The organism is Pontixanthobacter gangjinensis (assembly GCF_009827545.1).
GTDB lineage: Bacteria > Pseudomonadota > Alphaproteobacteria > Sphingomonadales > Sphingomonadaceae > Pontixanthobacter > Pontixanthobacter gangjinensis.
In genome coordinates this window covers 1,343,226-1,400,896 of sequence record NZ_WTYS01000001.1, presented here as the reverse complement: position 1 = coordinate 1,400,896, position 57,671 = coordinate 1,343,226, and the positions used below count along the sequence as shown (strand labels likewise).

At 55.1% G+C, this 57,671-nt stretch carries 42 protein-coding genes (2 of these 42 cut by a window edge); 24 read left to right on the top strand and 18 right to left on the bottom strand.

What is annotated here, in order from left to right:
- Window positions 1-355 carry the 5' portion of an acetolactate synthase large subunit gene (locus GRI36_RS06570; protein WP_160597734.1) on the bottom strand. The gene continues 1,313 nt to the left of window position 1, outside the view, so the window shows 355 of its 1,668 coding nt (coding positions 1-355); the start codon lies at window positions 353-355; its stop codon lies beyond the left edge, outside the window.
- Between the two features lie 353 nt (window positions 356-708).
- Between GRI36_RS06570 and GRI36_RS06565 the strand changes: the two genes are divergently transcribed.
- Both GRI36_RS06565 and GRI36_RS06560 read left to right on the top strand, forming a co-directional pair.
- Window positions 709-1,314, top strand: a complete 606-nt coding sequence (locus GRI36_RS06565) for a 2OG-Fe(II) oxygenase (protein ID WP_160597733.1) — start codon at window positions 709-711, stop codon at window positions 1,312-1,314.
- A gap of 116 nt (window positions 1,315-1,430) precedes the next feature.
- Window positions 1,431-2,036, top strand: coding sequence for a 2OG-Fe(II) oxygenase (locus GRI36_RS06560; protein WP_160597732.1), 606 nt, complete (start codon window positions 1,431-1,433; stop codon window positions 2,034-2,036).
- A 114-nt stretch (window positions 2,037-2,150) separates the two neighbouring features.
- Here the strand turns inward: GRI36_RS06560 and cysS are convergent, their stop codons facing one another.
- The 8 genes from cysS to GRI36_RS06520 form a co-directional block, all read right to left on the bottom strand.
- The gene (gene cysS / locus GRI36_RS06555) at window positions 2,151-3,596 is read right to left on the bottom strand and encodes a cysteine--tRNA ligase (protein ID WP_160597731.1); all 1,446 of its coding nucleotides are present in this window, start codon (window positions 3,594-3,596) and stop codon (window positions 2,151-2,153) included.
- A 48-nt stretch (window positions 3,597-3,644) separates the two neighbouring features.
- Window positions 3,645-14,186, bottom strand: a complete 10,542-nt coding sequence (locus GRI36_RS06550; protein WP_160597730.1) for a hypothetical protein — start codon at window positions 14,184-14,186, stop codon at window positions 3,645-3,647.
- Window positions 14,187-14,392: 206 nt separating this feature from the next.
- Window positions 14,393-16,228: a ShlB/FhaC/HecB family hemolysin secretion/activation protein gene (locus GRI36_RS06545; protein ID WP_160597729.1), complete on the bottom strand. Its 1,836-nt coding sequence runs from the start codon at window positions 16,226-16,228 to the stop codon at window positions 14,393-14,395.
- Window positions 16,225-19,374, bottom strand: a complete 3,150-nt coding sequence (locus tag GRI36_RS06540) for a CHAT domain-containing protein (RefSeq protein WP_160597728.1) — start codon at window positions 19,372-19,374, stop codon at window positions 16,225-16,227. Before GRI36_RS06540 ends, GRI36_RS06545 begins: the two co-directional genes overlap by 4 nt.
- A 197-nt stretch (window positions 19,375-19,571) precedes the next feature.
- The gene (locus GRI36_RS06535) at window positions 19,572-20,246 is read right to left on the bottom strand and encodes a nitroreductase (protein ID WP_160597727.1); all 675 of its coding nucleotides are present in this window, start codon (window positions 20,244-20,246) and stop codon (window positions 19,572-19,574) included.
- 51 nt (window positions 20,247-20,297) lie between these two features.
- Window positions 20,298-22,118, bottom strand: coding sequence for a cobaltochelatase subunit CobT (gene cobT, locus GRI36_RS06530; protein ID WP_160597726.1), 1,821 nt, complete (start codon window positions 22,116-22,118; stop codon window positions 20,298-20,300).
- Window positions 22,119-22,123: 5 nt separating this feature from the next.
- Complete coding sequence (fsa, locus tag GRI36_RS06525) at window positions 22,124-22,777, bottom strand: fructose-6-phosphate aldolase (RefSeq protein ID WP_160597725.1); 654 nt, start codon at window positions 22,775-22,777, stop codon at window positions 22,124-22,126.
- A 185-nt stretch (window positions 22,778-22,962) separates the two neighbouring features.
- Window positions 22,963-23,673 (bottom strand): DUF4197 domain-containing protein, encoded by a 711-nt coding sequence (locus GRI36_RS06520; protein WP_160597724.1) that lies wholly within the window; start codon window positions 23,671-23,673, stop codon window positions 22,963-22,965.
- Between the two features lie 81 nt (window positions 23,674-23,754).
- On the opposite strand from GRI36_RS06520, the gene GRI36_RS06515 reads away from it, so the two are divergent.
- From GRI36_RS06515 to GRI36_RS06500, 4 genes are all read left to right on the top strand, one after another.
- Window positions 23,755-25,920 carry a primosomal protein N' gene (locus GRI36_RS06515; RefSeq protein WP_160597723.1) on the top strand — a complete coding sequence of 722 codons (2,166 nt, stop codon included), beginning with the start codon at window positions 23,755-23,757 and terminating at the stop codon, window positions 25,918-25,920.
- 63 nt (window positions 25,921-25,983) lie between these two features.
- Complete coding sequence (locus GRI36_RS06510) at window positions 25,984-27,582, top strand: hypothetical protein (RefSeq protein WP_160597722.1); 1,599 nt, start codon at window positions 25,984-25,986, stop codon at window positions 27,580-27,582.
- A 45-nt stretch (window positions 27,583-27,627) separates the two neighbouring features.
- On the top strand, window positions 27,628-28,266 hold the full coding sequence (locus tag GRI36_RS06505) for a glutathione S-transferase family protein (protein ID WP_160597721.1): 639 nt from the start codon (window positions 27,628-27,630) through the stop codon (window positions 28,264-28,266).
- Window positions 28,267-28,525: 259 nt separating this feature from the next.
- Complete coding sequence (locus tag GRI36_RS06500; RefSeq protein ID WP_160597720.1) at window positions 28,526-30,091, top strand: cryptochrome/photolyase family protein; 1,566 nt, start codon at window positions 28,526-28,528, stop codon at window positions 30,089-30,091.
- Window positions 30,092-30,138: 47 nt separating this feature from the next.
- Here the strand turns inward: GRI36_RS06500 and GRI36_RS06495 are convergent, their stop codons facing one another.
- Both GRI36_RS06495 and ada read right to left on the bottom strand, forming a co-directional pair.
- Window positions 30,139-31,083, bottom strand: coding sequence for a CPBP family intramembrane glutamic endopeptidase (locus GRI36_RS06495; protein ID WP_160597719.1), 945 nt, complete (start codon window positions 31,081-31,083; stop codon window positions 30,139-30,141).
- A gap of 48 nt (window positions 31,084-31,131) precedes the next feature.
- Window positions 31,132-32,196, bottom strand: a complete 1,065-nt coding sequence (gene ada / locus GRI36_RS06490; protein WP_160597718.1) for a bifunctional DNA-binding transcriptional regulator/O6-methylguanine-DNA methyltransferase Ada — start codon at window positions 32,194-32,196, stop codon at window positions 31,132-31,134.
- A 109-nt stretch (window positions 32,197-32,305) separates the two neighbouring features.
- On the opposite strand from ada, the gene GRI36_RS06485 reads away from it, so the two are divergent.
- Window positions 32,306-33,865, top strand: a complete 1,560-nt coding sequence (locus tag GRI36_RS06485; protein WP_160597717.1) for a trypsin-like peptidase domain-containing protein — start codon at window positions 32,306-32,308, stop codon at window positions 33,863-33,865.
- A gap of 15 nt (window positions 33,866-33,880) precedes the next feature.
- Here the strand turns inward: GRI36_RS06485 and GRI36_RS06480 are convergent, their stop codons facing one another.
- Window positions 33,881-34,732 carry a TauD/TfdA dioxygenase family protein gene (locus GRI36_RS06480; RefSeq protein WP_235902182.1) on the bottom strand — a complete coding sequence of 284 codons (852 nt, stop codon included), beginning with the start codon at window positions 34,730-34,732 and terminating at the stop codon, window positions 33,881-33,883.
- Window positions 34,733-34,967: 235 nt separating this feature from the next.
- Here GRI36_RS06480 and GRI36_RS06475 point away from each other — a divergent pair, with 235 nt between their 5' ends.
- The 5 genes from GRI36_RS06475 to GRI36_RS06455 all read left to right on the top strand — a co-directional run bounded on the left by GRI36_RS06475 (window position 34,968) and on the right by GRI36_RS06455 (window position 39,841).
- Window positions 34,968-35,534, top strand: a complete 567-nt coding sequence (locus GRI36_RS06475; RefSeq protein ID WP_160597716.1) for a F0F1 ATP synthase subunit delta — start codon at window positions 34,968-34,970, stop codon at window positions 35,532-35,534.
- Window positions 35,535-35,568: 34 nt separating this feature from the next.
- Complete coding sequence (gene atpA, locus GRI36_RS06470; protein ID WP_160597715.1) at window positions 35,569-37,098, top strand: F0F1 ATP synthase subunit alpha; 1,530 nt, start codon at window positions 35,569-35,571, stop codon at window positions 37,096-37,098.
- 26 nt (window positions 37,099-37,124) lie between these two features.
- Window positions 37,125-37,994, top strand: coding sequence for a F0F1 ATP synthase subunit gamma (locus GRI36_RS06465; protein WP_160597714.1), 870 nt, complete (start codon window positions 37,125-37,127; stop codon window positions 37,992-37,994).
- Window positions 37,995-38,111: 117 nt separating this feature from the next.
- Complete coding sequence (gene atpD, locus GRI36_RS06460; protein WP_160597713.1) at window positions 38,112-39,569, top strand: F0F1 ATP synthase subunit beta; 1,458 nt, start codon at window positions 38,112-38,114, stop codon at window positions 39,567-39,569.
- A gap of 5 nt (window positions 39,570-39,574) precedes the next feature.
- Window positions 39,575-39,841 carry an ATP synthase F1 subunit epsilon gene (locus GRI36_RS06455; RefSeq protein ID WP_160597712.1) on the top strand — a complete coding sequence of 89 codons (267 nt, stop codon included), beginning with the start codon at window positions 39,575-39,577 and terminating at the stop codon, window positions 39,839-39,841.
- A gap of 143 nt (window positions 39,842-39,984) precedes the next feature.
- Here the strand turns inward: GRI36_RS06455 and GRI36_RS06450 are convergent, their stop codons facing one another.
- Window positions 39,985-40,293: a hypothetical protein gene (locus GRI36_RS06450; protein ID WP_160597711.1), complete on the bottom strand. Its 309-nt coding sequence runs from the start codon at window positions 40,291-40,293 to the stop codon at window positions 39,985-39,987.
- A gap of 560 nt (window positions 40,294-40,853) precedes the next feature.
- Here GRI36_RS06450 and GRI36_RS06445 point away from each other — a divergent pair.
- The 6 genes from GRI36_RS06445 to GRI36_RS06420 all read left to right on the top strand — a co-directional run bounded on the left by GRI36_RS06445 (window position 40,854) and on the right by GRI36_RS06420 (window position 47,939).
- Complete coding sequence (locus tag GRI36_RS06445) at window positions 40,854-43,007, top strand: prolyl oligopeptidase family serine peptidase (protein WP_160597710.1); 2,154 nt, start codon at window positions 40,854-40,856, stop codon at window positions 43,005-43,007.
- Between the two features lie 139 nt (window positions 43,008-43,146).
- Complete coding sequence (locus GRI36_RS06440; RefSeq protein ID WP_160597709.1) at window positions 43,147-43,668, top strand: GNAT family N-acetyltransferase; 522 nt, start codon at window positions 43,147-43,149, stop codon at window positions 43,666-43,668.
- A 45-nt stretch (window positions 43,669-43,713) separates the two neighbouring features.
- Complete coding sequence (locus GRI36_RS06435; RefSeq protein WP_160597708.1) at window positions 43,714-44,262, top strand: DUF1285 domain-containing protein; 549 nt, start codon at window positions 43,714-43,716, stop codon at window positions 44,260-44,262.
- 7 nt (window positions 44,263-44,269) lie between these two features.
- On the top strand, window positions 44,270-44,875 hold the full coding sequence (locus tag GRI36_RS06430; protein WP_160597707.1) for a CoA pyrophosphatase: 606 nt from the start codon (window positions 44,270-44,272) through the stop codon (window positions 44,873-44,875).
- Window positions 44,868-46,061, top strand: a complete 1,194-nt coding sequence (locus GRI36_RS06425; protein WP_160597706.1) for a CCA tRNA nucleotidyltransferase — start codon at window positions 44,868-44,870, stop codon at window positions 46,059-46,061. Before GRI36_RS06430 ends, GRI36_RS06425 begins: the two co-directional genes overlap by 8 nt.
- A gap of 246 nt (window positions 46,062-46,307) precedes the next feature.
- Window positions 46,308-47,939, top strand: a complete 1,632-nt coding sequence (locus GRI36_RS06420) for a DEAD/DEAH box helicase (RefSeq protein ID WP_160597705.1) — start codon at window positions 46,308-46,310, stop codon at window positions 47,937-47,939.
- 271 nt (window positions 47,940-48,210) lie between these two features.
- Here GRI36_RS06420 and parC read toward each other — a convergent pair whose 3' ends face one another.
- A complete protein-coding gene (gene parC, locus GRI36_RS06415) occupies window positions 48,211-50,520 on the bottom strand; it encodes a DNA topoisomerase IV subunit A (RefSeq protein WP_160597704.1) in 2,310 nt (769 codons plus the stop codon).
- 262 nt (window positions 50,521-50,782) lie between these two features.
- On the opposite strand from parC, the gene GRI36_RS06410 reads away from it, so the two are divergent.
- The 4 genes from GRI36_RS06410 (at window position 50,783) to GRI36_RS06395 (ending at window position 53,475) form a co-directional block, all read left to right on the top strand.
- Window positions 50,783-51,313, top strand: a complete 531-nt coding sequence (locus GRI36_RS06410; protein WP_160597703.1) for a type 1 glutamine amidotransferase domain-containing protein — start codon at window positions 50,783-50,785, stop codon at window positions 51,311-51,313.
- A gap of 137 nt (window positions 51,314-51,450) precedes the next feature.
- The gene (locus tag GRI36_RS06405) at window positions 51,451-52,374 is read left to right on the top strand and encodes a DUF4349 domain-containing protein (protein WP_160597702.1); all 924 of its coding nucleotides are present in this window, start codon (window positions 51,451-51,453) and stop codon (window positions 52,372-52,374) included.
- Between the two features lie 90 nt (window positions 52,375-52,464).
- Window positions 52,465-52,707: a hypothetical protein gene (locus tag GRI36_RS06400; protein ID WP_160597701.1), complete on the top strand. Its 243-nt coding sequence runs from the start codon at window positions 52,465-52,467 to the stop codon at window positions 52,705-52,707.
- 30 nt (window positions 52,708-52,737) lie between these two features.
- The gene (locus GRI36_RS06395; protein WP_328598409.1) at window positions 52,738-53,475 is read left to right on the top strand and encodes a DUF4349 domain-containing protein; all 738 of its coding nucleotides are present in this window, start codon (window positions 52,738-52,740) and stop codon (window positions 53,473-53,475) included.
- 1 nt (window position 53,476) lies between these two features.
- Here the strand turns inward: GRI36_RS06395 and GRI36_RS06390 are convergent, their stop codons facing one another.
- The 3 genes from GRI36_RS06390 to GRI36_RS06380 are packed head-to-tail and all read right to left on the bottom strand — an operon-like array spanning window position 53,477 to window position 55,931.
- Complete coding sequence (locus tag GRI36_RS06390) at window positions 53,477-53,809, bottom strand: 2Fe-2S iron-sulfur cluster-binding protein (protein WP_160597699.1); 333 nt, start codon at window positions 53,807-53,809, stop codon at window positions 53,477-53,479.
- Complete coding sequence (locus GRI36_RS06385) at window positions 53,809-54,885, bottom strand: cysteine desulfurase family protein (protein WP_160599099.1); 1,077 nt, start codon at window positions 54,883-54,885, stop codon at window positions 53,809-53,811. Before GRI36_RS06385 ends, GRI36_RS06390 begins: the two co-directional genes overlap by 1 nt.
- Window positions 54,882-55,931 (bottom strand): cysteine desulfurase family protein, encoded by a 1,050-nt coding sequence (locus GRI36_RS06380; protein WP_328598408.1) that lies wholly within the window; start codon window positions 55,929-55,931, stop codon window positions 54,882-54,884. The genes GRI36_RS06385 and GRI36_RS06380 overlap by 4 nt, the downstream gene beginning before the upstream one ends.
- Before the next feature lie 124 nt (window positions 55,932-56,055).
- On the opposite strand from GRI36_RS06380, the gene GRI36_RS06375 reads away from it, so the two are divergent.
- Together GRI36_RS06375 and GRI36_RS06370 are read left to right on the top strand one after the other, a co-directional pair.
- Entirely contained in the window at window positions 56,056-56,712 is a 657-nt protein-coding gene (locus GRI36_RS06375; protein WP_160599097.1) for an alpha/beta hydrolase, read from the top strand.
- 157 nt (window positions 56,713-56,869) lie between these two features.
- Window positions 56,870-57,565 carry a TonB family protein gene (locus GRI36_RS06370; RefSeq protein WP_160597698.1) on the top strand — a complete coding sequence of 232 codons (696 nt, stop codon included), beginning with the start codon at window positions 56,870-56,872 and terminating at the stop codon, window positions 57,563-57,565.
- Between the two features lie 12 nt (window positions 57,566-57,577).
- Here the strand turns inward: GRI36_RS06370 and GRI36_RS06365 are convergent, their stop codons facing one another.
- Window positions 57,578-57,671 carry the end of a hypothetical protein gene (locus GRI36_RS06365; RefSeq protein WP_202392131.1) on the bottom strand. 137 nt of this gene lie beyond the right edge of the window, so the window shows 94 of its 231 coding nt (coding positions 138-231); its start codon lies beyond the right edge, outside the window — the gene reads right to left on this strand; its stop codon occupies window positions 57,578-57,580.

Sequence of the window (57,671 nt, the reverse complement as noted above, 5' to 3'; positions counted from 1 at the left end):
GGAACCGTCCCTGCTTGGATTTCTTAATCGGTTTCTGGCCGGTAATCATTAAAATCGGCATTCCGCCCAATTGCGCATAGGCACCTGCAGTTACAAAATTCGTGGCGCCCGGGCCGAGCGTCGCAAGACAAACGCCTGTCTTGCCTGTGTGACGGCCATAAGTTGCCGCCATAAAGCCAGCGCCTTGCTCATGACGGGTCAGGATGAGTTGAATCGAATCCGATTTGGACAGGCTTTCAAGGAAATCGAGGTTTTCCTCACCGGGCACGCCGAAAATATATTCAACACCCTCTTCCTCAAGGCATTCAATAAATAGATCGGACGCTTTTTGCTTACCAGTGTTGTTGTCGGCCATCGATACCCCCCATCGGGCACCCCCCTCGGGTGCCTCCAGAATTACGTGCGCGACCCAAGGCGGGTTATGGCGTCACGCCAACCCCGCTCTACGTAATCGTCTAACAAAGACAGTTGCTGGTGTCACCGCTCGATTGCATCTGCGAAAAGTATTTGAAGCAGGTGCCAAACGGGGGAGCTTGAGCTCGCTAACCGCCGCAGTTGTATTTGGCGGTCAAAATGGCGAAGCTTGACCAATTCACTTCGGAATGCGCATTCCCTCACCCAAGCACAACAATTCGGCTAGTCCTGCATGACCGAGTTAATGCTGCCTTGCCAAGCTCCGATGACTCAATCACGAAAGTGACCAGATGAATGTTCACCAAATACGCCATCATTGACGGATTTTTGGGGCCTGAATTTTCGGCTAAATTGCTGGCATTTGCGGTCGAGAATGAACGGAATTTTTACGCCGCGGGCGTCACTTCTAGCAATGCTGCAGCATCGGTGGATTGCGACACACGCAATTCGGCCGAGTTCCAAGGCGACTGGGGCCAGCTGGGAGAGCGTTTGCGGCATGCTTTCCTAACTCGCGCAAGCGAATTGTTCGGTGCAGCTGGCTTAGCCCCTATCACCATGCCGATACTCGAAATCAGCATGGTCGCGCATCAAGATGGAGGCTTCTTTCGCAAGCATGTCGATAGCTTAAGCGATACTACGCGACGCTTCGCTGACGCAGACCGGATATTAAGCGCCGTATACTATTTTCATGGTGAGCCAGCTGCGTTTAGCGGCGGTGAGCTGGCCATTTTGCCGATCGCCGGTGATATTGAACCTGTCAAAATTGCACCCAACCATGATCGGCTGGTCATATTCCCTTCGTTCGCTCCACATGAGGTGTTGAGAATCTCAGTGCCTGATAATGCATTTTCAAACGCCCGTTTTTCGGTCAATTGCTGGTTCTGCCGGCCTCGAATTTAAGGGCGCAAGACATGGATGATGTCAGCGCCATTGAGAAGCTAGAGCACGCATCAGATGGCAATTGAGCACAACAGCTTACTAGTCCAGCTATCAAGAACGGGCGGATAAATCTGGCAATGTTTACCAAATTTGCAATCATTGACGATGCTTTTGGCACGGACCTACCAGACAGGCTGGCAGAGTTCGCGATTGCCAATCAGATTGGATTTGCAGCGACCAAGACATCCTATGCCGATGAAAGCGAGGCGGTTGATCCGGAGTTTCGCCTATCGAAAAGATTTGGCGGGAGGCTTGAGAGCATTGGGCGTGAATTCCGCTCCGGTTTAAGCAACTTGCTGCCCCGGCTTTATGAAGAGACCGGAATACCGCAAATCGAAAGGCCGTTGATGGAAAACGAGTTGATCGCAAATGGCGATGGCGGCAGTTTGGCTTGGCATATCGATACGATGACATTGGACAAGCGCGACGGTGTAGACACAGAGCGTGTGTTGAGCACAGTCTATTACTTTCATCGAACACCCTGTCAGTTTAGCGGCGGCGAGCTAGAAATTCATTCTCTAGACGGAGATGTAAAGCCAAAGCTTGTCGCACCGCGCCACGGCAGACTTGTTGCCTTCCCCTCCTTCGCGCCGCATTCGGTCCGCAGATTGAGAGTACCGAGCGGCCGGTTCGAGGATGGGCGATTTTCTCTCAATTGCTGGATCAGGTTTAAGACCGCTTAGCGATCTTGGGGCAAACTCAGCCATTCGGTGAAGCTGAAGGCGCGCGACGTCAGTTTACTTAACAGAGGGACATTGAGTTTATGGTATGTGACAGTTCAATTCACTTTCGAGGCATCAACCCAGCTTCCATTCCCAGCCGAGCGGATCGCCATCCATCAGTTCCACGCCCTTGGCGGCAAGCTCGTCACGGATCGCATCGCTGAGGGCGAAGTCTTTCTCGGCGCGTGCAGCCTTGCGGCGGGTGATGGCGTCTTCCACTTCGGCTTCATCTAGCGCAGCGTGTTTTGGACGGATCCTCAACGCGGTGCGCGATAGCCCGAACAGGTCAAGGCCAAGGACCTCGTCCATTTCCTCGATTACCGCAAGTTTGATTCCCGCATCAACTTTCTTAACCGCGATAGCCTCCTCCAAAGCCGTCAGCGCAACGGCAGTGTTCAGATCATCACCAATTGCAGCATCGAATTTATCCAGCATAGGCGCGAATTTCGGATGATCGGGCTTCCCGGGTTGGGCTTCAGCCAACCGTTCAGCCACCATCACCATCCGCTTCAGCCGCGTCAACGCTGCCTGCAGCCCTTCCCACGAAAATTCCAGCTCGCTGCGGTAATGTGCTTGCAGGCACATCAACCGGTAGGCGAGCGGGTGGTAACCTTTGTCGATCAACAATTGCAGCCGCAGGAACTCGCCCGAGCTTTTGGACATCTTGCCACTGCGCTCGACCAGGAAATTGTTGTGCATCCAGATCTTCGCGCCCGAATTGGTCGATTCACTTAAGCCGCCACAACCGCAAAACGCTTGGTTCTGCGCGATTTCATTAGGGTGGTGAATTTCACGGTGATCAATACCGCCGGTGTGGATGTCGAATGGAAAGCCGAGCAGCTTTTCCCCCATAACCGAGCATTCGAGATGCCAGCCGGGAGCGCCCCTACCCCACGGAGAATCCCATTCCATCTGACGTGTCTCTCCAGCAGGAGTTTTACGCCAAATCGCAAAGTCAGCCGCGTTACGCTTGCCCTCCACACTATCGATCCGACCTTCGCCGTCCTCGGTAACCGCGCGGGCAAGTTTGCCGTAATCTGTAACGCTCGATGTATCGAAATAGAGCCCGGATTCCAGCTCGTAACAATGTTTGTCGGCGATTTTTTCGCCCCACGCAATCATCGCCTCTACATATTCCGTTGCGCGCGGATGCTGCTTTGGCTGGACATTCAGACGGGCAAGATCGCGCTCAAAATCCTCTTGGTACAGCCGCGCAATATCCCAGGCAGACTTGCCTTCGCTCGCGGCCATTTTCTCCATCTTGTCTTCACCTTCATCCGCATCGGAAGTCAGATGACCAACATCGGTAATATTGATGACGTGAGTGAGCTTGTAGCCCTTCCACTGCAACGTCCGGCCCAGCGTATCGGCAAAGACATAGGCGCGCATATTGCCGATGTGCTGGTAATTGTAGACCGTGGGACCGCAGGTATAGACGCGCGCTTCCCCCGCATGGACAGGTTCAAAGTTTTCAAGACTGCGGGTCAGGCTGTTGAATAGCTGTAACGGAGTATCGCTCATAGCGCGGTGCCATGCACATGGGCAGGCCAGCGGGTCAAGACTCTGCCTTTACTCCGCTGGCTCTAGCTCCTCTTCCGAGAGCGCCGTGCATGTTTCATCATCCGTTTCGCATTCGTCTTCGCTGACCCACAAATCCTCGTTACCTGCGCCAGTGACTGGCTCGTTAATCAAGGGATCCAGTTCGCGCTGCGGGTCGTCACGGAATTCGATAATCATGGTATCAACCGCTAGGCCAGCTTCTGTTTCATCCTCGATTTCTTCTTCAATCAAGTCCGCAAGCGGATTTTCAATCGGACCGCCAGAACCGTTCGTGCCGGGCGATGGAGGAATAATTACGCAGCTGGCAGGATTGGCGATCAAACAACCATTGATAGTCGAGGCTTGATCTGCCGGCGTAGTGATGTTCACCGGCTCGATTGCATCGATGCCAGTATTACCCCCGACAACGCCATTAATCACGACCCCAATCGGAGCTGTTGCATCGCCGTCATTAATCGTCACATTATCGGCGACAAAACCGCGCCGGTCGTCAAGGTCGGTACCCGCACCACTATTCTGGATCAGCAATTCATTATCAATGTTGAAGGTGAGATTGGTCGCTTGGAAGTACCCTTCATCTCGAACAATTCCATCATTCTGGCCAAGGCGTGTGTCAGCATCCGTTACCGAGGCCCCGGAAATATCGGCTGCCGCAGATGCACTGACAGCAACGATTGACGGGGCAAACAAATCGATGGTGCCAGTAAGGATGTTGGCATCATCCTCGATCCGCAAATTACCTGTGCCCACGTCGACATTGATAAAATCAGCGGCGAATACAGCTAGGGTGCTGTCCACTGTGGCATTTAAGATATTGAGATTGCCGATAACTTCGACACTGGCACCTGCATCCAATGTCAACGTTCCTGCCGCACCCAAATTGCCATCGGTTGCACTCGGGCTGGTCGAGTTATCAATCACCAAAACACTAAGGTCATCGACGATGATGTTCCCGCTGCCGGTGCTTAATAATTTTGCATTGATCGTAATATCGCCCCCGCTGAAGACGCGCGAGAATTCGTCATTATCAAGCTCAAACACACCAGTTTGTCCGCCAACCCCGCCAAGCACGATGTCATTCTCGCTTGCGATCAATATACTGTTGGTCGCATCGCTCCGACCGAGTGCGCCCAAGGTGCCAATGTTTATATCTGCTGCAATAACTTCGATGTCCTGACCCGACGCGGTCGCCTGCAGGTCGAGCAAATTGCCCGCGTCGAGGGTTAGCATCGCGTCAGCACCGACGAAGGAGTTTACGATCACGTCGGTCGCAGCAATAATCGCGACATTACCCCCGCTGGACGTAACCTGCTGTGTACCCTGAAATCCGCCCGGATTGTTTAGATTAATTGATACAGGCTCATTGATCGTCACTGACCCACCTGTGCTGGTCAGGTCAATATTATCGGGGGCGATGGCACCTTGGACATCGAGGTCGCCTGCCACCGAAATGTCGATCGCACCCAATGTAGCCTGCGCTGTCACTGCAAGATCACCGGCCGAGCGCAGCACTATTGATCTGCCCTCTGCCGTGACCAGATCTGTGATATCAATGTCCTGATCGACTACGACATTTCCGTCAGGCGCAGCAAGTTCTGCATCATTGCCAGACAGTGTGCCGATCGTAATTCCGTTCTGCCCGAATACACTGACGACGCCTTGTCCTGATTGCGCCGCCGATACGGTCTCCACATCAAATGCGCCTCCAGAATCGACATTTACGTTGGCTCCACCTGAAATTGACCCCGCCGTAACATCGCCGTTGATTGTGTCTATATTGAGATTGAGAGCGGAAGTAGCATTGTCAAAAGTGACGTCGCCATCCGATCCTATTTGCAACACTCCACCCGTATTGATGGAAATACCGCTGAGTGCGCCACCTTGGGCGATGATCGATACCGCACCAACTGCATCCAATTCCGTAAATGTGACATCGCCAGAGCCGCTAGAAATTCCGATTTGTCCACCTGCGAAAATAGCTTGCGCGGCAACCGAGCCAGCCGCAGAATTAATCGACACGGCTCCGCCGGTATCAATATTGCCCGTTCCAGCGACATCCCCAGTCGCAAGGAAATCGAGCGAGCCAGCTACGTTGATTGCGCTGAAAGAAATTGTTCCGCCAGCATTTGCGTCAAAGTCTCCGCCACGCACATCTGTTTGTGCAATTGCAATGTCGGCAACGGCATCCACCGCAAAGCTGCCGCCAAAGTCCGCGACGCCCGTCAGAGTAACCGATCCGAGCGAATTGATGCTGCTTGTTCCAGGTCCCGCAGTTATGGCGTTACCTGAAATGTCGAGATTACCTGGAGCACTATTGCTTGGACTTAGCGCCGTCTCCAATGTCACAGTTGATCCGGCAATCAATGCCGCAAAGTCAATCTGACTGGCAAGCACATCTATCACCCCCCCGGCCGCCGAATTGCCAAGATTGGCTATGCCGCCAGTGTTGATGATAATGTCGCCACCAGTGATAATCGAATTCAATCCAGTGGTGAAATCGCCAATTGCAGTGCCAGTAAAGTCGTTTGTCGCTTCAGCATGATCGACCATAATCGAACCGGCTGCGTCCAGTGTTACTGAATCATCAGATATAAGATTTGCGAAATTCGCGTCGCCCGCTGTCGCCATCGCACTAATTGTTCCGCCCGCCAGAATCTCGCGCACTGTAACATCTTGACCGTTGACCGAAACTGTACCGAGCGCATCGATGGTATTGCCTGTAACGTTTCCTCCAGCGGTCATGTTGACATCAGCGGAGCTTGTTGCGCTACTGAAATTAATGTCGCTGCCTGCGGAGACTAAAAAGGACCCGCCCTGCGTTCCGAGATTGCCGAATGTTGCAGAATCAGCAGCGTCGAAGTCAATTCCTCCGCCAACGGTCACAATGCCATTTCCGGCAATATCGCCAATGGTCGCGTTTATTGACAAATCGCCGCCGATAGACCCGTTGTCGAATATTACTGACGCACCAATGATGCTGGTGTTGCCGCCGCTGACGGCGTTGGAAACCGTCGGCGTGCCGAACGCTGCGATTGCTATGTCATTGGCCGCATCAATCGTACCGAATGTTGCATCACCCTCTGTCGCATCCGCGCTGACCGAACCGCCTGAGGTCACATCCCCAATATCGATAGCAAGCGCGGCGAGCGTTACATCGCTATCGCTGTCAATATCGCCATTCCCGCCATTTTTGCCAATCGACCCCAGCGCCGCGCTTAGGTTGATTGCATTGGGAGAAGTTAGGCTGCCAAACAGAATATTGCCGCCGCTGGTCAGGTCGATAGTGTTACCCGCTGCATTGCCAATTGCAATACTGCCGCCGTCAAGGTTCAATATATTTCCGGCATCCAAATCGCCGCCATTTATTGGGCCAGTCGCAGTGAAATTGATGGTCGCGCTGGCCTGCGCGCCGATGAAGTCAATTGCACCTCCGGCATTGGCGTCGATGTTTCCGTTTGTGGTCGCAAGCGTTCCCAAATTTAGATCGTTTGTTGCATCAAGATTGATGTTTTGGCCCACGTTCATGGTGCCATTGATCGTAAGATCACCAGCGGTCGCGTCGGCGGTCAGGTCTAGATCGATTGTACCGCCGATCAGTGTGACATTACCTCCGACGATGCTCGCTCCACCGCCACTTTGAATGTCAGCTATTTCGGCAGGGCCGGTAGCAGTCACTGCGATGTCCGCGGCGGCAATCAGAGTTCCTGCATCGACCCCCGAACCGTCTAGTATGACATTGCCAATTGAATCGGCATTTGCGATCCGTACGATGCCGCCTGCATCCAAGGTCACATCGCGCGGGCGGCCGCTGATAAGATTGACATCACTCGCCGCGCTATTGCCGGTTATATCGCTCACAGCGGTAATATCGACTACAAGCCCGGTTACAATATCGAAGATCGCGTTCTGCGCTGAATCAAGGTCAAAGAACCCATTTGAGTCCCATGTGCCTAGTGTGACATCGCCCAATGTCGATGTGAGCAGAGCCAGTCCATTTGAAATACCATCGCCAATCAGAATTGTACCGCCGGTAATGGTGCTCGATCCGCCGGAATTGGCTTGGACAATATCGGCCAAACCGCCGACAATGACGTTGATATCGGTGCCTGCATCGAGCAAATTCGTATCGAGCGCAGCGGCACCAACAAAAATACTTGCAACCGTATCGATCTGATCGACGCTAACTGAGCCCGGTGTGGTGATCTCGACATTGCGCGGACGCCCGCTGACTAAAGTGACATCGGTCGCAGCGCGCACGCCGGTTACATTACCATTGGCAAGTATCGACATTGCACGTGCGGTCAAAGTGCCGAAGTCTACTGTGGTGTTCGAATTGATATCGAGGAAATTCTCGCTATCAAATGTTCCGATATCCACCGCACCGATGGTGGAATTGATCACTGAAGTTCCGCCACCAGCTACGCCACCGCCCAACAGTATTTCCGAGCCAGTCAAACTCGTCTCGTTGCCGCTGTTACTTGTTCCGATAACTATCGCGCCTGGCACGGTTACCGTAATGGTGCTTCCAGCATCGACTGAATTTCCGGCAAAGGACGCGCCGCCAGCGATCACATCATCGACAGCGCTGGCGCTATCGATATCGATTGCCCCAACAGCGCTCAGATTCACATTGCGGGGTGTGCCGCTGATAATTGTGCGGTCAGCCGCTGCACTGCCACCGGTAATGCTTCCGCCTGAACCTAGGTTTATTACCAACCCTGTCAGATCGGAAAAGTCGATATCACCCGATGCGCTAACAGTGAGGATCTGTTCAGAATTGACCGCTCCCAGCGATATCGCACCGCCCATCGCATCAATGTCGATGTCCTGAACAGCATCTCCATTAGCCAGAATAACATCTGAACCGAATAATGCGATGGAGGTTTCACTGATTGCCGATCCAACATCGATTGTCGCGCCAGTACTTACCGTAACGCTCTCTCCGGCAAGCAAATCAGCGGTCAGTGATTGGCCTGTGATCACCAGCCCGTCAATCGCTTCGACATCGCCCACAGCAATGTCACCAAAGGCGTTTATTTGGACGCTTTGGACAGCAAGTATATCAGCGCCTGTCAGCGTCAGATTGGCAGATGTGACGTCGCTGCCAGCGTCGATTGTAATATTGCCTGTACCCTCGCCATTTTGGATATCGATGCCAAGAGTCGCATCAAGATCTAGATCGCGTCCGGCAATCAGATCGCCGATGCCAAATATGGAACCTATGCTAGCGTTGATAATGATGTCCCGAAGGGAATTAACCGTGCCAAAAGTGATATTTTGCGCGGCTAAATTGGCATCACGGCCCGCCGAAGCGATAAAGCCAGCGCCGAGATCAATATTGGTCGCGGCATTGGCAATGATGTCGTTGCCGGTATCAATCGAAATGACGCCGCCAACATTGTTGGTGTGCGTTCCGGTTATTACTCCTCCTGATGTCAGCAGAGCATCGCCACCAACCACAATTTGACCATCGCCATCAAAATCAAAAATGATGTCGCCCGATACCGTCGCGTCGACATTGTTCGTGACCGTTATCGGACCGCTGTCGCTGCTTATGATAAGCGATGGTGTTGCCGCAGTGCCTGTGACCGTCGCGGTCAGCGAGGTCATGCTGATCAGACCCGCAGGATCGGCCGAACCGTCTGAAATAACAATCTGGCCGCCAGTTGTATTCCCGATTACGGTACCACCGCCAGCAAGACCCGGTGCGTCAATCGATACATTTCCAAGCGTGATTATGCCCGGGCTACCGTCAAATGTCTCAAGGGTCGGGCTGCCACCAATCCCGTCTCCGCCATTGCCGCTGGGCCCAAACGTAGCATTGCCATCATCGCCCCCGAGCCCGCCATCACCGCCAAAGCCTATGGCCGACAACTCCACATCTCCACTGCTTACTGTGCCTCCCAGCGCGCGCAAAATGGGCGATCCGCCGATTGCTGCTCCGCCGTTGCCGCCAGTCCCTTGAACGCCGCCACTGGTTAGATCCAGACTGCCACCCAATCCGCCGCTACCGCCAAATGCATTGGATGTCAGTGAGAATGGACCGACCGAGATCGGTTGCAAAGTTATGGTGCTTCCGCTCCCAGCTTCTACAATCTTTGCTCCGCCCGACGCATTACCGCCGGCCCCTCCATCGCCACCAGTCCCGCCCAAGAAATTGTCGCCGCCAGTTCCGCCAGCGCCGCCTATGCCTAGCGTATCCATGCTGACCGCGAAATCATCCAAGGTAAATGTCGCATCCACACCCGATGTCGCAAAGGTCGCAGAACCGCCCAGGCCTTCACCGCCTGCACCACCTGTCCCGCCAGCCGCGATAGAATCACCCGAACCGCCAGATCCACCGGAGCCGCCGGCCCCTGCTGCACCAAGCCGAACACCGCCAAATGATGGGAGCAGAGCGCCCGACCCGCTTGCTTCAAACCGTACATTTCCGCCTTCGCCGAAACCGGCATCACCTCCGCTTGCCCCTGTAGCTGCGCCCGAGCCAGCGCTGCCGCCATCGCCGCCACTTCCGACAGCTTCCAGCACGAATGAGTCAAAGATCTGAATATCGGACCCTGTCGCAAGAATAACATCACCGCCTAGGCCAAAGCCGCCACTTCCGCCGGAAAAGCCGCTATCCCCGTCGCCGCCCGCCGCGCCCATGCCATTAGCTGTGGCGATCAATGCGCCAGACGACAATGAAGCACCCGTTCCGACCGAGATATCGACCGTACCACCCAGTCCTCCGCCTCCATCCGAGCCTATTGTACCTGACCCGAAAAGACCGCCCTGCGCATTGCCATCTGCGTTGATTCTCAGCGAGCCAAGCGAAGCTCCGCTTGCATCACCAACTGCAAAAGAAACGCTTCCACCCTCGCCAAACGCGGCGTCATTCGCGCCTCCAGCAGCCGTCGCTGAACTATCCAAATTCAAATCGCCAGCAACAATTAGGTTGGCGCCATTGATCACTGTAACGTCAATTGCGCCTCCGGTTGCCCTGCGACTGATAGATTCTTGCCGAGAATCGAATGCGCCGTTGGCAACTGCCGAAACATTCAACGATCCGTTTGTACTCAGAGTTGTGCCCAGCCCATCAGCGGTCAGATTTATATCTCCGCCGGTCGAAGCGCCGTTGATCCCTGGAAAAACTTCACCAAATTCAGCAAAGCCACCGCCGAAACCGCCGCTTGCAGAAGCATCGACACTCGCAAAGCCTGATGCCCCTTCAATATCGAGCGTACCACCTGCTTCTGCAGTAAGAGCGATCGAACCACCTTGCGCGGATCCCGCCGAGCCTCCGCTTCCGTTTTGGACAAATCCATTACCAAAATTACCGCCATCGCCGCCACTCGCTGCTGCAATCACGCCCGAATTGAGGAACAAGCTGACTGATGCACCATTTCGGGATATTACAACGGCATTTCCGCCCGTCGCGTCACCGCCAAGCCCGCCATCGCCGCCGACCTGGCCGAAGCTTCCACCGTCTCCACCATCCCCGCCAATCGCTTCGGCACCCAGCGTGGTTTCAACAGTCGTGTTGTAATTGGCATTGGGGCCGTCAGCGATGAGGCTAGAGGTACCAGCATTGGCGCTACCACCGTTACCCCCTGGGCTATTCTCCAAAATCGAAGAGCCGCCAGTGCCGCCTACCGCAAGTGTATCAATCGCAACGCTTCCGGCAACAATTTGCGCGTCGTTGATGTTGACCGCCGCAATACCGCCGGCAGCATTACCACCATTACCGGCAATATCGCCAAATCCGCCATTGCCGCCCGCTGCCCTCGCCACTGCTACATAGTTGCGCTCTGAAGTGTCATCCTGATTGAGATTAATAATCGCCGATCCGGCCGTCGCATCGCCGCCTGCTCCGCCAGCCGAGGCAGCACCACCGCCTGATTGCGCATTTCCGCCCGCCCCGCCAAATGCGTCAGCCACGACTGCGACAGTGGTTACAGTAAGATTACCCGACGTGTCGTTAAAAACCGCAGAACCGCCAATTGCAGCACCGCCGATGCCGGCATTATTGGCGGGGTCTATTCCTTCTAACTCAATGATAAAACGTTCAGCTGACCCACCGCCAGCCCCGCCAAATCCGGTCGAATCAACGATAATCCCGGCGGCAGAAATCGTGGCAGAGCCATCCATATTAAATGTTGCATTGCCGCCGACGCCGCGCCCGCCATTGCCGCCGTCGCTGCCATTCCCATCACCGCCGATGCCTTGATCGGAAGAGGTGTTGCCAGTCGCCGTTACACTGATCAACAGCGCTACATTCAACGTTCCCGATGTCGCGTTGAACGTGGCGTTGCCGCCAAATCCGTCACCAGCGCTACCTCCATTTGTCCCAAATTCGCTGGAACCATTGGCACCATCGCTACCAATACCGATGGATTCAACGTTTATACTTTCGACGGTTGCGTTGCCACCATCAACGGTGAAGGTCATATCACCGCCTACGCCGTCGCCACCGTCACCCGCAGATGGGAAGCCCGTTGCAGCCGCGAGCCGTTGAACGCCAAAGCCGCCCACTGTGTCGGAGTTGCCGGCTTCCAAGCTATTGAGATCGGGAGCATCGCCGCCAATCCCGGTGCTTTTCAGATCAACCGCGCCAAGCGTCAGATTTCCACCCTGAAACATCAGGTCAATCGCGCCGCCGCTGCCTTTGCCGCCCGCACCATCAACGCCCGCTGCGCTGTTATTGATTGTCAATGTGCCGCCGTTGATCGAACCGTCTTTGCCAACGCGCATTGTGAATGCGCCGCCTTGGTAATCGCGCCCATCGCCAGTCTGGCCAAGCGCGGATCCGGTGGCAGAGGATCGCGCATCCAGCAATAATGCGTCGAACGAGAAAGTCCCATTTTCAATGGCAATTGCAACGCCGCCAGCTTCGGTTGTTATGAAATCCGAACCTGACGCGGCCGAGCTGTCAATCGCGATTGCGCCGCCAACGCTGAGGCCATCGGACGATCCGGTGTCATTGACCGAAAGGTTGACGGTACTGCCGCCCGCCTCGGTAATAATGCCATCGGTACTCGCATCAATAATCAGATCGCCTGCAACAGCAATCGAAGCTCCGATGCCACTTGCCGAAATATCGACTTGACCGCGCTTCAAAGTCGTATTGCGATCACCTTCAACGCTCACATTCAGAGTCAGGTCACCAGCAATGTGAAGTGTGCCAGCGGATGCAACCTCAATCATTCCGCCTGACGTTCCAGCGGCGCCCGCAATGATCTCCAGATCGCCGCTCACGGTCGTGGTGCCGCCTGCACTCGCGCCAAAACGAACGCGATCGCTAGCTGAAATTACTGTATTACCGGTCAACGTCGCATCGGCCACATGAACCGAGCCTCCGGCGCCAGCTGTCAGGATGATCTTGCCATCCTCACCCACTGTCACGCCCTCAGCTGGCTGGTATCCGATATCACCGCCAACAAGCATGGTCATCGCGAAATTCTTTGGCACCGCAACCATCGAAATAGCACGCGGATCACCACCCGACAGCGCTGGGCCGCTAGTGGTGCCAGTGTGCACGATCCCGTTGGCATCGCTGGTCCCAACATCAACGCTAATATCGAACAAGCCGTTATTTATGGTGAGCTGGGCCTGTTCCGCGCCAACGTATGCGATGGAGCCAGCACTGGTGACCGTACCATGCTGCTCAACCCGCGGTGCAACCACCGCAAAGTAGCTGTCTGTTAAAATGTTCGCGCCGCGTTCAATAATCACACCGCTAGCAGGATTGGCAACACCGCCGAAATTCATTCGGTTTCCGCCAGCGCCGATGCTGTCCAACTGGCTGCTGGTCAGCATTAATCCGCCGACATTAAACGCGCCTTGCGAGCCTATGATGATCCCGCCGGGGCTGTAGAACCAGACATTGCCCCCTGTCGCGGCTCCGCCATTTACAGTGCTGGTGACCGTGCCGTCGATCCGGATTGCACTATCGAGCCTGCCTGTGAATAGCCGGTTGAGAACCGTATAATCTGATAGTGAACTGGTGAAGCCCAGCTTTCCGCCTGCGCCTAGGAATGTAACCGTATTACCCGCTGTGCCCGCAATAAAGGTGTCCCAATTGATAATCGCTGTGTTGGCCAGTAATTCGACGACATCGCCATTTGCGTCCGGGCGGAAATCGACTTCACCGCTGTTGAATTGAGCTGTGGCACGCGCATTTATCCCATCGCGCGATGCGTCGAAGTCTGGAGAGTTCGCCGCATTTCTAACAGAATCAAATGATGAACCAATTGTGCTGTTCGGTGAAGAAATCGGTGCAGCCGGAACAGGCCCTGAAGGTGATGGTGAGGTGGGCACAGTCGGCGGGGTTTGAGGCTCGTTCGGCATGGATGGCCATGACATCGTGGGAGCATCGAGCGAGAGGCCTTTCGCATCCATATAATATTTCGAGGCAATCGGTACCGGAACAGATTGCAACATACTGGTATTCGGTGTGCTAGGTATAGGAGGGTTGGAAACTGCTGCGCCGCGATTTTGCGGCATGGCGTCCGGCGCAATCTGCCCGAAAGCAGGCGTCGAAAGCAGGCTGGCAATAGCAATTGCTGCAGCCATAGCTGACCCTGAACCGAGCAATTTGCATCGCCCTTTGCGACGGTCGCTTTGTACGCTCGGCCTATTCAATTTACGGTTTGCTGTTGGTGCAACCATCAGTAGGTCCTCTCAACGCCGCAAGGGCGATTGCCGGCTTTATTCGGCACAATACTGTGCATCGAAGCTCTTAACTGGCGGTCAGCATTGCGATGCATCGTATCCACCATCTAACGGTTCCATGATCCAAGTTGGACTGACAAAGTTGCAAGCACTCGAACATCACCGCGGTCGGTTTGGAAAGGAGCGCGCTCCAGCGGGACCGCCGCAAATAAATCTAGATAGGTCAAGCGCCCCAAAGTCGCCCTGAACCCGCCGCCGGCAGAGCTGATTGTCTGCGGGTCACCGCCAACATTCTTGGTATTGACCGCCATTAAATCGAAAAACGCATATGGTTGAAAAGCCGATTTCCCCTGCGTTTCAGGCATTAAAGAACCATAAGCGATCTCGATCTGTCCCCCATAGCCGCTGTCGCCAATCACCGAACCGGGATCAAACCCGCGCCCTGCTGTATAATTACCGCCGGAGACTTGTTCGTAGCTAAGCAAGGCATCGGGCGAATATTGAAAGCGCGGTTTCACGCTGAATTTTAACAAGGGTGATGGCCGGAAGTCTAATTGCGCTTGTCCACGAAGGACAAGGCCGGTTGGGTCACCATCCAAACGCGAAGGCGGGACAAAACCCGGCGCAGTGCAATTGGCGAAGGCGGGTCCGCATGGCTTGCTAGCGCCGAATACATCAAACCCCTGACGGACTTCGGCCGATCCTGCGATTGCGAAGCGCGGTTCATTTGCCGAATACCCGCCTACCCCGCGCAAGCTACCTTCATCGACTGCGTTAAAATCAATCCGAGCATAAGCAACGCGAAGCCGGTCTCGGCTGAGCGGCAAATTGGAAAACTCCACATCTTGATCGATCAGGTCAAAACCCAACGTCCCGATCAGATTGGAGGTTTGCGTTCGCCGGAATGGATAGGCTGCATAGGCTGAGGCGATGAAAGTCTCGGAATCGAACAGGTTAGGCCCGGTAATGTCAGGCTGTGAAGAGGCAAAAGTCAGATTTCCGCCCAAGACAAGACCCTCGCTACCTACGCGAAATTCGTGCCCGGCCTGAAACACCAATTGCTCGTCAATATCGCTTGTTGCGAATACGCTTAAAGTGGTTTCGTCACCCAAGCCGGTAATGCCATTAAAACGCATCCGGGCAAGTGCGCCGAACCGTCCCACTGACTTCGATCCCAAATTTTGCATCGTAACGTCAGCAAAAAACGGTGTGCGGGATACGTTGAAAATCCCGACGACGTCACCCGGCTGCGCGTCGCCCTCGCGAGACGCTGGCTGCATGACCAGACGCACGTCTAGGCCCGGAATGTCACGAGCAAGAAGCAAGTATCGTTCCGCCTCATTGATATTGAAAACCGGCTGCTCAGCCAGCTTGTCGATATAGCGCTGCAACAATTTGCCCAAAGGACCTGCCTCGCCCCGAATTTGAACGGCACTCATCCGCGCCAGAACGACATCAAAGCGCACCACACCGCCTTCTATTTCCTGAACCGGAACTTGCACCGAAGCCAGGAATCCCGCCTGTCGCAAAATTGTTGCCGCGCGGTCGCGGATCTCGCAAATCGACGCGACCGGCAATTCCTGACCGATCAAATTGCGATAGGCTGGCGTGACAATTGCCGAGTCTATCGTGTCCAAGCCGCTAAACCGTGCTTCGGAAAGTGTCAGCCGGACTTCGGCAAATTGCGGGTCGGCTAAAGGACAGGGCGCGCGTTCTATATCGCCTTCGATGGCCACCGATTGACCTTCGGTGCGCAATTCCTGTTCCAATCGGTCGCGCTGGATTTCCTCTCGGGTAGTCGGCGTTACCGCTTGCGCAAATACTGCGCTGCTGCACAACATATAGGCCACTGCCGACATCGCGACTTGTCCGAACTTTAGCGCCCTTGAAGCCTCATGGCATCCGATCATTGATCCACCTTGCTTTTCGATGTTATTTTTCATTGGCTAATGGTTGCCTCGCCAGCGACAGCCAAGCTTGCCGGTGTCTCAGTCAATTCGGATGCAGCTTGTTGTGAAAGCAGCGGACGTGCTGCGTCGCCGATAATGGCAAAGCCGCCCCAATAATACGGGTGCGATGTCTCCGGATCGTCCATCAACAATTGGCGGGAATCATGCAAAGCGCGTCCGAGACCGGCGGTACGCCCTATTCGGAACATCTGGCTCATAAGCCGTTCGGTTGCACCAAAATCATCCGGGGCAGGCCAATGGCTTGCCATGATTGTACGGCCGCCAGCACCGATGAATGCGCGGACCAGACCATCCAGCGCGGTCCCCCCGCCGCTCGCCACACCTGCTGCGCGGGTCGCTTCGATACTCGCTTCGCCTGCAGTGTCGCAAGCTGACAAGATTACCAGATCAGCATCCAAATTCAGTTCAAAGATTTCCTCGAACGTTAGCAATCCGTCGGAACCTTCCCCGCCAAATGATGTCAGCAACGAAGGTTGCGCTGGGCAATCGGCATTCGGGGGGGTGACCAAACCATGCGTTGCAAAATGGATAATCCTGAACTGATCCAGATCATTCTTTTCACGAATGCTAGCATCGGTGAACGACGCGCCCGTGATCAGTTCAGAAGCCCCGGCACCGATGATTCCCTGCGCTGTAATCAATTCCGCATCATCAATCGGACTGTTCCAAAGCGACGCGTCCCATCCGCAATTATCATTGCCGCTAGCGATGACAGCTCTAATCTCAGCAGTCGGCGCTTCGCCAATCGGCTGGTTCTTGCCAAGTCCAAGATATTCCTGACTGGCACGGGACCGCTCCACCTTTCGCGCATCGACAAAAGCTTGCGCTGACACGGCGGTGCTGACCATCCGGCCTTTGGTGAACCAATTGACCCCTGTGAAATCAAACACATCTCCAGCTGGATCAGCGGCGCGCGCCTCATATGCAGCGACAGACTGGTCATCGGCGACTAATATCTCAATCGGCATTCTCAACATCGCCCCGTCGGGTTCGAAAATGAGGTGGTCGATAGCGCCAAGTTCGCCTGCAACCGGGTCGAACAATTTGAGATAGAGGTCGTGCGCAGTGCGCAGTTCGTAAGGATAAGTCACCAATTGGCCGCCTTCAAACAGCGAAATTGATGCCCGCAAGACGTCAACCTGAAATTCCAGATCGTCTACCGACATATCAACGCGGTAGGCCTTCGCGATTTTATTGTCAGTGTAAAACATGAATACGTCGTCGCCGACCATCGCAATACGTGCATAAGCCTCACCCGGCTTCAATGCGGCACGGAATTCATCAAGCTCAAGCGAGCGCGGTGCGATGACCCGATATTGCGGATATTCGCTCAATCGTGCCTGTGTCAGTATTTGAGATTGTTCGAGCCGGTCAATTTGATCCGCCAGCTCTGCGCGTTGTTGCGTCACCGCTGGCGTCTGTTGCGCTTTGGCCAAGGCCTCAAAGCGGATCCGGAGCCTTTCGATGTCACGGCCTAGATCAAGCGCCTGCCGAAACAAGCGCGATGCTTCATCCGAGTTTGCGCTAAGTTCGCGGGAAAGGACTGCCTGCGTTTCAGCAACGCCGGGCCTCACCAGCACTTGCGAGGCCTTAAAGAACTGCTGCGTGGCTTCGAGATCGCCGTCTGGGCTGTCGGCAAGAATGCGGAAATAGGGGCCAAGTTGATTGGCAAATCCGGTTATCGCATCGCGTGTACCCACAGCCCGGTCCACAACGCCGCGATACAGCTCCATCGCTTCATCCTGCCGCCCCTGGCGAAGCAGAAACGCTGCTAGTCTGGCCTGCACTGCGCTGACTGCGCGGCGCTCCGGATATTGCGCCTCCAACAGCGTCAAAGCGCTGCGCAAGTAATTTTCGGCTTCAGCCGGTTTGTCTTGCCTTTCGGCAATTACGGCAAGCTCGCTCAAAACTTGTGATCGCAAACGAGTAATAGATGTGACCCGGCCATCGCGCACAGCAGTAGCGCGACCATAGGCATCTATAAGGGAGGCGCGCGCTTGATCATATTGACCGCTAATCCGCTGTGCGGTGCCGCGCAATTGCAGCGCCTGTGCATCGATAATTTCGGCGCGTTCGGCGGGGGAAAGTTTCAGTTCGTCAACAAAGCCGAGTAAATTTCCGCCTCGTTCGCCCTGATTGATCCGCGCCGCCAGCGGCAACGTAATCGACAGCGAAGCTCGCTGTTGTACGATGCCCAAACTGGCACCTTCTAGTGGCCGATCAAGGCGGTCGATTGCTTCCGGAACGAAGCCCTGATTGAGCAAATGGATCGCTTCAAAATTGCGGTACAAGCGGTCTGTCACCGGATCGCCCGAAGTTTGCGCTTCGACTTGACCGAACAGCCGGTTGGCCTCTGCGAATTCGCCTAGATTGCTTTTTTGCAAAGCCCGGTTGACCAGAAATTCACCCGGATTGATGTCTGAATTACCTTCGCCTTCAAGCCGTTTCTGTAGCGTCTCGAAATAGGCGGCAGCCTCTGCATATTCACCGACCAGATTGCGGCGATACCCCTCGGCCAATGCCTGATCGGGCTGCAGCGTTCCTGCTTGCACCCGGGCAAAGGAAGCAGGGTCGGCAACCGACGTCGAAGCGGCATCAATAGTGCCCATCGCAATTGAATTTGTGACAATTGACCGCAGCGCAAGATCGGTTGCATCGTCATAAGCGGCGAACCCCTCTGCGACGTAGGTTGTTGCGCCAATACGGGAGACGACTTTGCTCCAATCGAGCCGGGTACCGGCGATTTTGCATTTGCTCCAATTCGAGCCCACGAACCGAGTGTCCGAGTTCGCCGTGACCTCACTCTCGCAGTCCAGCTGTGCTGTGCGCAAAGGGGCAGTTAGTGTGAAGGGGTCAACAGCCAGATCGCGAAATGCATAAAGGAAAGCGATCGGCTGCGCGCTATCGCGGCAAACCACAGCCCAGCGGCGGTCAAACATGGTCTGCTTGGCGGGGTTCCCGACGCTGCGATCCTGAACTTGGCAAAGTATCCCGCCAGCGTCACCAATCGGAAAGCTGTCACGCAGCAAAACGGGCTGGGATTGTTGCGCTGCCGCGACATTTCCGAATGAAACCGAGGCCAACAGAAGCGCTGGAAGGGTAATCTTATGTCGAATCAAGAGGTAGTCCCCTTCCCAAGGAACGTATCGCCGACGACAATCGTCAGCGTCTGATGTGCGACCATCTATGTTTTATTATGAAGGGATCCTACGCTTCCAAATGGGTTCTTCCTAGAAAATTTTGGACAAATTTCCGGTTTGGCACCATTTACTTAGGCGATAAGATCAGCAAGGCGGCAGCAAGTGGGATATCGGCTTTAGTTAAAGCCATGCCAGTTGATGGCCTCACCAAGGTCCGCCCGCGCAACATCAAACTGGTTAACCGGCGCATCAGGATCACGGTAACCGATGCCCATGCCGCAGAAGAATACATGATCTTCAGGAATCGACACAGCAGCTCGAATTTGTCTTGAGTACATCGCCCATGCTTCCTGCGCGCAGCTATCCAGCCCCTCTTCTCGCAGCAACAACATGATTGTCTGCAGCCACATGCCGATATCGGACCATTGCGGCGGCCCCATATATTTTGGTGTGTGGATGAGCATCATCACAGGCGCGCCAAACGCTCTGAAATTATTGGCAAACCACATCAACCGGCCCGCCTTGTTGTCGCGCGCAATATCCAGCGCAGCATACATATCTTCGCCCACCCCGCGGCGGCGCTGTTCATATGCACCGTCCAGGTCCTTGGGGTAAATATCATATTCGGGCGACCATGCCGCTTTGCCTTGCGGCAGAACCTCGGCAACCGATTGGAACAAAGCCTGCATCGGTTCGCCGGTGATAATCTCCGCATTCCAAGGCTGGGTATTCCCGCCAGAAGGGGACCGCTGTGCAGTTTTCAGCACTCGCTCAAGAATGGCGCGTTCGACCGGTTTGTCGAGAAATGCGCGGACGGACCGGCGGGATTGGACGGCTTCGGTGACGTTCATTGTTATCCCAACCTGGTTGTGTTTTCAGCTACAATACTGCTGTAAGGAAGGTTACTTCGCCTCGAACAATCCAGCAAGCTGATCGATAATAGTGCCGCCCAATTGCTCGACATCCATAATAGTGACCGCGCGGTCGTAATAACGGGTCACATCGTGGCCGATACCAATCGCAGCCAATTCGATGAGTGAGCTTTTCTCGATCCATTCGATTACGCGGCGCAGATGTTGCTCCAGATAACCGGCATTGTTCACGCTGAGGGTCGAATCATCGACCGGTGCGCCGTCGGAAATTACCATCAAGATGCGGCGGTCTTCATTGCGGGCGAGCAAGCGCCCATGCGCCCATAACAGCGCCTCGCCGTCGATGTTTTCTTTGAGTAATCCTTCGCGCATCATCAGGCCGAGATTACGGCGCGCCCGGCGCCATGGCTCATCGGCCTTTTTATAGATGATATGACGCAAATCATTGAGGCGGCCCGGTTGCGGCGGCTTGCCATCGGCGAGCCATGCCTCGCGGCTCTGACCGCCTTTCCAAGCGCGAGTGGTGAAGCCGAGAATTTCAACTTTCACTCCGCAACGTTCCAAAGTGCGCGCCAGAATATCTGCGCTGATCGCCGCGATAGAAATTGGCCGCCCCCGCATCGATCCTGAATTGTCGATCAGCAGCGTCACGACGGTGTCTTTGAATTCCTGATCGCGCTCGATCTTATAGCTGAGCGAATGGCCGGGCATGGTGACGACGCGCGCCAAGCGGGCGGCATCAAGCAGCCCCTCTTCCTGATCGAAATCCCAACTGCGGTTCTGTTGAGCCATCAGGCGTCGCTGGAGCCGGTTGGCCAGTTTGGTCACAATACTTTGCAAGCCGGTCAACTGGCTGTCGAGATAGGCACGCAGCCGGTCGAGCTCTTCGGTATCGCAAAGCTCGGGTGCTTCGATCACTTCGTCAAATTTGTCGGTGAAGTGCTTGTAGTCAAAGTCTCCGGGCAAATCGGTCCATGGGCGGTTCGGGCGGACTGGCATCATGCCCTCTTCGCCTTCGTCACCCATTTCGCCGTCGCTCATTTCCTCTTCGGAAGATTGTTCGGTTTCGCCGTCACTTGTCTCGTCGCTGTCGGTCGCTTCGCCAGCCATTTCGGCAGTTTGCGAATCAGCCCCATCACCGTCGTCGTCACTTTCGTCCTGCTCGTCGTCGTCCTGACCTTCCTCGTCTTCACCGTCCTCGTCGTCGGACCCGGAAGCTTCATCCTCTTTAATCAGCTCGAGGTGACGCAACATATCAAGCGTAAGCGACTGGAATGCTTGCTGATCATCAAGAGACAGGGCCAATGACTCGAAGTCGTCGCCAACCTTTTCCTCTATCCAGCCCCGAACTAGATCAACACCGGCCTGGGCGCGTTTAGGGATTGGCCTACCCGTCAGCTTTTCGCGCAGCAAAAGCGACAAGGCGGTCTGCACCGGAACGTCATTCTCGCTCTGCGCCCGGGTAATCGGGTCCGATGCTGTGCGTAATTCAACCGCAGCATCAAGATTGTCCGATATGCCGCTAAAATTGTTCGACCCGAGCGCCTCATACCGGACTTGCTCGACCACGTCATAGCAAGCGCGCGCCATCGGTTCGGACGGTGCATTCCGCGCATGGACTGCCGCATTGTGGTGCCGGAGTTTAAGCGCGAAACTATCAGCAAAACCACGCGCCTCGCGAGCCTGTTCAGGAGGCAGATTGCGGCCCGGCAACGGCACGCGGAAATTGGTGTCAGTCGATGACGGAGCATCCGCGCTCCACGCAACTTCAACCTCCGGCTCCCGCGACAAGGCGCGGCTTGCGCCAGTCAGTGCCTGTTTGAACAGATCAAGAGGTGTTTGGTCGGCCACTTAGATTAGAGGATCGACTGACCAGTCTTGGCCCAATCGGCCATGAACCCTTCGATCCCTTTGTCAGTCAGGATATGCTTGACGAGACCTTTGATAACTGCCGGCGGCGCGGTCATTACATCAGCCCCGATCAGCGCGCTTTCAAGCACGTGGGTCGCGTGGCGCACAGAGGCAACGAGGATTTCGGTCTCGAAATCGTAATTGTCATAGATGTGCCGAATATCGCGGATCAGATCCATACCGTTCGAGCCATTATCATCATGGCGGCCGACGAATGGCGAGATGAATGTCGCGCCGGATTTCGCAGCGAGCAGCGCTTGATTGGCGCTGAAGCACAAGGTCACATTGACCATCGTTCCATCCAAAGTCAGCGCGTTGCAGGTCTTCAGTCCGTCAATTGTCAGGGGAACCTTGATACAGACATTATCTGCAATCTTGCGCAGGACTTCGGCTTCTTTCATCATTGCAGGGTGATCGAGCGCAACCACTTCGGCGCTGACGGGACCATCGGTAAGGCCGCAAATCTCTTTCGTGACTTCCATGAAGTCACGTCCGGATTTGGCGATCAATGAAGGGTTGGTGGTCACGCCATCGAGCAAACCCGTTGCGGCCAGATCCTTGATATCATCGATTTCAGCAGTGTCAGCAAAGAATTTCATGGGAACGCTCCGGTAAGGCAAAATTGATTCGTGGCCGCTATATTCGGCAAATGGCCACTAAACCACCCTGACATATTGTAAGTCCACGCAACAATCGCGTCATCCCGGCGCGGGTTGGGATCTATTTTGAAAAAGTCAGACATTGTTGATAGCGATCCCGGGCTGCTCCGGGATGAGCTGAAATTTTACAGACCGGCGGCGACCCCAAACACCCCGATTAGCACCGGATCATTGGTGGCACGAGGATTGCGTCGGATAGCCGCCTCTTCGATGCCCATCTCGTTCCAAATTGCGTCGTTAATCTGGCCTGACAGTCGGCTTGCGACACCACCCACATCAACTCCGGAGAGGGACGAGATTGCCCGGCCTACTACGGGGTCACGCGCAAGTCGGATCGCCTGGCCCAATTCGGGCACCATAGCCTCGACCAGTTGCTCGCCCATTTCCCCGCGCAGGAAAGCCGTTGCGGCCGTTGGTCCACCACGCACCAAATCCGCTGCAGCCTGGATTCCTAACACACGCACAGCATCGGCAACCAGCGGCGCTGCACGTTCAGACCCTTCGACAGCCAAGGCCGCAAAGGCATCTTCAAGCTGATCTTTGAAGACTGCCGATGTGAGAATGTCTGACAAGATATTGCCGCGTGTGCCCATTATTGAGGCAAGGCCAATGCGGCCAACTTGTTGATCCCAGAAACCGCCTTCATTGGTCAATCGCGCAAAAGCGCGCTCGCTTGAAAGAAACAGCAATCGCCGGATTGCATCTGTGAAACCGAACCCCGGCAAGGCCGCACATCCAGACAAAGCTAGCGCACTCGCGCCACCTATGCCGCTAAGAAACAAGCGGCGGCCAATCGGATCACTGAAGGACAGGGGCTGTTTCGACAAATCGGTCATTCTTAACTCTCCAAAATTACATGCTGCCAGCAAACCAGCGGGGTGGACCGGCGCGCGCCGCCCCCATATTGGTCTTCTATTATGAACCGCGTCCGTCTCATCATATTCAATGCCGCCTTGGGCGCGCTCGATTATAAAGTGCCAAATGGCATGAATGTCGAGCATGGATCGGTGGTGGTCGCGCCATTAGGTCCTCGCCAGATCATCGGGATCGTGTGGGAGGAGGACCGGTTACCGGGAGATACAGTCGCCGAATCGAAACTGCGCCCGCTGCTCGAAGTGCTGCCGATCCCGCCGCTGCGCAAGGAATTGCGGCGTTTGATTGAATGGACCGCCGATTATTACTGCGCGCCATTGTCGTCAGTTGCACGGATGGTGCTGTCATCCGGCGGCGCAATGCGTGGTCCCTCGACCATGACCGAATACCGGTTGTCCGGCACCGAGCCTGAGCGGATGACACCGCAACGCGCAGTGGCGATGGACGCGCTGAAGAATGAACAGGCCACCATTCGCGAATTGGCAGAACTTGCCAGTGTCAGCGACGCCGTGCTGCGCGGGCTGGTCAATCAAGGAGTGCTTGAACCGGTCGAAGTCAATATCGACCGGCCTTACCCCAAAGCCAAAGCCGACTTCGACCAGCCGAAACTGTCGGAAAACCAGCAGGAGGTCGCCGACCGGTTCGTCGAAGCGGTCGAAGCTAGGACATTCGCGCCATTTCTGCTCGATGGGGTGACGGGATCGGGCAAAACCGAAACCTATTTTGAACCGGTTGCCGCCGCCCTTCGCACCAATCGCCAAGTGCTGGTGTTATTGCCGGAAATCGCCTTGACTGAGGCATTTCTTCGGCGGTTTGAGGACCGCTTCGGAGCTGTTCCCATTGTGTGGCATTCCTCGCTCAAGTCAACCGAGCGCCGCCGTGCCTGGCGTGCAATCGCCGGCGGAGAAGCGCAAGTGGTGGTCGGCGCCCGTTCGGCGCTGTTCCTGCCTTATGCAAACCTTGGCCTGATTGTGGTGGATGAGGCCCATGAGATCAGTTTCAAACAGGACGAAGGCGTGCGCTACAACGCTCGCGACGTAGCCGTCATGCGGGCAAGGTTCGAGAAGATTCCGGTTATCCTCGCCAGCGCGACACCTGCGCTTGAAAGCCTGCAAATGGCCGAAAGCGGGATTTATAAGCGGCTCGAATTGCCCAGCCGGTTCGGCGGCGCCACACTGCCCACCATTTCAATAATCGACCTCAATGAAAGCAAACCGGAACGCGGTCGGTGGCTCGCCCCTGAATTGGTTGAGGCGCTAAAATTACGGTTGGAAAAGGGCGAGCAGTCGTTGCTCTTCCTAAACCGCCGAGGCTACGCCCCACTCACCTTGTGCCGCAATTGCGGATATCGCTTCCAATGCCCCAATTGCAGCGCGTGGCTGGTTGAACACCGCTTTAGCCAGCGCCTCGCCTGTCACCATTGCGGCCACGAAACTCCGCCGCCGCCGACCTGCCCAGATTGCGGAGAAACCGATTGTCTGGTTGCCTGCGGTCCGGGTGTTGAACGCATCGCCGACGAAGTGGCGGAGATATTGCCCGAAGCACGAGTTTCCGTTGCTACATCCGATACTCTCAACACTCCTGAAAAGGCAGCTGCGTTTGTGGCTGAGGCAGAAGCGAAAGCAATTGATGTAATTGTCGGCACACAGTTGGTGACCAAAGGTTTCCACTTCCCGGAACTGACACTGGTTGGCGTGGTTGACGCCGATCTGGGCCTGGAGGGCGGTGATTTGCGCGCTGCCGAACGCACTTACCAGCAAGTTGCCCAGGTTGCCGGACGTGCGGGTCGTGGAAGCAAGCCCGGCGAAGTATTTATCCAGACGCGCCACAAGGACGCGCCCGTCATCTCTGCACTTGCCGCGGGAGATCGCGATGCGTTCTACGATGCTGAAACCGAAGCCCGGCGCGGCGCCGGTGCCCCACCCTTTGGCAGATGGGCCGCGATTATCGTATCGAGCGAAGACGAGAACGAAGCGAAGGAAGCCGCAAGAGCAATCGGCGGAACGCGCCCCAACTTGCCCGATGTAATGATCCTAGGCCCCGCGCCCGCGCCGCTTTCTCTATTGCGAGGTCGATATCGATACCGTCTGCTGATCAACGCGCGCCGAAGCGCACAAGTACAGGATATAATCCGATCATGGCTGGGCGATTTGAATTTTGGACGAGGTGTGCGAGTTAGCGTTGATATCGATCCGTATAGCTTTGTCTAAATAACTTTATTTGTAATCAGGCTTTATTACTGCAATACAGTACGCAGACCAAGGGGACTGTGCTTGTTAAAAATGGTTTTACTCCGCCAATTCGTTACAATTTGTGCGGCCTTGTTGATTGCCAGCCCTGCGGCGGCAGAAACTTGGTATAAGGCTCAGACGCACCACTTCACGATTTATAGCGACGGCAAAAAACGCCAGCTTGAAGATTTTGCGCATGAGGTCGAACGGTTCGATTCATTACTGCGCCTTCTATGGAATAAAGAGCCGCTACTGAATCCGAATAGGTTGACGATCTATCTTATCAAGGACGCCCAAGCTGTTGATGACTTGCTTGGCCCAAGAAACACCAATGTGGCCGGGTTTTATCGCTCTCAGGCACAGGGAAGTTTCGCGGTCGGCAACCGCAAAGTCAGCGGCAACAAAGCAGCGCTAAGCGGTAAGCGGGTGCTCTTCCACGAATACGCCCACCATTTCATGTTTCAGAATTTTGCGGTTCCGGCACCTGCTTGGTTCACCGAGGGCTTTGCGGAGTTCGTCGCGACTGCTGAGTTCAAGCGTAATGGCGAGTGGACTTTCGGCGCACCCGCGCTGCACCGCGTCAATGAAATCGAGTATTTCGGTGAAATCCCGATCCGCGATCTTTTGACCAATCGTCCTGCTCGCAACAGTGAAGGCAGTTCATTCTATGGCTGGTCGTGGGCTCTTACTCATATGCTTTATTCGCAGGAGATGGGTCGCGGCAAACTGGTTACGCAGTATATTAACCGGTTGAATATGGGCCAGGATCCGCTCGACGCAGCGGAAGAAACTTTTGGCGACCTCGACCAGTTCGACCGCAAGCTTCAAACCTATGTCAAACGGTCCATCGAATGGAACAAGTCACCCAACGCGCTCCCCTATCAAGACGGCGTCACAGTCACAGAACTATCAGAATATGACTCACAAATTACCGGACTGACCCTCCAGCGGCTTGGCGGGCATAACATGGAAGAGGTTCGCGAAGAGTTGCGCCAAGCGGTCGCAATGCCAGTTGCCACCAGCGAGGCTTGGTATCAGCTGGCTGAGGCTGAGTTCGCATTGGTACACGATGACGATGCTGACAGCGCCTATGACTTCACAGCGGCTATGGCAGCGGTTGATCAAGCTTTAGCCTTAGATGCCAGCCATATGAACGCCAATGTCCTCAAAGGTAATATCCTGCTAGAATCATTCGATCATGCTGAAAAACCCGATGAGGCGAATTGGGCCAGTTCGCGCGAATTCTTCAACAGGGCACGAGCCACTGACCCGCTTCATCCTTGGCCGCAATACTCATTCGCCAACAGCTATATCCGTGAAGGAGAATCTAATACCGAAGTGACTAAAGCACTTGAAATTGCGTTTGAACAAGCCCCGGAATCCAGCGAGCTGCGTTTCGCCGTCGCAATAGACAGGGCGAGGCAAGGCAATTTTGGCGAGGCGATTTCAATGCTGAAAATTTTGGCCAACAGCCCCCATGGCGGTGACGGCGCGCAGGAGACTATTGATCGAATAAATGAGATGATGTCAGGACAAACCTCTCGCTATGTTGATGATGATGACACTGGAACCGACGAAAGTGATGAGGGCAATGTCGCGGCGGATGAAGAAGAAGGTGACAGCGGCGGCGATGCCACCTAGCGAGGGCATGAACTCTCATTCAGGCACCCGAACAGGAGCACAGACATGCTGACAGTCCACCATCTTGGTATTTCCCAATCCGAGCGCATCGTCTGGTTGTGCGAAGAACTGGGCATCGAATATGATTACAAGCGGTATAATCGCCGCGAGGACAACCGGCTTGCGCCTGATGAATATAAGGCTCTGCACCCCATGGGCATCGCGCCAGTTATTCAGGATGGCGATCTCGTGCTGGGTGAAAGCGGCGCGATCTGCGAATATATCGACCGGAAATATGGCGGCGGCAAACTCTCTTTAACCCCCGATCATGCCGATTTTGCGGACCATCTTTTCTGGCTCCATTTTACCAACGGCACGTTCATGACCAATGGCATGATGCAACTGATGCTGTCGATGGCAGATGCGAAAAATCCGATGCCGGCCGGCTTCGTCGCAGAACGCACTTCCAAAGCGTGGCAAATGGTCGAGGCACGTTTGGGCGAAGCCGAATTTTTCGGCGGTTCGCAGCTAACCCTGGCCGACATTATGATGGTCTATTGCCTCACCACAGCACGTATGTTCCGCGAAGGCACTTTGGATGAATACCCAAACACTGCTGCGTATCTTCAGCGGATCGGCGCACGCGAAGCCTATCAACGCGCTTGGGAAAAAGCCGAACCGGGCACACCGCCGAACCTTACCTAAGCAAGTTGGACAGCAACCTGTGTTTGGGCCTCACTGGCTGTTTTGGTGCGGGCTAACCTGTCGAATTGCCTGTGGCAGCAAATGCTGCTGCAGAAACAGGCGAGGAAACCAGAGGTATAGCGCGCTGACTGTTGCCTGCGTGAAGGTAAGCCTGCTCGATATTGAAAGAATTTAAGGTGCGCTTCCTCGCGGGATTGTCTCAATACCAACAGTAAGGGCAACGCATGGCACCAATCCGGTTGCCATGCGTTTACCGCTTATGTCCAAACCTATCCTAATCCCGATATTGGGCGATCAACTGACCCGCTCGTTGGCTTCGCTCAAGGGGCGCAGCAAAGACGAATCCGTGATCTTGATGATGGAGGTCTGGGACGAGGCAACCTATGTCAAACATCACAAGCAGAAAATCGCGCTCATCTTCTCCGCGATGCGCCATTTTGCAGTGGATCTTCGCGATGCCGGGTGGACGGTTGATTACACATTTTTGACCGACGAAGAGAACGCACACAGCTTCACTGGTGAAGTCGCCCGAGCTGTAGAGCGGCATGACCCTTCGGCAATCCACATTACCGAAGCCAGCGAATGGCGCGTCCAGCAGGCGATCGACCAATGGCAAGACAAATTCGCTTGCGAGGTCAGAGTTCTGCCTGATGACCGCTTTATCTGTTCAATTGGCCAATTTCGCGATTGGGCGGAGGGGCGCAAGACATTGCGCATGGAGAATTTTTATCAGGAAATGCGCAAGCAAACCGGTCTGCTAATGGATGACGGTAAACCGGCTGGCGGCCAATGGAATTACGATAAGGAAAATCGCAAGCCGCCGAAGGACGGGCTTAAAGCACCTCCGCGTCCCAGGTCTGAGCCGGACGAGATTACCGCAGAAGTAATCGCATTGGTGGAGGACAAATTCGCTGATCATTTCGGTGATTTGGACACTCTCAAATGGCCCGTCACAGCTGCCCAGGCCGAGACGGCAGCCGAAGCGTTCTTTAACGAGCGCCTGCCCGAATTCGGCGCATATCAGGATGCAATGGTTCACGGGCAGGATGACTTGTTCCATTCAATGCTCAGCACTTCGATCAACCTCGGGTTGCTTGACCCGATGGAATTATGCCAGCGCGCAGAACGCGAATATCGCGAGGGTAATGCTCCGCTCAATTCGGTTGAGGGATTTATCAGGCAGATTATTGGCTGGCGCGAATATGTGCGTGGCTTCTATTGGTTTCACATGCCCGACCTGGAGAGCACAAACGCGCTGAATGCTCAGCGCGCGCTGCCCGATTTCTATTGGACTGGCAAAACCGATATGCGTTGCATGGCCGACGCAATCCGGTCGACTAAGCAAAACGCTCATTCTCATCATATCCAACGGCTGATGCTGCTCGGAAATTTTGCGCTGCTAGCGGGTATTAATCCCCGCGATGTCCAGGATTGGTTTCTGGTCGTTTATGCTGATGCCTTTGAATGGGTTGAATTGCCCAATGTCGCCGCAATGGCGCTTTATGCCGATGGCGGAAAACTCGCTTCAAAACCCTATGCTGCCAGCGCAAATTACATCAACAAAATGAGCGATTATTGCAAGGGCTGCAAATATTCAGCCAGCACCAAAACCGGCGAAGGCGCATGCCCGTTCAACGCCCTATATTGGCACTTTATGGACCGGCACCGCGACACGCTGGAAAGCAACCATCGGATCGGCAGAATCTATTCCAATTGGGACCGGATGGGCGAAGAGAGGCAAGCCGACTATATTGAAAGCGCGGACAGGTTTCTTGAGACCTTGGAGCCAGCCAAAAAAGGCTGGGCCAGATATCAAGATCAATGAGGATCAGCGAAAGCTGGAAGGTTAGCCGATTAACTCACGAAATCTCATTAGGACCCAGCCTTCGCTGGGACGCGCTTAGCTTCTGGAGCTTCCAGCTTCTCGTGCAAACGCTTTCGGGTCCACCAAGGCTTGACCGTATTGCCCCTACGGACTGCCTCACGCAATAACCACAGCCCTGCTGAGGTCGCGATTATAAGCGCGATTATTGATGCTTCTAGGCCGAAAGAACCGCCGGAAAGCAAAACAGGTCCGCTCAATTCCGCTTCAACCAGACCGTCGACTTGAACTCCCGAAACTGGAACATCCCAGAAATACCCTTGCACCACGTTCCAGCCGGCATGGATGCCGATCGCCAACCACAAATTGCGCGTGTACATATAGGCCGCACCAAGAAGTATGCCTGCCTCGATACTGATCGCAATGGACGAGAATACTGTCGCATTTTCATTGCCTGCGTGGAGAAATCCGAAGACCAATGCAGAGATAGCAAGCGCTGCCCAGCTGCCCGCGAATTCCTCAAGGAAACGGAAGAGTACCCCGCGGATAATTACCTCTTCGACAAAACCTGCGAACAATCCGGCTTGGAGCCAGATGAGCGCGGCGCTTTCCGAAGTGCCCCATCCTAAAATGCTATAAGATCCTAGAATGAAAGCTACGCCGACGCACATTGTGATCAGCCAGCCGCCGCCGAGAAATCCGTAGAATACATCTTTCACCGACCCGCTTAACGGCAAATCATCTCGCGGCATGTCACCCAAGTAACGGAGCAAGAATTTTGATAAAAGGAATATAGCGAGCACCGACAATACCGCGCCAAGAGCCATCCATGCACTATCGCCATATTGCCAATTGGTAATCTGATTCAACAGCAGTGACAGCGCCCAAATCGTGGCCACAGCAGAACCCAAACCAATCGCCAGCGATACCAGCGGAAATGCTACCACTTTACGCCATGTCGGCAGGTCGGATGCTGAAATCGGCGTATCGGTCATAATTCCCCCTCTTATTGGTGAGGCAACAAGACCTTTTGCGGTTGCAAGTCAATCCGCAAGCAAATCGGTTGCCCCGCTTTGGCACTGCTCTTCCCGCTTCAGCAATTCGCGCTTTATCTCAGCGCCGTAGGCATAGCCACCAATGGCGCCATCGGACCGGACCACACGGTGGCAAGGGATCAAGACTGCGACGCAATTTGCGCCATTGGCAGAACCCGCCGCACGCATCGCCTTGGGGTTGCCTGCAGCGGCGGCGATTTGGGCATAGGAGCGCGTTTCACCCGCAGGGATCTTGCGCAATTGCTGCCAAACCGCCTCTTGAAATGCGGTGCCTTTAACATCGAGCGGAATATGCTGCGCGTCGCCGGGTTGCTCCACCGCCGCGATAACGTCTTGCAGCAGAGCTTCGAATTCTGCCCCGCCCTCGGCCAACTCGGCATTGGGGAAGCGCCGCACCAGTTCAGTGCGTGTTTCTGAAAATGACAGACGGCAAACGCCTTTGTTCGTTGCCGCAACCAACATCGGGCCAAACGTCGTTTCGGTAATCGCGTAGCGGATCAAAATATCACGGCCACCATCGCGCCATGCAGATGCACTCATTCCTAAACGGTCCTTAATCTCATCGTAAAATCTCGACGGGGTAGAATAGCCTGCATCGTAAACCGCGCCTGTCACGCTAGCACCATCGCTTAGCGCATTGCCCGCTTTCTCACGCCGTAAGGCGCGGTGATAGGCGGCGGGCGACATACCGACCGACCGCTTGAACACGCGCTGCAAATGCGTGGGTGAATAGCCGGTGACATTTCCCAGCTTTTCAAGTGGAACCACCGCTTCGCTTGACTGCAAAAGCTCAAGACAGCGCAGCACCGCTTGCTCATCCGGCGCGATGGATTGCGGGGTGCAGCGTTTGCAGGCCCGCAACCCAGCCGCCTCTGCATCGGCACAAGTTGCATAAAAACGCACATTCTCGCGCTTCGGTGCACGCGCAGGGCAGCTGGGGCGGCAATAGATGCCGGTTGAATGGACGCCGGTCACGAACACCCCATCAAATGCGCGGTCCTTGGCCAGCGCAATTTGCCAACGTCTGTTATCGTCGAGCTGCTCATTTCCCATAAATACATCCTATGCCACGCCAAACATCGTGAGAAAAGCTACGGAAAACCTATGGCAGTCGCATCCCGAAGCTTGCGGTCAATGTCGTCGCGCGCGTAGATACAATCCAATGCTACGGTTCATCATCCTGTTCGCTGCCTTGGCCGGGCTTGCCTTTCCCACGCAAGTGATAGCCGACCCCGCCGACGTTAACGCAGCGGCGCGCGGTGTGGTGCGTGTGGTAATTATCGGGACTGACGGGACGGCGGTTTTCCCGGTCAGTCACGGAACCGGCTTTGCCGTTACCTCAACGCGAATTGTCACCAATGCCCATGTAATTCGCGATGCGGTAGTCGATGACACGTTGCAAATTGCCATCGTTCCTTCTGAAGGCGACGAGACTGCCTTTGCGCGGATCGTGTCGATCAACACCAAGAAAGATCTCGCCTTACTAGAGGTTACCGGGCCCCTGAGACTGCCGCCGCTGACCATATCTGGCGATACGGCCAGCGACAGTGCGGAGGTAACTTCGGTCGGTTATCCGATGAATGTAGATCGCGCGCAGGGCCTCGATATTGAAGACATATTCAGATCACAACCGCCCGTAAAAAGCCGCGGATTCTTGTCCGGCAGGCGACCAAGCCGACAGTTCGACACAATCTTGCATACAGCGCCAATCGCACGTGGGAATTCCGGCGGACCACTGCTTGACGGGTGTGGCCGCGTGCTGGGCGTCAACAGTTTTGGTGCGGATTCGGGTAATTCCGACGCCGAGTTTTTCTTTGCTGTGTCGACCAAGGAATTGATCCCCTTTTTGAAAGCCAACGGTGTTCCGGCACGAATTAGTGCGGAGCCATGCCGTAGCCTAAACGATCTGGACGATGCCGAACGCGAACGCATTGAGCGCGAACAGGCGTCAGTTCGCGCTGAAATGGCAGAACGAACTGAAGCACAACGGATCAAACGCGACAGGATGCAGCTCGAAGCAGAAATGGAAGTTCAGGAAGATCGCGAGAATGCAATGGCGATTGCGGCGGTCTTGCTATTGCTTGCAGCTGGTGCTGGCACGATTGCTTGGCAAGCGAAAACCGGTGCCGCAAACGATGTTACAGCGCGAGAGCGTAAACTAATAATCGCAGGCTCACTCTCTGTCTTGGCGCTGGTTGGCTCGCTTGCGATGTGGTTTACTCGTCCCGGTATCGACGCGATCGACCGCAAGGTAAACGCAGCGATGGCGGATGCGGAAGACATAACCGCCACCACGCCTGGTAGCATCACCTCCTCAAATTCAGGCACTCTGGTGTGTACACTACAAGCCGATCGGAGCCGGATCACAGGAACGCCCGATGGCACGGTCGAATTTGACTGGGCAGAGGATGGATGCGTGAACACTCGCACGCAATATGGTTTCAATGCCGGCTCATGGTCGCGGGTATTCGTGCCAAACCAAGAAGATGCCGTATCGGTCAATCTCTATAACCCCGACACCAAGACCTTCCGAACCGACCGTTATCTGCTCAGCCGCAATGCGATGTCTACGACACGCGAGGCCCGCGGCAAATACACACCGCCGAAATGCGATACTGACGGCGCAGCATCGAAGCTGGGCGACATGCAGGGCGCAGTCATAGCATTACTTCCCGACGCACCTAACGAGCGGCTGGTTTATAGCTGTGCAGTGAGGGATTGAACTCCTGATTCTAACCTAAGCCGCCAACGCATCCCCGCTCAGCGTAATCCGGTGCATTTCGCGGGCGTAGCCTTTGTAGTCATTCATCGCATTGTGCCACGTCACCCGATTATCCCAAATCGCGACCGTACCTGGTGCCCACACCACTTTGCATTCATTGTCGGCAGTCATTGCCGCATCATACAGCCGGTTGAGTAGCGGCAGGCTTTCCTCCCGCGTGCGTCCGACGATATTGATGGTGAAAGCGCTGTTTACGTAAAGCAGTTTCCGCCCAGTATGCGGATGGCGGATGACAATTGGATGGACCGCCCCCGTTCTCTGGTCCTGTCCACGCAAATCTTTCCCCATATCGGATTGGGCATAAAGACCGTCTTCTTTGTAAACATGGTCGGCGGTATGGAACGCCTCAAGCCCCTCGACTTCATCTTTCAATTCCTGCGAAAGCGAATCGTAAGCAACGCCCATATGTTTGAAATGCGTGTCCCCGCCCTTGGGTGGCAAAGTTCGCGCAACCAGCACAGAGCCCATCGCAGGGATCTGGTCGTAAGAATGATCAGTATGCCATGCGCCGCCAATGTTGGTTTCTTGATCCGCAGCTTTGCGGACAATCGCTATCTCCGGATAGGTCTGCTCCAGCGGGAAATATTGGTTCACATCGATGCCGCCCCAGCGTTTGCCAAAGGCGATGTGCTGCTCGGGCGAAAATTCCTGATCGCGAAAAACTGCAACTCCGTGCGTATAAATTGCATTACGGATTGCATCGAGCGCCCCGCCGTCCGCCTCAGCAAGCTGAATGCCGCTGATTTCAACCCCGCAATTGGGTGACATCGGACTAAGTTGCAGGGCCGGTTTCACGGTGGATTGCATCGTTTCTCTCCTTAGGCAGCTCTAAGTGGCCACTTAAAACCTATATGACGCAAAATTGTGTTGGCCTCAAGAGTGTGAGGTTCTGCCTTTCAAGGCAAAAATCACAAGACTCGGCTTGCATGAATCCAACCCCGATGATAGGGGCGCGCCACCCAAGCGAGAGGTGCGTTTTTCGCGCCTTCTTTGTTTGAGCCGATGCAATTTAATCTTCCGGACCCAAGAGGACCTAAAACGCGTGGATATTTCCGCCGGTATACAAGCTAGCCTAGCAGGCCGTTATGCGTCTGCTTTGTTTGATTTGGCTTCAGAGGCTGGATCGACGAAAAACGGCGTAATCGCAGTCGAATCAGATCTGGAAAAGCTGGATGCAGCTTTGACCGAATCGACCGATCTGCAAAATCTGATTTCCAATCCGAAGGTCAGCCGCAACCAAGCGGCCGACGCAATCGCTTCGGTTGGCAAGAAGCTTAAGGTTTCCGGCCTTACACAGAATTTCCTCGGCGTGCTTGCCGGCAATCGCCGACTCGGTGATTTGCCTGGCATGATCCGAGCCTTCCGCACCATTTCTGCAGCGCAGCGCGGCGAAGTGACCGCCGATGTCACCAGCGCGCACGCATTATCGGAAGCGCAGCTTTCCACCTTGAAGGACAAGCTGACCGCCCGCGAAGGCCGCACTGTCAAAATTCAGACGCAAGTCGACCCGGATCTTCTGGGCGGCCTCGTCGTTACAATTGGATCGAAGCGTATTGACGGCTCGATCCGCACACGTCTCAACTCACTTGCCCAGGCTATGAAGGGCTGACGGCTTTTCGCCGTTGGAAAAGGCTTATTAGATCATGGAAATCCGCGCAGCAGAAATCAGCAAGGTCATCAAAGACCAAATCGCAAATTTCGGCACTGAAGCCGAAGTAAGCGAAGTTGGCACCGTTCTATCGGTGGGTGATGGTATTGCTCGTATTCACGGCCTCGACAAAGTTCAGGCCGGTGAAATGGTCGCATTTGCTAATGGCGTTCAGGGCATGGCTCTCAACCTTGAAGCCGACAATGTAGGCGTCGTGATCTTCGGCTCCGATGCCGAGATTAAAGAAGGTGACAGCGTAAAGCGGACCAACACGATTGTTGACGTTCCTATCGGCAAGGGTCTCCTCGGCCGCGTAGTTGACGCGTTAGGCAACCCGATTGACGGTAAAGGTCCGATCGAATCGACCGAGCGTAGCCGCGTGGAAGTTAAGGCGCCTGGCATCATCCCGCGTAAATCGGTTGATGAGCCTGTGCAATCCGGCCTCAAGGCCATCGATGCTCTCGTACCAGTTGGCCGCGGCCAGCGCGAACTGATCATTGGTGACCGTCAAACCGGTAAATCGGCTGTCGCAATCGACACCTTCATCAATCAGAAGGACGCGCACAAAGGCGACAACGAAAAAGACAAGCTTTACTGTATCTATGTTGCGGTCGGCCAAAAGCGTTCGACCGTCGCCCAGATCGTGAAGACTTTGGAAGAAAACGGCGCGATGGAATATTCCATCGTGGTTGCCGCAACCGCTTCCGAGCCTGCTCCGCTACAATATCTCGCACCATACACCGGCTGCGCGATGGGCGAATATTTCCGCGACAATGGTATGCACGCGGTTATCGTATATGACGATCTTTCCAAACAAGCTGTTGCTTACCGCCAAATGTCGCTGTTGCTTCGTCGTCCTCCGGGCCGTGAAGCCTATCCTGGTGACGTTTTCTATCTTCACAGCCGCCTGCTTGAGCGCGCCGCGAAGATGAATGATGACAATGGCGGCGGTTCGCTGACTGCATTGCCAATCATTGAAACACAGGCTGGTGACGTTTCAGCGTATATTCCAACCAACGTGATTTCGATCACCGACGGTCAGATCTTCCTTGAAACCGACCTGTTCTATCAAGGTATCCGCCCAGCGATTAACGTGGGTCTTTCGGTTAGCCGTGTTGGCGGTGCTGCGCAGACAAAGGCGATGAAGAAGGTTTCCGGTTCGATTAAGCTTGAACTCGCTCAATACCGCGAAATGGCGGCGTTTGCGCAGTTCGGTTCAGACCTCGACGCTTCAACGCAAAAACTGCTCAATCGCGGTGCCCGCCTGACTGAATTGCTCAAGCAAGCTCAGTTCAGCCCGATGCCTTTCGAAGAGCAGACTTTGTCGATCTTCGCTGGCACCACCGGTTACCTCGATGCCATTCCGGTTGATCGCGTGAACGAATATGAAGCGGCAATGCTCAGCTTCATGCGCAGCGAACACGCTGACGTTCTAGCGGACATCCGGACCAGCAAGAAATTCGAAGGCGACACCAAAGACGCAACCGTGAAAGCGCTCGACGCCTTCGCCAAGCAATTCGCTTGAACCTGAGAGAGAATTAAGGAGCCGAGATGGCCTCGCTTAAAGCACTCAAGGATCGGATCGGGTCGGTTAAATCGACCCAGAAGATCACCAAGGCCAAGCAAATGGTCGCAGCTGCCAAGCTCCGCAAGGCGCAGGCAGCGGCAGAAGCTGCGCGTCCCTATGCCGAACGTTTGGCTGCGGTCATGGCCGCCCTCGCCTCCAAGGTGTCGGGTGACGATGCACCAAAATTGCTCGCCGGAACCGGTTCGAACAAACGCCATCTTTTGGTAGTTGTGAACACCGATAAGGGCCTGTGCGGCGGTTTGAACGCCAACCTCGTTCGTGCTGCCAGTATCAAGGCTCGTGCTTTGCAGGCGGAAGGTAAGGACGTTGAGTTCTACCTCGTCGGCAAGAAGGGTCGTGCGCCGCTGAAGCGCAATTTCCCTAGCCAAATCGGCACCCACTTCGACACCAGCGTTGTTCGCTATCCCGGCTTTGAAGAAGCCGCGCAGATTGCGGAAGAGTTGGTCGAAATGTATGAAGCCGGTAAGTTTGACATAGCGCATCTGGTCTATCCGACATTCAAATCTGCGCTGGCGCAAGATCCGACTATCGATCAGATCATCCCTGTTCCTGCTCCTGAAATCGCTCTCGATAGCGATGCGGTTGTGGAATATGAACCGGGCGAAGAAGAAATCCTCGAAGAATTGCTCCCGCGTTATGTGAAAACGCAAATCTTCGGCGCATTGCTGGAAATTATGGCGTCCGAACAAGGCGCATCGATGACCGCAATGGACAACGCCACGCGCAATGCTGGCGAACTGATCCAAAAACTCACCATTCAGTATAACCGCACCCGTCAGGCTGCGATTACAACTGAATTGATCGAAATTATTGCTGGCGCAGAAGCGCTCTAATTCATGTCGTCATCCCAGCGAAAGCCGGGATTGCTTTCAGCTTAAGACGACCCGGAACATAATGATCCCAGCTTTCGCTGGGATGACGAGATAGATAAGAAGGTAAGGACGAACACAATGGCTACCGCCCCTGTTCTAAATCAATCCACCAACGGCTCCATCAGCCAAGTCATCGGCGCTGTTGTCGATGTAGCGTTTCCTGGTGAACTGCCCGCAATTCTCTCTGCGCTTGAGACCAAGAATGGCGATAATACGCTCGTTCTGGAAGTTGCCCAGCACCTTGGTGAGAACACAGTTCGCACCATCGCGATGGATGCGACCGAAGGCCTTACCCGCGGTCAGGAAGTGATCAGCACTGGCAAGCAGATTTCTGTGCCAGTTGGCCCGAAAACGCTCGGCAGGATTATGAACGTCGTTGGTGCGCCAATCGACATGCTCGGCCCGATTGGTGCCGACCAGACAATGCCAATCCACGCAGAAGCGCCTCCCTTTGTCGACCAATCAACAGAGAGCGCGATTCTGGTTACTGGCATTAAGGTTATCGATCTTCTCGCACCTTACGCAAAGGGCGGTAAGATCGGCCTGTTCGGCGGTGCCGGCGTTGGTAAGACGGTTCTTATTCAGGAACTGATCAACAATATTGCTAAGGGTCACGGCGGCGTGTCCGTGTTCGCCGGTGTGGGTGAGCGCACCCGCGAAGGTAACGACCTTTATCACGAATTCCTCGACGCAGGCGTTATCGCAAAGGATGCGAACGGTGTTGCGACATCGGAAGGCTCCAAGGTTGCGCTGGTGTTTGGCCAGATGAACGAGCCTCCTGGTGCGCGTGCCCGCGTCGCTCTGTCGGGTCTGACAATGGCAGAATATTTCCGCGACCAAGAAGGTCAGGACGTGTTGTTCTTTGTCGACAACATCTTCCGCTTCACGCAGGCCGGTTCAGAAGTGTCCGCGCTACTGGGCCGCATTCCTTCAGCTGTGGGTTATCAGCCAACGTTGTCGACCGACATGGGTAACCTGCAAGAACGCATCACATCGACCAACAAGGGTTCGATTACTTCGGTTCAGGCCATTTACGTTCCCGCAGATGACCTTACCGACCCTGCGCCGGCAACATCGTTCGCCCACTTGGATGCAACGACCACGCTGAACCGCGCGATTTCGGAGCTTGGCATCTATCCAGCGGTTGATCCGCTCGATTCCACCAGCCGCGTGCTTGAACCGCGCGTTGTGGGTGAAGAGCATTATCAAACCGCCCGCAAGGTTCAGGAAACTCTGCAAAAGTATAAATCCTTGCAGGATATTATCGCAATTCTCGGCATGGACGAGCTGTCTGAAGAAGATAAGCTTACCGTTGCCCGTGCGCGTAAAATCCAGAAGTTCCTGTCGCAGCCATTCCACGTTGCGGAAGTCTTTACCTCGATCCCGGGCGTTTTCGTCCAGCTCGAAGATACGGTCGCATCGTTCAAAGCGGTTGTCGAAGGCGAGTATGATCACCTCCCCGAAAACGCTTTCTACATGGTCGGCGGCATCGAAGACGCAGTCGCTAAAGCCAAGAAGATGGCTGAGGACGCTTAATAATCATGGCACTACACTTTGAACTCGTAACACCGGCCAAGCTGGTCCGTTCTGAAGACGTCCACATGGTGGTTGTCCCTGGCACGGAAGGCGAGTTCGGCGTGCTAGAGGGTCATGCGCCCTTCATGTCCACCATCCGCGACGGCGCGGTTCAGGTCTATAAGACCGAAGGCAGCGCGCCTGAAGAAATTCAGGTTCGTGGCGGCTTTGCCGAAGTGGGCGACACCGGCTTGACCGTATTGGCTGAACAGGTTGTTGGCGAAGACGGGTAACCAGGCGGGCGTCCATTGCGACGGTCGGCGACCATAATTGGCAAATCAAAAGGGCGGCCAGATTGGTCGCTCTTTTTTTTGGGACGCACGGAGTGTCGGAGCCTAGCGCGGTTCGGATGCCCCGAAGCCGTTCATATCCCCATTCATAAACAATTTTCCATCAGCTCAGCTCGCGCACGTGCAATATACTCGACAACGCTTGGGTGAATGGCTTTGCGAAACTCCAGCCCAACACGGTCACCAACCACCCATTTGATCGTCGCGATGGCACTCGGAAAATCGTCCATAGTGATCGCAATAACATCACCTTCAGACACACCCGCGCCATAAGGTAGAATTGCAAAAACACTCGATATTGTCACGTCGACCAGTGAAATCGAGATTGCCTGGTCGCCAACGATAAGATCGGCTTTAGGATATCCGACTTTGCGAGATTGTCCGCTGTGCGTCATAGTGCTTGTCCTCAATACGCATATTTAAACCGTGGCTCGTTGAACCAAATACTTGACCGCACAGCAATCAATGAAAAGTTTCCTAAGCCTCGACAAGTGCTTGTTCGACGGCGGCCACCACAGAATGGTGAAGTCTGGGCTTGAATTCAATCCTGACCATATTGCCCTCAGTAGCCCTGACATGAGCCGGACAGCTAGGTAGATCACCAACAGATAGCGCGACGAACATACCGAACCATGAGGCACTGCCTACGTGTAATTGCAGAAGTGCAGTTTCGGGCGAAATCTCCAACAAATTGGCGGAGCATTGCTCTCCGGCCATAAACAACTGAGCCTTTAGGGGCGCAAGACAAGCCTCGGCTTGATAGACCATATCTGGATATTTCCTGTTTAAAAATGCGCTACGACCCGCCAGACAATCAATAACGATTGGAAACTTACCAATGTCACAAATTGGCTTGTAAAATTATGTAAGGTGGCCTGCCGATTTGCTGCGCAAATCGCTTGCGTTTATGCTCTATCTCTCCATGATTGCAGGATAATTCTGACAGAGGATGACCATGAAGATTTTGATCTCTCACACAGCAATCGCAACCTCGCTAGCCTTTGCAGGGCTGAGCGCCCCACTTGCCGCGCATGAAACAGGAGTACCCGTGCCAGAAACTATCGCCGAGGCTGAGGTAGATCCTTATATCTGGCTGGAGGAAGCGCGCAGCGAAGAAGCGCTTGCTTGGGTCAGCGCGGAGAATGAACGGACCAATGCAGCGTTCACAACCGACCCCCTCTTTGAAAAATTGAAGAGCGATGCACTTGCGATCCTCGATAGTGAAGACCGTGTTCCTTACGTAGGTTTTTCCAAATTCGGATTGGTAAATTTCTGGCAAGACAAGCAAAACCCCAAGGGTTTGCTACGCCGGACCACGCGCGAAAGCTATCGCACCGACAATCCAGAATGGGAAACCATTCTCGACGTTGACGCGTTGGCTGCTGCCGAGGACCGCGAATGGGTTTATAAAGGCTCCAGCTGCCTTCCGCCCGAAGGCCGGATGTGCATGATATCGCTGTCCGATGGCGGCAAAGACGCCACTGTTATGCGCGAATTCAACATGGAAACTGGCGAGTTTGTGGAGAACGGCTTTGCTCTGCCTGAAAGCCAGGGCGGCGTCAGCTGGGTTGATGAAAACACCCTGATGGTCAGCCGCGATTTCGGCGAAAATTCACTGACTGAGAGTTTCTACCCATTCACTACGCGGCTGTGGTCACGTGGCACATCAATCGACGATGCCCAGGAAATTTTCCGCGGTGATGCCAAGGATGTTTCCTCCGGCGCTTATCTGATGCGCGATGCCGCCGGAACAGTTCACGGCAGGATGGCCTATCGCGGCCTCAGCTTCCACGAACGCGCTTATTATGTCTGGAAAGACAATGATTGGCTGAAGCTGGACTTACCAGCCAAGGCGGCACCCTATGGCATCGTGAATGGGCAAATGCTTTTCAGCACCGATGTCGAATGGACCACGGGCGGCCAGACTTTCCCGGCAGATGCGCTGGTGTCGGCCGATCTTGAAGCATGGAAGGCCGATCCCAACGGCGCGCCGAAAACATTGGTGTGGGCTCCGGGTGACAGACAAACCAAACAAGGGGGCGGCACAACTGCGAACAGCCTTTATGTCGGATTACTCGACAATGTCCGCGGTCAGGTTCTGAAGTTCGATTTCGAGGGTGGCGCGTGGAATTCTTCCAAAGTTGATCTGCCCGATAATGCAACTGTCGGGGTTGCGGCATCATCGAGCGAGACCGACGAAGTTATGTTCTCGGTTACTGACTTTCTCACCCCTTCGACGCTTTACTATTCCGATGGGGGCAAGCCCGAAGTGCTCAAGAACAGCCCTGCTCGCTTTGATGCAGACGGAATGAGCATCGAACAACACGAAGCGACTTCAGCCGACGGCACCAAAATCCCCTATTTCATCGTCAAGCCCAAGGGCATGCAATTAGATAGCAACACCCCGACATTACTAACCGGTTACGGAGGCTTTCAGGTCTCGCGCCTACCATCCTACCTCGGATCAACCGGCAAACTGTGGGTCGAAAATGGCGGTGCCTACGTCCTCGCCAATTTGCGCGGCGGCGGCGAATTCGGCCCAGAATGGCATCAAACTGCCATCCGCGAAAACAAGCAACGCACTTGGGATGATTTCATCGCCGTGGCTGAGAACTTGGTCGAGCGTGATTTCACTGCACCGGAACATCTGGGCATTCAGGGCGGATCGCAAGGCGGCCTGCTGGTTGGCACCGCGATTACCCAGCGCCCTGATTTGTTCGGTGCGGCAATCGTCGCAATTCCGCTATTCGATATGCTTCGCTATCACGAGATCGGCCGAGGTGCGTCGTGGATTGGCGAATATGGCGACCCGCGCATTCCAGAACAACGCGAATGGATTGAGGGGTATTCTCCTTATCAGAAACTTGTTGAAGGCGTGGACTTCCCCTCGCCCTTCTTCTGGGCTTCAACCGCAGATGACCGCACACATCCTGCCCACGCCCGCAAAGGCGCAGCGCGGATGAAGGAGTTGGGCCAACCTTATTATTATTATGAGGATATGACTGGCGGCCATTCTGGTGGCGTCGATAATGAACAGCGCGCCAAGCTGTCTGCACTGCAATATGTTTATTTGTGGCAGCGATTGCAGGGCGATAACGACGGCGAATAATTTTTCGCTTAAACCGACTGGGAGGGCGGCCCGCGGGTCGCCCTTTTTGTTTGACGAACGGCTTCCAAGCCCAGCCATGCCCTCATCAATGCAATATTGATCGACAGCACGGCTCACCCACCCTATTTGCCCGCGTTCTATGGCCACGATTGTCCCCCTGACCAACGTCGATGATACGCTGATCGAGCAATTGCTCGACCGGGCATTCGGCGATGGCCGCCAAGCGCGCACAGCCTATCGTATTCGCGAAGGCACAGATTGGCTCGAGGCTCTGAGCTTTGCGGTGCTTGACGAAGAAGATTTTCTCGCAGGGACAATTCAATTATGGCCCATCGCCTTAACCGATCCGGATGGGCGCAATCATCCCTTGTTTATGGTTGGGCCTGTCGCGGTGCTGCCTGAAAAGCAGGACGAAGGGTACGGTAAGGCGTTGATGGTTGCAGCCCTTGGCGCGATTGATGCAAGTGCCTCCCTCCCGCAAATGATGATTGGCGATCCTGAATATTATGGGCGGTTTTTTGGTTTCACCGCTGAACATACAGCCAATTGGCACTGCCCCGGCCCTTATGAGCAATCGCGTTTGTTGGTCCGGTGCGCGAACCCCGCAATCCTTCCAGCCGAAGGCATGCTGGGGCCGTGGCCTGCTTCATTGAAACAATGACTCCCACCCCTTGGCGAAATTGACCAAGTCTGGCATCGCGAAATAATGCCCTATGATGCTCCTCCCGAACTTGCCGGATTATCGCTCGTCGAAGTTGCAGAGCAGGTTGCGCAGCGCAGATTGCCTCCAGTGGAAAGCTGGAAACCCCGGAATACCAGCGACAGCCTGATGCGGATTGCCGCAGACGGAAAGTGGTTCCACGATGGCGGCGAAATTAAGCGGCGCGCAATGGTACGGGCATTTTCCGGCCTCTTGACCCGCGACGATGCCGGACAGCATTGGCTGGTTACGCCCTATGAGAGGGCATCGATTGAGGTTGAGGACGCACCCTTTATTGCAGTCGATGTGGCGCAAAGGGATGGTGCACTTGCATTCAGACTGAATACCGATGAGCTTGTTCTGGCTGGGGCTGAACATCGTCTGATCGCCAGGGGAAATTCTGAAACCCCTGCGCTGTATCTCCATGTCAGACACGGACTTGAAGCGCGGCTAAATCGCAGCACCTACACACAGCTTGCCGAAATCGCCTTGGCGCAAAGTGATGATTGGCAGGTTTCCAGTCAGAGCGAGACATACTCGCTTTTACCCGGTTGACCCACCAATGAGCCAATTGTTTGGACGCCTGTCCGGCCTATTCGAACAAGGGCATCGGATGCCCATCGCTGACCTGCTCGATGACCGGCGCTTCGCCAATGCCGAACGCACAGCCGAAGCCGCCGTGTTGATCGCAGTCACTGATAGAACGAAGCCAGGGATCATTTTGACCCAGCGCCCGACCAGTATGCGCGACCATCCCGGCCAAGTCGCCTTTCCCGGTGGCAAGCTGGATGAAGGGGAAGACGCAGTGGCCGCTGCCTTGAGAGAGGCAGAGGAAGAGCTCGCCTTAAGCCGTAAGCATGTCCGGCTGATCGGCACCAGCGACCGATACAAGACCGGTACGGGCTTTGACATAACACCAGTGCTGGGCGTGATCCCGCCCGATTTGCCGCTGGTTGCCCACCCGCGAGAGGTCGAGTCATGGTTTGAAGTTCCTCTGGATCATGTATTCAATCGCGACAATTGGTCACAGAACGAGGCGTTCTGGCGCGGCGAGATGCGTCAATATCTTGAAATGGACTATCAAGGCTTTCGGATTTGGGGTGTGACCGCCGCGATTATCTTCAATCTGTCGCGCAGGATTGATGCGAAGGAGTTGCTCGATGGCTGACTTACTGCCTGCTGCACCATGGACACAGAGACCCGATCTGGCTGAACTGGTTGCAGCGATAGGTGCAGAAAATATGCGCTGGGTCGGCGGCGCGGTGCGCGATACTGTGCTCGGGCTTGATGTGGCGGACATAGATGCCGCGACAGTGCTGCAACCACAAGAAATCATCAAAGCTTTGGAGGCTGCTAATATCCGTTCGGTTCCCACTGGTATCGAACACGGCACAATCACAGCTCTATTATCGGGTGGGCCCGTTGAAATCACCACTCTCAGGCGCGATGTCTCGACCGACGGACGCCGTGCGACCATCGCCTTTACAGACGATTGGCGCGACGACGCCGCCAGACGAGACTTCACCATAAATGCACTTTACGCGCATCCCGAAACCGGGGACATTTCGGACTATTTCGGCGGACTGGAGGATCTTTCCAACCGCCATGTCCGCTTTATCGGCGATGCCTATGAACGCATTCGTGAGGACCACCTACGTATCCTCCGCTATTTCCGATTTCAGGCTCGATTTGGGTCTGAACTAGACCAACAGGCAGTTAACGCCTGCAGCGAATTAGCCGAAACCATTAAAGGCCTCAGCCGCGAACGTGTGGCGAAAGAGCTGCTTTTGCTGCTGTCCTTGCCCGCCCCGGAACAGACCGTCGAATTGATGGCGAAATTGGGAGTTTGGAAAGTAATCCTTCCGGAAACCCAGGCCCGGCAGCGCGCTTCGCTGCAAGAATTGATAGAGTGTGAGCGCGCTGCATCGATTGAGCCAGACCCGATGCGCCGCCTGTCCGCTCTGCTTCCTGCATTGCCAGCAATCGCCAACGATGTCGGCACAAGGCTGCGCCTGTCACGCGCACAGCGCGCTCGGCTGACATGCAATGCAGAGCGCAGTGTACAAGACGCTCTTGTTCCGCGAACGCTCGTTTACAATGTCGGAATGGAATGCGCGATCGACCGGTTATTAATCGCTGGCGCAGACATCGGTTCATTGCATAACTGGGTTATACCGACTTTGCCGCTCAAGGGTGGAGAGATCGTCGCGCGCGGTGTGGACGCAGGCCCCGAAGTTGCACGGATATTACGAGCCGTCGAGGCGCGCTGGGTCGAGGAAGGATTCCCCGAAAGGTCCCGGGTCGAGGAAATTCTTGAGGATGAACTGGCGCAACGAAATTCGCCTGATGCGTAATTTCATTGCTTATTCATTCTTTCGTCCCTACATGGCCCTCAACGTCCGGCGCGGGAATATCACTGCGTAACCGATTGCGAGCGTGAACTTCCCCGTAAAATAAGGGGCTAGTCCCGCACCCGGTTCACGGAATTTGCGTTATTCGCATGCTTCCCGTTTCACGCTTGGGTCGCCGTAAGGACCCACTCCGCGCCCGGATTCCGGATATTTATCCGAATCCTCATGGCGCATTACTGAAAGTTTTTTATGTCTTTTTTCGAACAACTCGGCCTTGCCGAACCCATACTTCGCGCCCTCAACACAAAGGGTTATACAGAGCCAACACCTATCCAGCGCGAGGCCATTCCGGCATTGCTGGATGGCCGCGATCTGCTTGGTGTAGCTCAAACAGGTACCGGCAAAACTGCCGCGTTCTCCTTGCCTTCGCTTCACCGTCTTGCGGCCAACCCTGTTGCGCGTCATCCTGCCGGTTGCCGGATGCTAATCCTCTCGCCGACGCGTGAGCTGGCAGCACAAATTTCGGACAATATCCGCGAATACTCGCGCTATCTCGATCTGTCAGTGCAATGTATCTTCGGCGGCCTGCCCGCCCGCCAACAGGCGCGCAAACTGGTTCCCGGTTGCGATATTCTGGTCGCAACACCGGGCCGTCTGCTCGACTTGATCGAACAGCGCGCACTGACTTTGCAGCACGTCGAAATCTTCGTTCTTGATGAAGCCGACCAGATGATGGATCTTGGTTTTATCAAGCCGTTGACCCGCATCGCTAATATGTTGCCGAAGGAACGGCAGAGCTTGTTCTTCAGTGCCACGATGCCTGATGCGATTGCCAATCTTGGCAAGCGCTTCATTTCCAACCCTGTCCGCGTGGAAGTTGCACCGCAATCAACCACGGCCGAACGGGTCGAACAATATTCGACCTACATCGATCAGAAGGAAAAGCAGGCGCTGCTGACCATTTCGCTTCGCAAAGGCATCGCCAATGGCGAAATTGAAAGCGCATTGGTATTTACTCGCACGAAGCATGGTGCCGACCGGGTTGTCCGCAATCTGGTAGCCGCCGGCATCAATGCCGCAGCCATCCACGGCAACAAATCGCAAGCCCAGCGTACCCGCGCACTCGACGGTTTCCGACGTGGCAGTGTGCCCGTGCTGGTTGCAACCGATATTGCCGCACGTGGCATCGATGTTCCCGGCGTTAGTGTCGTGTTCAACTTTGAAATCCCCAATGTCGCGGAACAATATGTCCACCGCATAGGCCGGACAGCTCGCGCAGGCCGCAGCGGCATCGCGATCAGCTATGTTGCTGGTGACGAGAAGCCCTACATCCGTGACATTGAGCGGTTGACGGGTATCAAGCTGGTCCCTGCTCCTTTGCCTGAAAACTTTATTCAGGAAGCCAAAGGCCTGCCAGCTCCGGCTCGTAAAGGCTCAGGCGCAGAACGCAGTGATGAAGATCGCAATGCACGTTTCCGTAAAGGCAGCGGTGGCGGAAAGCCGGGTGGCCGTTCCGGAGGACAAGCCTCGGGCCGCGACCGTAAATGGCGCGATGCCGAAGGTCGTTCACCCGACCAAGGTAATTATCGCAGCCGCGACGACCGTGACAATCGCCAGCGCGGCAATGAACCACGCGGCAATGACAGCGATTTCGGACGCCCGAAGAATGTCAGCCACAAAAGCGGCCCGGTGACAAAACCGGTTGTCGCAGCCAAACGCCGTGACGAACGTGTCGATAGTTCCGCTGCGCGCCCTGCCAAGAAACCTTACCACGGCGGAGGCGGCAATCGTGGCCCCCGCAATGGCGGCGGCACCGGTGGCGGCGGGCAAGGTGGTGGCCAGAGTGGCGGCGGTCGCCCGCAACGCCGCAAACAAAGCTGAAAAAGCAGCAAGCTGAATTCAGGTGTAATTCAGCTTGCTGGCTTTACGTAAGCGTCAATCACGAAATTCGGATTGGAACCAGCGATTCGCCCCTCCCCCCGGTTGAGCGCAAAGGTGGTTCCATATGTCTCGAAGAGTTGAAAGCGTCACGCAAGTCTCGTGAATAAGCCCTTCGGGTCGCAGGGAAGAGGGTCGAGCCACAGGCTCGGCCCTCTTTTTATTCTTGATGCAAAGAGATCTATACGCAGCCTGTGTTTAAGGGGCTTCGATCCTAGAAATGATTATCCCGTGGGAACCCTTGGGGTGGCATCCGTCCAGCGGCACCACGTGCGACTTTCCACTGCCAAATTTCGGCTTCGGTACGCGTTCGGTCACCCTTACCGCCCATCGCCCAACTTAGGCCATCTTCAAGCTTGAACGTCGTCGCATCGGACAATCCGCCGTCGCGGTAACGCTGAAGCATGACGCCCTGTCCGCGGCCGAGAACTGGCAATTCTTCAAGGCTGAACACTACCAGCTTTCGATTATCACCAACTACTGCAATATGATCGTGCTCTTCGGCGATTTCGCGGATTACCGTGAATTTTGTCTCACCCTTGAGATTGACGACCTGCCTGCCCTTCTTGGTCTCTGCAAGCATTTCGTCCATTTCGGCTGCAAAACCTTTGCCATTGGATGCAGCGAGCAACAATTGGCCCTTCGGCCGGTAAACCAGCGCGCCGATGATCTGCGATTCAGACGCAATATCGAGAGTGTTGCGGATCGGCTCGCCAAATCCGCGTGCACCAGGCAATTTGTCGCATCCAAGCGTAAAGAAGCGGCCATTATCAACGGCGATCAGCAGCTTGTCAGTGGTCTGCGCGTGCAGCACAAATGCAGCCGCGTCTCCTTCTTTATATTTGAAGTCGCCCATGCCATCATCTGTCGCCAGATCGGCATGACCCTTCGCGCCGCGTATCCAACCCTTTTGCGATAGAATAACTGTAATCGGCTCTTTCTCGATCATCGCATCCATGCTGAATTCAACCGTCGGCGCCGCTTCCGCGATGGTCGTCCGGCGTCGGCCAAGCTCGGTCTCCTCCGCATATTCCTTACGCAGATTGGTCAGGTCGCGCTTCAGACGTGTGCGCTGACGCGCCGGAGAACCAAGGAGCTTTTCAAGCTCCTCACGTTCCTTGATCAAATCATCCCGCTCTCCGCGAAGCTGCATTTCCTCGAGCTTGCGCAAGGAGCGCAGACGCATATTCAGGATTGCTTCCGCCTGCCGGTCGGTCAGACCAAATTCGGCCATCATTATAGGCTTAGGCTCATCTTCAGTCCGAATGATCTCGATAATCCGATCGAGATTGAGGAAGGCAATTATGTACCCTTCAACCAGCTCCAATCGTGCAGCAATCTTGTCCAGACGATGCTGCGTCTTGCGCTGGAGAATTTCAATCTGCGCCGCAGTCCAATTACCAAGAAGTTCCTTCAGGCCCATCACCATCGGCGTGCGCGTCGCATCCAGAACGTTCAAATTCAGGCCAAAGCGCGTTTCCAGATCGGTCAGCTTATATAGCGATTCCTTGAGAAGCTCCGGGTCAACATTGCGGTTCTTGGGAACCAGCACCAACCTGATATTCTCGTCGCTTTCGTCCCGTACATCTTCAATGATTGGCAGCTTCTTGTCTGCAATTAGCTGCGCGATCTGCTCGATCAGCTTTCCTTTTTGAACCTGATAGGGAATTTCGCTGATGATTAATTGATATTGGCCGCCGCCAAGACGCTCAATTCCGGCTTCCCGATCTTCACTCTTCTCAGCCTCTGCCGCCGCAAACCTGCCGCGAACGCGAAACGAGCCGCGACCCGTTTCATAGGCCTTCGAGATTATTTCCGAACTGTCGACGATCAGGCCGCCAGTTGGCAGATCGGGTCCATGAAACAGCTCCATCAAACGGCTATGCTCGACATGCGGATTATCAATCAGCTCGAGCGTGGCATCGATAATCTCTGCTACATTATGGCTCGGTACATTTGTGGCCATGCCCACCGCGATCCCGCTGGTGCCATTGGCGAGTAGGTTGGGAAACAGGCCCGGCATCAGCTCAGGCTCTTCTTCTTCGCCATTATAGGTCGGTATGAAGTCCACCGTCCCTTCATCCAGCCCTTGCATTAATTGCATGGCGGTACGGGTTAGGCGCGCTTCAGTATATCGGTATGCAGCCGCATTATCCCCGTCAATATTACCGAAATTGCCCTGCCCTTCGACCAGCGGATAGCGGAGCGAAAAATCCTGCGCGAGCCTCACCATCGCATCGTAGGCAGCGGTATCACCATGGGGGTGATATTTCCCGATAACCTCGCCCACAACGCGGGCCGATTTCTTAAATGTGTTAGTCGGATCCAGCTTCAACTGGCGCATTGTCCAGAGCAAGCGGCGATGCACAGGCTTTAACCCATCGCGCAGATCAGGCAGTGAGCGGGCCGTGATTGTCGATAAAGCATAGACCAGATAGCGTTCGGACAGCGCAGAATCGAACGGCGCATCGACAATCGCGTCAAACGGATCGGGTACTGACTTATCGCTATCGGTGGTGACCATAGGAGGCGTCTAGCAAGGCCCAACCAAAAGCGGCAGTGCGGCGCGGCTGTATCCACAACTACTAGAGCAGAATTCGGCTGAACTCCCGAAACGCGAAGAAGAATCGCGTTACCGGTCGCATCGGCATGGCGATTGCCGTTCCAACAGGAATCTCGGTTGATCGGCTTCAACTCGCCGCATCAAGAGCACGATTCGAAGCGCGGCATGGAACGCAGTGGTGATTGAGCCATTGGCCAAGTAACGACAAATCAAGGAGTTACCTATGTCACACGTATTGATTATGGCCACCAACGGATTCGAACAGTCTGAACTGATGCAGCCAAAGGCCGATCTTGAGAATGCTGGAATCGAGACCACCGTCGCAAGTACTGATTCAGGCGAAATCAAGGGATGGTCCGATGGCAATTGGGGTGACAGCGTCGCAGTTGAAACGACACTCGGCGACGTAACGGTCGATGATTATGATGGATTGCTCCTGCCGGGCGGTCAGATAAATCCTGACATCTTGCGAATGGATGCACACGCCATCGACATTATTCGCAATTTCAACATGCGCGGCAAGCCGATTGCGGCCATCTGCCACGCGCCATGGTTGCTAGCAGAGGCGGGCATAATCGACGGTAAGACCGTGACAAGCTGGCCATCGCTCAGGACCGATTTGACCAATGCTGGCGCAACTGTGGTCGACAAAGAGGTGGCGATTGATGGCAATTTGATCACGAGCCGTAATCCGGATGACATTCCGGCTTTCTCCAACGCCTTAATTGAGGCGATCAAAAGCGGCATCAAATAAGCCGCCTAAACCGTCTTAAATTCAATAACTTGACAGGCCCCCGCGCAGTATTCCGCGGGGGCCTGTTGCTTTTGTGCTTGACCTTTTGGTCATTCACATCTCAATTATGGCGAGAAGAAGGCAAAAAGGAGGCTGTAATGAGGCACGCTTTGAAGAGGAAACTTATTTTAACGAGCACACTTCCACTGGCAGCATTGGCTGCATGTTCCGAAGATCCAGGCGGCAGATCGAATGCAGATCAATCTGTGGTCGAAAATTACGAATCGGGAGCAATTCAGGCTGAAGAGGCGGCCGATATCGTCGAGTCATCGGCAACAGATTCAAACTCGCCGATCCCGCAATTACCAGCCGTCGGCGTTAGCCTGCCGAAACTGGCCTACGCTTATGATTTTTCTTGGAGACTTCCCGGGGAAGACATCGGCAAATTGCAGCGGCGCCATGCTGACCTGTGCGAACAGCAAGGTCCCGCCAGCTGCCAAATCATGGGGATGAGCAAGGTGGGTGATCAGGCTGAAGAAGTTACCGGCGAATTGCAGCTCGCCGTCGCTACCCGCCATGCTCGCGCATTCGGCGCCCTGCTTGAAAAGGAAGCAACCGAGTCAGGCGCTGAGCAAATTTCCGCCAATATTGCAGCGGAGGACATGTCCAAGGCCATCATCGATACCGAGGCTCGGCTAGAAGCGCGCACCGCTTTGCGAGACCGCCTGCAAGACGTACTCCGTACCCGCAAAGGCAACGTCCGAGAACTGGTCGACGCCGAACGCGGCGTGGCACAAGTGAATGAAGAAATCGATCAAGCGCGCAGCTGGCTGAACGAAATGAAGGGGCGCGTCGCCTATAGCCGGATAACCATCCGCTACGATTCAGGCTTGCAGGTGACCAACGACTTCCTCGCTCCGATCCAAGGCGTGCTTGGCTCGCTCGGCTCTATTCTGGGCGTATTGTTTGCCGGATTATTGTTGATCAGCGCGATTGTCCTGCCCATCGGCGGGCTTCTTTGGGGCGGACGTAAACTCAGCCAGCGCATTGGGTCGCGGGCAGGGGTTGTGACCGAAGGTTAACCCCCTCCCCCTTCGGTTTCGATGGGCGGTCATCCTCTCACTCGCGGATGGTCGCCCATTACAATCGACATTAATGAGATGGGGCGAGCAATGAACTACAAGATTATGGCAGCGAGTGTGATCGTAACTGGCGCAATTCTCGCAACAAGCATCACGTTAACGACCAGTGACGGTTCGGATGCATCTCAAGTCGTCGAGCGACTATCAACCGTCGATATCGCGGGAGCGTCTACTAGTTACGCCGCCCCACATGCCGCCACAAATTATGAACCTGCAGCGACAATGGCAAAAACCCCCGGAAGAGGCGAGCCAATACCTGCAAATACCACCTAAACAGGCTTTGTCGGTCCAGAGTCATTTTCCATTGGCGTCCCTCAAATCGCCTATCGCTATGGTTTCGGATTCCGACTGCGAGCAGACTCTATAAAGCCGATGCAAGTCCGCCACGCTGACCAGTGCGAGGCAAAAGGTAGCACGATTTGTCGTATTATCTCGATGGCGCAAGTGGATGGAGAGGACGGTGCTGGAACTGGCAACCAGCAGCTCGCCATCGCATCACCATATGCCCGCGACTTCGGCAAGGAACTGACCACCAGCGTCGCCGACGCTGATGGCGAATTGATCACCAGCACCATCGATGGTGAGGATTTGTCCAAGAGTCTGGTCGATACTAAAGCTAGGCTTCTGGCCCGCACCGTGTTGCGTGACCGATTGATCGAAGTTTTGCGCAGCCGCAACGGAACCGTAGCCGAGCTAGTTGAAGCTGAACGCGGCGTGGCACAAGTGAATGAGGAGATAGATCAAGCGCGCAGCTGGCTCAGTGAAATGAAGGGGCGTGTTCAGTTCAGCCAACTTCACATCAATTACGAGGCAGCCCCGCCAATTGTGCAGGAAGACTTCGCAGAACCAATCTTCTCGGCTTGGTCAGCAAAAGGGTCAATCCTTGGCTCGATGCTAGCTGCGCTGCTAATTATGGCTCCGTTCCTCGGGCCCATTGGCATGCTAATTTGGTTGGTCATACTGGTATGGAGGCGGCTTAGCCGCTGGAATCCGATGCGAAGATTAGCCGAGGATGAAGGTGAGCTCCTCAATACTGGCTAGTCTACATTCGCGACATATCATGGCTGTCGCGCGGGACTTTGACGGTTAGTCCGTCGAGTTCTGCGGTGACTTCGATTTGGCAGGACAGGCGGCTGGTACGTTCGACGGCGAATGCGAGATCGAGCATATCTTCCTCGTCTTCGCTCGCCTCTGGCAGGCGATCAAACCATTCCTCATCGACGACTACATGACAGGTCGAACAGGCCATCTGCCCTTCGCAAGTGCCTTCCAAGGCCATGCCCGCAGCTTGACCGGCCGATAGCAACGACGCCCCTTCCTCGACTTCGCAATCAATCGGCTTGCCCTCGGCGGGGAAAAAACGGACGCGAACCATTAGACCTCCTGTGCCGCTGCGGCAGTGTTGATTTTTAGTGCAGCCTCTTCGATCTGTTCAAGCGTCGTATAGCGCCCAAAACCGAGCCTAATCGAGCTTTTTGCCTGGGTGTCTTCAAGTCCGATAGCTCGCAGGACGTGGCTGGGGCGGCCAGATCCGCTCGCGCAGGCCGATCCGGCGGAGAAGCACACATCACGGACATCGGACATTAAACGAGCCACATCGAGTCCCTCGCGGCGGACATTAAGGTTGCCATGCCAACGGGCATCAGCGCTACCATTCAACTCCCAATCACTGAACAAGTCGCGAGCGCGGTGCCACAATTTCTCGATGTGTTCGGCATCTTGCACCATCATTTCTTGGGCAAGCTTCGCAGCGGCGCCGAAGCCCGCGCACAAGGCCGGACTGAGCGTGCCCGATCGGATACCGTGCTCTTGCCCGCCACCCGTCTGCACCGCGTTCAATTCCAGGCCGTCGCGCACCCACAACGCGCCAACACCTTTGGGTCCGTGAAACTTATGCGCGCTGACCGCGATCAAATCCGCGCCAGTGACTTGCATTTTGCCATAAGCTTGCACCGCGTCGCAGAGGTAAAGAGCGTTGGCCTCCTTTGCACGCCTATGCCATTCGAGTGTTGGCTGGACGGTCCCGATTTCATTATTGACCTGCATTACCGCGATCATCCGAGTGTCAGTGGCTAAATCCTGATCGGCAATACAAATTCCGTCTTCGCCAACCGCCAACTCATGCGACTTACCGGCTGCGCGAGCAGTGTCGCTTACCGCAGAATGTTCGGTAGCGGAAAAGGCAACAGCACCCTTCCCGGCCGTTCCGCGAATGGCCAGATTGATAGCTTCGGTCGCACCGCTAGTGAAAATGACTGTTCCGCCAGCAGGGAACAATGCTGCCACCCTGTCGCGGGCTAACTCAACCGCTGCGGCTGATGACCTACCGAGCTTATGCGAGGAATGCGGATTCCCGAACCCGACCCCGTCCGGCCCATCAAGCCACCGCAACATCGCATCACGTGCTTCTTGCGCGAGCGGAGTGGTCGCTTGGTAGTCGAGATAGATCATGTGAGTTTTACCCACGCATCGGCAAAGCGTTCCAATTCTTCGGGTGTAGTGTTCCAGCCCAAGCTGACGCGGATGGTACGAGAGGCAGTCTCATCGTCGACACCAAACGCATCGAGGACGCGACTCTTCTTGAGAGTGCCTGACGAACAAGCGCTTCCAGCCGATACTGCAAAGCCCATCGAATCGAGGCGTATTAAAAGGGCCTGCGCGCTCATTTTCGGATGCACGAGCGGCACGATATAATCAACTTGTTGCCCAATTGTCAGCCGGTCACGGCTAAGTCGTGCAATGAAGGCCTCACGCTGATCAGCCGTTGTGTGCCAATCACACGTCTCGATCGCGGCGGCCATGCCAAGAATATCCGGCAGATTTTCGGTGCCGCGCCGATAGCCGCGCTCATGCCCGCCGGCTGGTTTGAGCATGGCAAAGTCCTTCACCAGCAACGCACCCACCCCGATCGGCCCACCAAATTTATGCGCCGAGACGATGACCATTCCTGCCGTCGTCGGTAAAGCAAGCTTTCCGGCACTCTGCGCGCAATCGGCAATTAGAATGCCGGAATACTCACCAATAATGGCAGCGACCGTATCAATATCTTGGCGAGTGCCGGTTTCAGAATTAACCAACTGGACCGCAACAAGCGAGCGGTTTTCAGGCACATTTCCCGCAGCCATCGAGGGTTCGCAAGCCTTCTTGAGACTTTCGTGGTTGATCAACCCGTCTTGATCAAACCGGATTTCTTGCGCGCCGCGATCGGTTACGAAATGATGCAAAGCATCATGCTCCGCCGTTGACACAGCTTCGTGCATCACATTGGCATTATCAAACGCCAGCCTTGCCGCTTCACTAGCGCCACTGGTGAAAATAACTTCGCCATCCCAGCCAAGCGCTTTCTTTATCCGCTCACGCGCATTTTCCAGCGCCTGTTTGGCTTTGCGGCCCTCGGCATGCGGACTGCTCGGATTGGCCCAGATTTTGAACCCTTCCTGCATCGCCGCAAGCGCTTCTGGCCGGATCGGTGTAGTCGCGGCGTGGTCGAGATAGATACGGTCAGGAATGAGTGCCTCTGGATATGGTTATCACAATTGCGAAATGCATGTTTGTCACTATATAGACTGGGAAATAGGGCGCGCTACCCGCGTGTTCGATCCATCTGACAGGTTGAGTCCCATGCCATCCGTAATATTCCCCGGTCCTGAAGGCCGTCTCGAAGGTCGTTACACTCCTGCCCCGCGCCCACGCGCTCCGGTTGCGATGATCCTTCACCCGCACCCGCAAGGCGGCGGTACAATGAACGAGCGGATGACGCAGAAATTGTTCAAGACCTTCACCGATCGCGGTTTTGCAACTTTGCGCTTTAATTTCCGCGGTGTCGGTCGCAGTCAGGGCAGCTTCGACAACGGTATAGGTGAACTCAGCGATGCTGCAGCTGCGCTCGACTGGGTCCAGTCCATTCACGCAGAAGCACAAACGACGTGGGTCGCCGGCGTTTCCTTTGGCGCGTTGATCGGTATGCAATTACTGATGCGCCGCCCGGAAGTGCGCGGTTTCATCTCGATTGCTCCACCTGCCAACATGTACGATTTCAGCTTCCTTGCCCCTTGTCCGGCATCAGGCATCTTTATCCAGGGCACGGCTGACACAGTTGTGCAGCCAAGCGCGGTGCAGAAGCTGGTCGATAAGTTGCGCACGCAAAAGCACATCACGATCCATCACGAAGAAATTCCGCGAGCGAACCATTTCTTCGAGAATGAGCAAAAAGAGCTTATGGCATCGGTCGATAATTACCTCGATTTCCGCCTTGACCCTGCTTGCCCGATCAAGTGACCTCCTGCGCTGCCTGATGCTGCGCTTTGATAACGTCCTAATTTAAAGATGATTTTTATCGGTGGCAAACCGCCACTCGAAATCGCTTGCCTCTTCAGTGTTATGTTGTAACATTATATTGAGTCGCCCTTTAGAGCGGCGCTTTGAGAGGAGAATCATGATGGCTTTTGCTGATCATGCCACACAGACTAACCGCAAGACCGCGGTTGCCGGGGTCACAGCGATACATGCGATAATCGGGGTCGTGCTGGTTACCGGCCTTGCCGGCGGAGCGTTTATGCCTGACGAAGATACGCCGTTAAAGACGACCGTCTTCAAAACCCCACCCCCTCCACCCCCGCCAGAGCCGGATGAGGCAGTAGAACCGCAGAAGCCGACCGCACCGTTGCCCTATGTTCCGCCTCCGCCAATGCCAATCAACAATTCGGAACCGACAATCAACACCGCTCCCGAATTGCCTGATCTAGCCGACATAGTGATTAGAGATGCCTTCCCGGAAGGTGATCCGGTTGTGCCCGTCACGCCGCAGCCGACGCCTAAGCCTGTTCCGACATTCAGCCCGATCGCCGCGAAGCCGAGCAACGATCCTGGGCGCTGGATAACAGAGTCTGATTATCGCACCAGTTGGATCAATCGAGGAATGACTGGAATTGCCAGCTTCAAGGTAACCGTTGGCACCACCGGCAAAGTCCAGAATTGTCAGATAGTCGCTTCGACAGGCCATTCGGCACTAGACAATGCGACCTGCAAATTGGTCAGCCAGCGTGCGCGGTTCGACGCGGCACGTGACTCAAGCGGGAACAAGGTGAGCGGCTCTTACAGAACCTCGGTCAAATGGGAGGTTCCGCGCTAGGCCCAAGACCTGTTAGCTGTCGGAGCTTCCGTCGGATTTCTCGATTTCCTGGATTTTGCCGAGGGGGGCCTCTCCCTCGGCATCGGGCACAGTCCAGATCGCGACA

Excerpts from the sequence above, each read along its gene's own strand:
- GRI36_RS06565 (WP_160597733.1), top strand. The coding sequence starts at position 709 with ATGTTCACCAAATACGCCATCATTGACGGATTTTTGGGGCCTGAATTT.
- GRI36_RS06560 (WP_160597732.1), top strand. The coding sequence starts at position 1,431 with ATGTTTACCAAATTTGCAATCATTGACGATGCTTTTGGCACGGACCTA.
- cysS (WP_160597731.1), bottom strand. The coding sequence starts at position 3,596 with ATGAGCGATACTCCGTTACAGCTATTCAACAGCCTGACCCGCAGTCTT.
- GRI36_RS06550 (WP_160597730.1), bottom strand. The coding sequence starts at position 14,186 with ATGGCTGCAGCAATTGCTATTGCCAGCCTGCTTTCGACGCCTGCTTTC.
- GRI36_RS06545 (WP_160597729.1), bottom strand. The coding sequence starts at position 16,228 with ATGAAAAATAACATCGAAAAGCAAGGTGGATCAATGATCGGATGCCAT.
- GRI36_RS06535 (WP_160597727.1), bottom strand. The coding sequence starts at position 20,246 with ATGAACGTCACCGAAGCCGTCCAATCCCGCCGGTCCGTCCGCGCATTT.
- fsa (WP_160597725.1), bottom strand. The coding sequence starts at position 22,777 with ATGAAATTCTTTGCTGACACTGCTGAAATCGATGATATCAAGGATCTG.
- GRI36_RS06520 (WP_160597724.1), bottom strand. The coding sequence starts at position 23,673 with ATGACCGATTTGTCGAAACAGCCCCTGTCCTTCAGTGATCCGATTGGC.
- GRI36_RS06515 (WP_160597723.1), top strand. The coding sequence starts at position 23,755 with ATGAACCGCGTCCGTCTCATCATATTCAATGCCGCCTTGGGCGCGCTC.
- GRI36_RS06505 (WP_160597721.1), top strand. The coding sequence starts at position 27,628 with ATGCTGACAGTCCACCATCTTGGTATTTCCCAATCCGAGCGCATCGTC.
- GRI36_RS06500 (WP_160597720.1), top strand. The coding sequence starts at position 28,526 with ATGTCCAAACCTATCCTAATCCCGATATTGGGCGATCAACTGACCCGC.
- GRI36_RS06495 (WP_160597719.1), bottom strand. The coding sequence starts at position 31,083 with ATGACCGATACGCCGATTTCAGCATCCGACCTGCCGACATGGCGTAAA.
- ada (WP_160597718.1), bottom strand. The coding sequence starts at position 32,196 with ATGGGAAATGAGCAGCTCGACGATAACAGACGTTGGCAAATTGCGCTG.
- GRI36_RS06485 (WP_160597717.1), top strand. The coding sequence starts at position 32,306 with ATGCTACGGTTCATCATCCTGTTCGCTGCCTTGGCCGGGCTTGCCTTT.
- GRI36_RS06480 (WP_235902182.1), bottom strand. The coding sequence starts at position 34,732 with ATGCAATCCACCGTGAAACCGGCCCTGCAACTTAGTCCGATGTCACCC.
- atpA (WP_160597715.1), top strand. The coding sequence starts at position 35,569 with ATGGAAATCCGCGCAGCAGAAATCAGCAAGGTCATCAAAGACCAAATC.
- GRI36_RS06465 (WP_160597714.1), top strand. The coding sequence starts at position 37,125 with ATGGCCTCGCTTAAAGCACTCAAGGATCGGATCGGGTCGGTTAAATCG.
- atpD (WP_160597713.1), top strand. The coding sequence starts at position 38,112 with ATGGCTACCGCCCCTGTTCTAAATCAATCCACCAACGGCTCCATCAGC.
- GRI36_RS06455 (WP_160597712.1), top strand. The coding sequence starts at position 39,575 with ATGGCACTACACTTTGAACTCGTAACACCGGCCAAGCTGGTCCGTTCT.
- GRI36_RS06450 (WP_160597711.1), bottom strand. The coding sequence starts at position 40,293 with ATGACGCACAGCGGACAATCTCGCAAAGTCGGATATCCTAAAGCCGAT.
- GRI36_RS06445 (WP_160597710.1), top strand. The coding sequence starts at position 40,854 with ATGAAGATTTTGATCTCTCACACAGCAATCGCAACCTCGCTAGCCTTT.
- GRI36_RS06440 (WP_160597709.1), top strand. The coding sequence starts at position 43,147 with ATGGCCACGATTGTCCCCCTGACCAACGTCGATGATACGCTGATCGAG.
- GRI36_RS06435 (WP_160597708.1), top strand. The coding sequence starts at position 43,714 with ATGCCCTATGATGCTCCTCCCGAACTTGCCGGATTATCGCTCGTCGAA.
- GRI36_RS06430 (WP_160597707.1), top strand. The coding sequence starts at position 44,270 with ATGAGCCAATTGTTTGGACGCCTGTCCGGCCTATTCGAACAAGGGCAT.
- GRI36_RS06425 (WP_160597706.1), top strand. The coding sequence starts at position 44,868 with ATGGCTGACTTACTGCCTGCTGCACCATGGACACAGAGACCCGATCTG.
- GRI36_RS06420 (WP_160597705.1), top strand. The coding sequence starts at position 46,308 with ATGTCTTTTTTCGAACAACTCGGCCTTGCCGAACCCATACTTCGCGCC.
- parC (WP_160597704.1), bottom strand. The coding sequence starts at position 50,520 with ATGGTCACCACCGATAGCGATAAGTCAGTACCCGATCCGTTTGACGCG.
- GRI36_RS06410 (WP_160597703.1), top strand. The coding sequence starts at position 50,783 with ATGTCACACGTATTGATTATGGCCACCAACGGATTCGAACAGTCTGAA.
- GRI36_RS06405 (WP_160597702.1), top strand. The coding sequence starts at position 51,451 with ATGAGGCACGCTTTGAAGAGGAAACTTATTTTAACGAGCACACTTCCA.
- GRI36_RS06400 (WP_160597701.1), top strand. The coding sequence starts at position 52,465 with ATGAACTACAAGATTATGGCAGCGAGTGTGATCGTAACTGGCGCAATT.
- GRI36_RS06390 (WP_160597699.1), bottom strand. The coding sequence starts at position 53,809 with ATGGTTCGCGTCCGTTTTTTCCCCGCCGAGGGCAAGCCGATTGATTGC.
- GRI36_RS06385 (WP_160599099.1), bottom strand. The coding sequence starts at position 54,885 with ATGATCTATCTCGACTACCAAGCGACCACTCCGCTCGCGCAAGAAGCA.
- GRI36_RS06375 (WP_160599097.1), top strand. The coding sequence starts at position 56,056 with ATGCCATCCGTAATATTCCCCGGTCCTGAAGGCCGTCTCGAAGGTCGT.
- GRI36_RS06370 (WP_160597698.1), top strand. The coding sequence starts at position 56,870 with ATGATGGCTTTTGCTGATCATGCCACACAGACTAACCGCAAGACCGCG.